At 46.0% G+C, this 57,671-nt stretch carries 49 protein-coding genes (2 of these 49 cut by a window edge); 29 read left to right on the top strand and 20 right to left on the bottom strand.

All coding sequences use genetic code 11. The features are described from left to right. On the bottom strand, nt 1–665 hold the start of the coding sequence (locus KN811_RS20430) for a serine hydrolase domain-containing protein (RefSeq protein ID WP_216334987.1). It extends 691 nt beyond the left edge of the window; 665 of the gene's 1,356 nt are visible here — the first part of the coding sequence; the start codon lies at nt 663–665; its stop codon lies beyond the left edge, outside the window. Nucleotides 666–836: 171 nt separating this feature from the next. Next, a complete protein-coding gene (locus KN811_RS20425; RefSeq protein ID WP_187967639.1) occupies nt 837–1,697 on the bottom strand; it encodes an SPFH domain-containing protein in 861 nt (286 codons plus the stop codon). 214 nt (nt 1,698–1,911) lie between these two features. Here KN811_RS20425 and KN811_RS20420 point away from each other — a divergent pair, with 214 nt between their 5' ends. Continuing rightward, nucleotides 1,912–2,688 (top strand): S1/P1 nuclease, encoded by a 777-nt coding sequence (locus tag KN811_RS20420; RefSeq protein ID WP_187967638.1) that lies wholly within the window; start codon nt 1,912–1,914, stop codon nt 2,686–2,688. A gap of 265 nt (nt 2,689–2,953) precedes the next feature. Here KN811_RS20420 and KN811_RS20415 read toward each other — a convergent pair whose 3' ends face one another. After that, nucleotides 2,954–3,553, bottom strand: coding sequence for an alpha-ketoglutarate-dependent dioxygenase AlkB family protein (locus tag KN811_RS20415; RefSeq protein ID WP_187967637.1), 600 nt, complete (start codon nt 3,551–3,553; stop codon nt 2,954–2,956). Nucleotides 3,554–3,592: 39 nt separating this feature from the next. After that, nucleotides 3,593–4,471, bottom strand: coding sequence for an AraC family transcriptional regulator (locus KN811_RS20410; RefSeq protein ID WP_425596686.1), 879 nt, complete (start codon nt 4,469–4,471; stop codon nt 3,593–3,595). Nucleotides 4,472–4,700: 229 nt separating this feature from the next. On the opposite strand from KN811_RS20410, the gene KN811_RS20405 reads away from it, so the two are divergent. Further along, entirely contained in the window at nt 4,701–5,306 is a 606-nt protein-coding gene (locus KN811_RS20405) for a hypothetical protein (protein ID WP_187967636.1), read from the top strand. A 229-nt stretch (nt 5,307–5,535) separates the two neighbouring features. On the opposite strand, the gene KN811_RS20400 is transcribed toward KN811_RS20405, so the two are convergent. The 3 genes from KN811_RS20400 to htpG all read right to left on the bottom strand — a co-directional run bounded on the left by KN811_RS20400 (nt 5,536) and on the right by htpG (nt 8,862). Then, the gene (locus KN811_RS20400; RefSeq protein WP_247716573.1) at nt 5,536–6,012 is read right to left on the bottom strand and encodes a hypothetical protein; all 477 of its coding nucleotides are present in this window, start codon (nt 6,010–6,012) and stop codon (nt 5,536–5,538) included. A gap of 189 nt (nt 6,013–6,201) precedes the next feature. Continuing rightward, nucleotides 6,202–6,858, bottom strand: a complete 657-nt coding sequence (locus KN811_RS20395) for an MOSC domain-containing protein (protein ID WP_187967635.1) — start codon at nt 6,856–6,858, stop codon at nt 6,202–6,204. A gap of 117 nt (nt 6,859–6,975) precedes the next feature. Next, nucleotides 6,976–8,862 carry a molecular chaperone HtpG gene (gene htpG, locus KN811_RS20390; RefSeq protein WP_216334984.1) on the bottom strand — a complete coding sequence of 629 codons (1,887 nt, stop codon included), beginning with the start codon at nt 8,860–8,862 and terminating at the stop codon, nt 6,976–6,978. A 324-nt stretch (nt 8,863–9,186) separates the two neighbouring features. On the opposite strand from htpG, the gene KN811_RS20385 reads away from it, so the two are divergent. Continuing rightward, nucleotides 9,187–9,678, top strand: coding sequence for a lipocalin family protein (locus tag KN811_RS20385; RefSeq protein ID WP_187964461.1), 492 nt, complete (start codon nt 9,187–9,189; stop codon nt 9,676–9,678). 67 nt (nt 9,679–9,745) lie between these two features. On the opposite strand, the gene KN811_RS20380 is transcribed toward KN811_RS20385, so the two are convergent. Further along, the gene (locus tag KN811_RS20380) at nt 9,746–10,501 is read right to left on the bottom strand and encodes a DeoR/GlpR family DNA-binding transcription regulator (protein ID WP_345725267.1); all 756 of its coding nucleotides are present in this window, start codon (nt 10,499–10,501) and stop codon (nt 9,746–9,748) included. A gap of 463 nt (nt 10,502–10,964) precedes the next feature. On the opposite strand from KN811_RS20380, the gene KN811_RS20375 reads away from it, so the two are divergent. The 3 genes from KN811_RS20375 (at nt 10,965) to KN811_RS20365 (ending at nt 14,986) form a co-directional block, all read left to right on the top strand. After that, nucleotides 10,965–12,542: a glycerol-3-phosphate dehydrogenase/oxidase gene (locus KN811_RS20375; RefSeq protein WP_187964460.1), complete on the top strand. Its 1,578-nt coding sequence runs from the start codon at nt 10,965–10,967 to the stop codon at nt 12,540–12,542. Between the two features lie 116 nt (nt 12,543–12,658). After that, nucleotides 12,659–14,146 carry a glycerol kinase GlpK gene (gene glpK, locus KN811_RS20370; RefSeq protein WP_187964459.1) on the top strand — a complete coding sequence of 496 codons (1,488 nt, stop codon included), beginning with the start codon at nt 12,659–12,661 and terminating at the stop codon, nt 14,144–14,146. A gap of 111 nt (nt 14,147–14,257) precedes the next feature. Further along, a complete protein-coding gene (locus KN811_RS20365) occupies nt 14,258–14,986 on the top strand; it encodes an MIP/aquaporin family protein (protein ID WP_187964458.1) in 729 nt (242 codons plus the stop codon). 165 nt (nt 14,987–15,151) lie between these two features. On the opposite strand, the gene KN811_RS20360 is transcribed toward KN811_RS20365, so the two are convergent. Continuing rightward, nucleotides 15,152–17,581, bottom strand: a complete 2,430-nt coding sequence (locus KN811_RS20360) for a S9 family peptidase (RefSeq protein ID WP_187964457.1) — start codon at nt 17,579–17,581, stop codon at nt 15,152–15,154. 358 nt (nt 17,582–17,939) lie between these two features. Here KN811_RS20360 and KN811_RS20355 point away from each other — a divergent pair, with 358 nt between their 5' ends. Beyond that, nucleotides 17,940–19,769, top strand: coding sequence for a glycoside hydrolase family 9 protein (locus tag KN811_RS20355; RefSeq protein WP_187964456.1), 1,830 nt, complete (start codon nt 17,940–17,942; stop codon nt 19,767–19,769). Nucleotides 19,770–19,878: 109 nt separating this feature from the next. Next, nucleotides 19,879–20,889 carry a 3-oxoacyl-ACP synthase III family protein gene (locus KN811_RS20350; protein WP_187964455.1) on the top strand — a complete coding sequence of 337 codons (1,011 nt, stop codon included), beginning with the start codon at nt 19,879–19,881 and terminating at the stop codon, nt 20,887–20,889. 398 nt (nt 20,890–21,287) lie between these two features. On the opposite strand, the gene KN811_RS20345 is transcribed toward KN811_RS20350, so the two are convergent. From KN811_RS20345 to KN811_RS20325, 5 genes are all read right to left on the bottom strand, one after another. Beyond that, complete coding sequence (locus tag KN811_RS20345; protein WP_187964454.1) at nt 21,288–21,701, bottom strand: arsenate reductase ArsC; 414 nt, start codon at nt 21,699–21,701, stop codon at nt 21,288–21,290. 91 nt (nt 21,702–21,792) lie between these two features. Then, nucleotides 21,793–22,833, bottom strand: coding sequence for an ACR3 family arsenite efflux transporter (arsB, locus tag KN811_RS20340; protein WP_187964453.1), 1,041 nt, complete (start codon nt 22,831–22,833; stop codon nt 21,793–21,795). A 134-nt stretch (nt 22,834–22,967) separates the two neighbouring features. Further along, nucleotides 22,968–23,849, bottom strand: a complete 882-nt coding sequence (locus tag KN811_RS20335) for an arsenite methyltransferase (protein ID WP_187964452.1) — start codon at nt 23,847–23,849, stop codon at nt 22,968–22,970. A gap of 59 nt (nt 23,850–23,908) precedes the next feature. Continuing rightward, nucleotides 23,909–24,250: an ArsR/SmtB family transcription factor gene (locus tag KN811_RS20330; protein WP_187964451.1), complete on the bottom strand. Its 342-nt coding sequence runs from the start codon at nt 24,248–24,250 to the stop codon at nt 23,909–23,911. A 76-nt stretch (nt 24,251–24,326) separates the two neighbouring features. Further along, nucleotides 24,327–25,283: a hypothetical protein gene (locus KN811_RS20325; protein WP_187964450.1), complete on the bottom strand. Its 957-nt coding sequence runs from the start codon at nt 25,281–25,283 to the stop codon at nt 24,327–24,329. A 275-nt stretch (nt 25,284–25,558) separates the two neighbouring features. Between KN811_RS20325 and KN811_RS20320 the strand changes: the two genes are divergently transcribed. Further along, nucleotides 25,559–26,707: a cysteine desulfurase family protein gene (locus tag KN811_RS20320; RefSeq protein WP_187964449.1), complete on the top strand. Its 1,149-nt coding sequence runs from the start codon at nt 25,559–25,561 to the stop codon at nt 26,705–26,707. Between the two features lie 115 nt (nt 26,708–26,822). Here the strand turns inward: KN811_RS20320 and KN811_RS20315 are convergent, their stop codons facing one another. Both KN811_RS20315 and KN811_RS20310 read right to left on the bottom strand, forming a co-directional pair. Further along, nucleotides 26,823–27,452 carry a hypothetical protein gene (locus KN811_RS20315; RefSeq protein WP_187964448.1) on the bottom strand — a complete coding sequence of 210 codons (630 nt, stop codon included), beginning with the start codon at nt 27,450–27,452 and terminating at the stop codon, nt 26,823–26,825. A gap of 123 nt (nt 27,453–27,575) precedes the next feature. Beyond that, nucleotides 27,576–29,333 (bottom strand): M23 family metallopeptidase, encoded by a 1,758-nt coding sequence (locus tag KN811_RS20310; protein WP_187964447.1) that lies wholly within the window; start codon nt 29,331–29,333, stop codon nt 27,576–27,578. 219 nt (nt 29,334–29,552) lie between these two features. Here KN811_RS20310 and bshC point away from each other — a divergent pair, with 219 nt between their 5' ends. Continuing rightward, a complete protein-coding gene (bshC, locus tag KN811_RS20305) occupies nt 29,553–31,154 on the top strand; it encodes a bacillithiol biosynthesis cysteine-adding enzyme BshC (RefSeq protein ID WP_187964446.1) in 1,602 nt (533 codons plus the stop codon). 96 nt (nt 31,155–31,250) lie between these two features. Here bshC and KN811_RS20300 read toward each other — a convergent pair whose 3' ends face one another. Beyond that, nucleotides 31,251–31,805: a pyridoxamine 5'-phosphate oxidase family protein gene (locus tag KN811_RS20300; protein ID WP_187964445.1), complete on the bottom strand. Its 555-nt coding sequence runs from the start codon at nt 31,803–31,805 to the stop codon at nt 31,251–31,253. Nucleotides 31,806–31,980: 175 nt separating this feature from the next. Here KN811_RS20300 and KN811_RS20295 point away from each other — a divergent pair, with 175 nt between their 5' ends. The 7 genes from KN811_RS20295 to KN811_RS20265 all read left to right on the top strand — a co-directional run bounded on the left by KN811_RS20295 (nt 31,981) and on the right by KN811_RS20265 (nt 41,384). Further along, the gene (locus tag KN811_RS20295) at nt 31,981–33,354 is read left to right on the top strand and encodes a pyridoxal phosphate-dependent decarboxylase family protein (protein WP_187964444.1); all 1,374 of its coding nucleotides are present in this window, start codon (nt 31,981–31,983) and stop codon (nt 33,352–33,354) included. 156 nt (nt 33,355–33,510) lie between these two features. Beyond that, nucleotides 33,511–35,040 (top strand): glutamine-hydrolyzing GMP synthase, encoded by a 1,530-nt coding sequence (guaA, locus tag KN811_RS20290; protein ID WP_187964443.1) that lies wholly within the window; start codon nt 33,511–33,513, stop codon nt 35,038–35,040. A 166-nt stretch (nt 35,041–35,206) separates the two neighbouring features. After that, entirely contained in the window at nt 35,207–37,102 is a 1,896-nt protein-coding gene (locus KN811_RS20285; protein ID WP_187964442.1) for an amino acid ABC transporter substrate-binding protein, read from the top strand. Next, nucleotides 37,099–37,512, top strand: a complete 414-nt coding sequence (locus tag KN811_RS20280) for an OsmC family protein (RefSeq protein WP_187964441.1) — start codon at nt 37,099–37,101, stop codon at nt 37,510–37,512. The genes KN811_RS20285 and KN811_RS20280 overlap by 4 nt, the downstream gene beginning before the upstream one ends. A 316-nt stretch (nt 37,513–37,828) precedes the next feature. Beyond that, nucleotides 37,829–40,093, top strand: a complete 2,265-nt coding sequence (locus KN811_RS20275; RefSeq protein ID WP_187964440.1) for an aconitate hydratase — start codon at nt 37,829–37,831, stop codon at nt 40,091–40,093. Nucleotides 40,094–40,202: 109 nt separating this feature from the next. After that, the gene (locus KN811_RS20270; RefSeq protein ID WP_187964439.1) at nt 40,203–40,754 is read left to right on the top strand and encodes a redoxin domain-containing protein; all 552 of its coding nucleotides are present in this window, start codon (nt 40,203–40,205) and stop codon (nt 40,752–40,754) included. A gap of 69 nt (nt 40,755–40,823) precedes the next feature. After that, entirely contained in the window at nt 40,824–41,384 is a 561-nt protein-coding gene (locus KN811_RS20265) for a TlpA family protein disulfide reductase (protein ID WP_187964438.1), read from the top strand. Nucleotides 41,385–41,433: 49 nt separating this feature from the next. Here KN811_RS20265 and KN811_RS20260 read toward each other — a convergent pair whose 3' ends face one another. Then, the gene (locus KN811_RS20260) at nt 41,434–42,525 is read right to left on the bottom strand and encodes a PD40 domain-containing protein (RefSeq protein ID WP_187964437.1); all 1,092 of its coding nucleotides are present in this window, start codon (nt 42,523–42,525) and stop codon (nt 41,434–41,436) included. A 175-nt stretch (nt 42,526–42,700) separates the two neighbouring features. Here KN811_RS20260 and KN811_RS20255 point away from each other — a divergent pair, with 175 nt between their 5' ends. Beyond that, on the top strand, nt 42,701–45,046 hold the full coding sequence (locus KN811_RS20255; protein ID WP_187964436.1) for a TonB-dependent receptor: 2,346 nt from the start codon (nt 42,701–42,703) through the stop codon (nt 45,044–45,046). Nucleotides 45,047–45,049: 3 nt separating this feature from the next. Further along, nucleotides 45,050–46,096, top strand: a complete 1,047-nt coding sequence (locus KN811_RS20250) for a PepSY-associated TM helix domain-containing protein (protein ID WP_187964435.1) — start codon at nt 45,050–45,052, stop codon at nt 46,094–46,096. 7 nt (nt 46,097–46,103) lie between these two features. Here KN811_RS20250 and KN811_RS20245 read toward each other — a convergent pair whose 3' ends face one another. Beyond that, a complete protein-coding gene (locus KN811_RS20245) occupies nt 46,104–46,379 on the bottom strand; it encodes a hypothetical protein (RefSeq protein WP_187964434.1) in 276 nt (91 codons plus the stop codon). Nucleotides 46,380–46,616: 237 nt separating this feature from the next. Beyond that, nucleotides 46,617–48,506: a LuxR C-terminal-related transcriptional regulator gene (locus KN811_RS20240; RefSeq protein ID WP_187964433.1), complete on the bottom strand. Its 1,890-nt coding sequence runs from the start codon at nt 48,504–48,506 to the stop codon at nt 46,617–46,619. A gap of 276 nt (nt 48,507–48,782) precedes the next feature. Here KN811_RS20240 and tssD (KN811_RS20235) point away from each other — a divergent pair, with 276 nt between their 5' ends. The 10 genes from tssD (KN811_RS20235) to KN811_RS20190 all read left to right on the top strand — a co-directional run. Then, entirely contained in the window at nt 48,783–49,169 is a 387-nt protein-coding gene (gene tssD / locus KN811_RS20235) for a type VI secretion system tube protein TssD (protein WP_187964432.1), read from the top strand. A 238-nt stretch (nt 49,170–49,407) separates the two neighbouring features. Then, nucleotides 49,408–49,794 (top strand): type VI secretion system tube protein TssD, encoded by a 387-nt coding sequence (gene tssD / locus KN811_RS20230; RefSeq protein WP_187964431.1) that lies wholly within the window; start codon nt 49,408–49,410, stop codon nt 49,792–49,794. Between the two features lie 21 nt (nt 49,795–49,815). Continuing rightward, a complete protein-coding gene (locus tag KN811_RS20225; RefSeq protein ID WP_187964430.1) occupies nt 49,816–51,066 on the top strand; it encodes a hypothetical protein in 1,251 nt (416 codons plus the stop codon). A 2-nt stretch (nt 51,067–51,068) separates the two neighbouring features. Then, nucleotides 51,069–51,500 (top strand): hypothetical protein, encoded by a 432-nt coding sequence (locus tag KN811_RS20220; RefSeq protein WP_187964429.1) that lies wholly within the window; start codon nt 51,069–51,071, stop codon nt 51,498–51,500. A gap of 88 nt (nt 51,501–51,588) precedes the next feature. Next, nucleotides 51,589–51,987, top strand: a complete 399-nt coding sequence (locus KN811_RS20215) for a hypothetical protein (RefSeq protein WP_187964428.1) — start codon at nt 51,589–51,591, stop codon at nt 51,985–51,987. Between the two features lie 17 nt (nt 51,988–52,004). Then, a complete protein-coding gene (locus KN811_RS20210; RefSeq protein WP_187964427.1) occupies nt 52,005–53,780 on the top strand; it encodes a type VI secretion system Vgr family protein in 1,776 nt (591 codons plus the stop codon). A gap of 9 nt (nt 53,781–53,789) precedes the next feature. Next, the gene (locus KN811_RS20205; RefSeq protein ID WP_187964426.1) at nt 53,790–55,232 is read left to right on the top strand and encodes a T6SS phospholipase effector Tle1-like catalytic domain-containing protein; all 1,443 of its coding nucleotides are present in this window, start codon (nt 53,790–53,792) and stop codon (nt 55,230–55,232) included. After that, nucleotides 55,232–56,248: a DUF2931 family protein gene (locus tag KN811_RS20200; RefSeq protein WP_187964425.1), complete on the top strand. Its 1,017-nt coding sequence runs from the start codon at nt 55,232–55,234 to the stop codon at nt 56,246–56,248. The genes KN811_RS20205 and KN811_RS20200 overlap by 1 nt, the downstream gene beginning before the upstream one ends. Before the next feature lie 9 nt (nt 56,249–56,257). Then, nucleotides 56,258–57,154 (top strand): hypothetical protein, encoded by an 897-nt coding sequence (locus KN811_RS20195; protein ID WP_187964424.1) that lies wholly within the window; start codon nt 56,258–56,260, stop codon nt 57,152–57,154. Further along, nucleotides 57,147–57,671: the 5' portion of a DUF4280 domain-containing protein gene (locus tag KN811_RS20190; RefSeq protein ID WP_187964423.1), read on the top strand. The gene runs 159 nt beyond the window's last position; 525 of the gene's 684 nt are visible here — the first part of the coding sequence; its start codon is at nt 57,147–57,149; the stop codon falls past the right edge of the window. Before KN811_RS20195 ends, KN811_RS20190 begins: the two co-directional genes overlap by 8 nt.

Raw genomic sequence — 57,671 nt, 5'->3', positions numbered from 1 at the left:
TCGATATAGGTGTGCTTTAATTGTAAAGGGGCAAGAATTTCCTTTTGCAGCAGCTGGGCATAATCCGCTTCCTGGCTTATGGCCAGCAATTCTCCCAGGAGCCCTGCACCCAGGTTGGAATACAAATATCTTTGGCCTATATTTTTAGGTTTGTAATGCTTCAGGAAGTAAAAGAGGTCTTTTCTTGTGTAGTCCTGATACGGATTGTCCAGGGAAGAGGGGAGCAAGTTGTCCGGAAGGCGGGGAAGGCCCGAAGTGTGCGTGGCAAGCTGGCCCAGCCGAATGGCATTGCCCATGCCGTCCCTCAGCCTGATGGAATCCGGAAGCAGGGTGTCCGCCGGATAGTCCAGGGCAAGTTTTTCTTCAGCAGTATACCTGGCCAGTAACAGCCCGGTATAGGTCTTGGTGATAGAGCCTATCTCATAAAGGGTGTTCCTGTCGGCCTTTTCTTGCCGTTCAATGTTCCTGTACCCGTAGATAAAATAGGTCTCTTTGCCTTCTTCCCATACCCCGAGAGCTGTGGAAGGATAGACCCCGTTGTCTGTCCGCGTTTTTATTTCATCCTTTACAGATTGGGGTATTTGTGCGATACAGAACTGGCTCGTCAGTGCCAGTACCAGTACCGCTAAGAGGATCGGGTATTTTACTTTTTTTCTCCGTTTCATGTAACATTCTTGTTGTTGGTGATCAGGTATGTAGCCGCAAAGTTAAGGATGTTGTTATACTGTTGGAAATTCCGGCAGCTTTTTTACAGCATGATCACGAACCGGTAAAGTGTCAGGGCCAGGATTAGAAATAGTAAACGCAGCATAGGCACAGGATATAAATGTTTTAATTTAGTGATTAAGGGTTCCGGCATTGACCACCGGGGTAGCGTCTTTATCAGAGCACAGTACGACCATGAGATTGCTGACCATGGCGGCCTTTCGTTCTTCATCAAGCGTAACGATCTGTTTTTCGCTGAGTTCATCCAGGGCCATTTCTACCATGCTTACGGCACCTTCCACGATTTTGTGCCTGGCGGCAACTATGGCCGTGGCCTGCTGACGTTTCAGCATGGCATTGGCAATCTCCTGGGCATAGGCCAGGTAGCCTATCCGTGCTTCCAGGACCTCGATACCGGCCATGGCCAGGCGTTCCTGTACTTCCTTTTCCAGGGCTTCGCTCACCTCATTGACGCTGGAACGCAGGGTGATGTCTTCTTCATGGCCCTCGTCCGCAAAGTTGTCGTAAGGGTACAGACTGGCCAGTTTCCGTACCGCAGCGTCCGTCTGTACACGTACAAAATCCTTGTAGTCGTCTACATCAAAAGCTGCCTTGTAGGTATCGAATACACGCCATACCAGAATGGTACTGATCATCACGGGGTTCCCGATCTTGTCGTTTACTTTAAGGCGCTCACTATCGAAATTACTCGCCTTCAGGGATATCTTTTTCTTGGAATAGAAAGGGTTAACCCAGAAGAAACCATTCGTTTTTACCGTACCCATGTACTTTCCAAAGAGCAATAGCACCCTGGAATAGTTCGGGTTTACAAGAATAAAACCTCGTGGGATAAAGAGTGAAGCCAGTATACTGACTATAAACCAGCCCACCCCGGTGAACAGGAAGCCGGCTATTCCTCCCAGGAATAAAACGGCGAATACAAACAGTATTACATAGCCGTTTGCCGGAGTAATGATTTTTTCATGTTTCATATATTGAGTGATATTAAATTGATATCACAAATATATCAAAATATTTTAAATAAACTGAAATTTCAACTGCTTTTCAGGTATTGCCCATTGCGATACGCCTGGGTTGGACCAAGCCGGATGGGGAAATCCAAATTTAACTTTTAGATGGCTTTTACTTTAGTAAAGATGTGTACTTTTGGTGGCTTTCTGGTAACATATATCAAAAATTAATAAGATGAAAAAAGCTGTTTTTTTGCTTGTATTATTTATAGGGAATATGACCTGGGCCAACAGTGTGGTCTGGGGGCCTACGGGCCACAGGGTCGTCGGGGAGATCGCTGAGCAATACCTCAGTGGCCGTGCCAGGAGAAAGATCGACAAACTATTACACGGGGAAAGCCTGGCCGTGGTAGCCAATCATGGCGATGATATCAAGTCCGACAACCGTTTCCGGAAGTACGGTGCGTGGCATTATGTCAATATTCCACCGGGAAAACGATATGGAGAGGAAGCTGTGAGCGAATACGGAGACCTGGTGACCGGGATAGAAAAATGTATCGAAATAATAAAGGATAAGAATGCCCCTGAAGAAGACCGGGCCTTCTACCTTAAGCTGCTGATCCATTTTATCGGGGACCTTCACCAGCCCCTGCATGTAGGCCGGGCAGAAGACAAGGGCGGGAACGATATCCAGGTGCGTTGGTTTAACGACGGGACCAACCTGCACAGTGTCTGGGATTCCAAAATGATAAACCATTACAGGATGAGTTATACGGAGATCGCCGGCAGTTATCCCGGGATGTCCCGGAAGGAAGTGAAAAAACTCCAGGAAGGCAATCTGCTGGACTGGGTAGGGGAGTCCCGAAAGCTGGCCGGGGAGGTTTATGCTTCTGCAGAAATAGGTGAAAAGCTGGGATACCGCTATATGTACGATCATTTCGGTACGGTGAAGGCACAACTTCAAAAAGGAGGCCTGCGCCTGGCCAAAGTGCTTAACGAGATTTTCGGATGATAGTTCCTTAATTGATGAGTTTTGGAGTTTGGCATGAGGTTTGATATTATATAAATGAAGGCTAAAAGCGAGGAAATTAATATAAGTATTCCCGCTATATTAAAGGCAGCGATTGGCTTTCTTTGCAGGGAATGAAAAACACTAAAGCGTCCGCCGTCAGCGGACGGCTTTTTTTATGCCTTTGCTTCACTGTTTTTTTAAAAGGTTAAAACCTGGAAGCTGTTGCATTAATGAGTTGTTGATATACTCCGGGTAAACTCAATAACTAAAGGGCAATAATGTTACGGAAGGTCAGGTTTATCCGCTGTCCCGTCTCCTTCATTGTTTTTGGTATCTGATGCAGCCAGTGGTGCTGGGTTTCTCCTTTCATGATAAGCAGGCTTCCGCTTTCCAGCAACAATTTGTGTTTGAGTTGTTTTTCCTTTTTGTGTTTCAGGTGAAAATAGCGTTCGGCACCAAGGCTCACCGAGGCGATCACCGGGTTTTTTCCCAGTTCCGGCTCATCATCTGCATGCCAGCCATTGCTGTCTTTTCCATTGCGATAGAGATTGAGGAGACAGGAGGTGAAATGGATTTTACACAGGGCTTCGACCTTTTGCCTGATCTCCAGCAGTTCCGGAAAAAAAGGGTATGGATGCATAGTAATGCCCGAATAGGAATACGGGATGCTGTTATCAGCATACAGTGCGGTTAACCGGGGTTGCGGATGCGTTTTTCCGAAAAGGGTAATACGGTCTTGCTGCCACCGGGCGGTATCGAGGATGGCTTTGTAATACCTCAGGGCATCTTTTTCCGGAAAAAATCCGGGATAGTAGATGACATCGGCATCTTTCAGGGGAATTTGATATGTGTCTTTTTTATACAAGGTAACAGTTATTGGGTTACACACGGGGTCATAATATCGTCAGTTGAATACGGACTGTAATTCGTGCCTGTATTCCGAAGGGCTTTTCCCTGTAAACTCTTTAAACGATTTATTGAAGTGCGAAAAGTTGTTAAACCCGCTCTCAAAACAGATCTCGGTAATACTCATCGGTTTTTCGGCCAGGAGCCTGGAAGCGTGTACCAGGCGGTATTCGTTGACGAACTTCGTAAAGGTCTTGTTGCTCACTTTTTTAAAATAGCGGCAGAACGAAGGTACGGTCATGCTTACCATACCGGCCACTTCCTCAAGGGGGATCTGCCTGCGGTAATTGTCCTTGACAAAGTTGAAGATGATGTTTATCCTTTCGTTGTCCTGCATTTCCGTTTCCAGTGAAAAATTTTCCGCGTTCAGGATCTTGTATTCCCTGGAATCCTGGAGGTCGTGAAGCACGCTGAGGATGGTGAGCAGCCTGTTGAATTGCGATTGCATGGACATCTGCTCTATTTTTTTACCGATTTTCTTTTTGGTTTCACCATAGAATGCAATGCCGCCCTTGGCCCGGTCAAAAACAGACTGTATGTTTTTCATTTCCGGGATGTTCAGAAAATCATTGCCCAGGAAATTGGGTTTCATCTGTATGACGGTCTCACTCTTGTTTCCCGTAAGTTTATCGGTGAAACCACAATGGGGCAGGTTACTTCCGATAAGGATAAGGTCGCCATCGGTGTAATAGGATATATGGCTCCCGATCTGTCTTCTGCCTGCACCACCGTTCACATAAACCAGCTCTATCTCCGGGTGGTAATGCCATACTTTCGCCTTGTTGTTCTTCCTCTGGCTGTACCTGGTGTATGAAAAAGAATTGCCAAAAGAAGGATGGATAACTTCAAAGGACGGTTTTAAATTTTTCAGTTCCATAGATGTAGTTTTTAGCCTGATGAAATTTTTAGAAGAATAATAACGAAATTGATAATTTATATGCGAAGTTAATAATAATATATGAAATATTAACCATAACATTTTCTTAACATTGAGTTTTGGGTAAAATAGAATATATATTGGAAAATTTAACAGTAGTACATCTTTTGGAGCCGGCGTAATTTTACACTGTCAATAAGACCTAATCTGTTTAATAAAAATCACTGCTATGAAAAAGTTAATCAAGATCAGTATTGTTGCCGTTGTAATGTTTATGGCGGGAACTGCCGGAGCGAGGACCGGGGACCTGGATGTCTCTCTCGAAGTTAAAGGATATAAAGGAAAAACTGTGAGTTTTGTTGTTAGCAATGTACAGAATTCCGTTGGCCTTTCCCTTATTGACGGAGAAGACAGAATATTGTATTCGGAGAATATCGAAGTGAACGGCGAATACAGGCGAACTTATAATTTCGACAAACTGCCGGAAGGGGAGTATTTTCTTGAAGTGGAGGGAGCGACCAAAGTAAAGAGGTATCCCGTGGTGGTAGACAGGTATACGGCAAAACTGTACTACAATAACAAGAGTGAAATGTTTAAGCCCATAGTGTCCGTACGTAACAATGTGGTTTATGTAAACCTGCTGAGCCTGGACAGATCAGAACTTCATGTAGAAGTATATGATGCCAATGATACCCTGTTGCACGAAGACACTCTCAAAGGGTCCTACGAACTGGGCAAGATGTACGACTTTTCTAATGTGGACGGAACATACACACTTGTCCTCACCCACAAAAACAAAACCTTTGTCGAACATATAAAAACGACAAAGTCGTAAATACGAAAGAAAAAGGAAAAGATTAATATTGGGTTTTTTAATAGATTGATTGATTTAAAAGTGAAAAAGGCTGCCGAAAAAGCAGTCTTTTTTGTTTGTAAGTGTATTTTGTTACGATCGTGTTTCGGTCCGGATGTTTATTTTTTTTTCGGGCAATTGCAGGGGGGCTGTCTGATTTCAGTACTTTATCGTGAAATTCTGATATCAAACGAGGTTCACGCTCGTTGTTTTATACCGAAGGCGAGGTAGAGGGGGTATCGGGCTTAACTCCGTTATCCTGCTTTTTCCCACTGCGATGATTGCGATACAGGGGATGAACGTACTCCAGTTTCCGGAAACGGAGGGCTTCCCAGTCTTTGTTGATGGTCAGGCTTTCCACCCAGTCATATGAATTTCGGGTAAGCGGCGCCCAGTTGTATGCATCCGTGATGTCTGTTGTATAATTTTTGGAAATGGTCCTGGGGTGGGCTATCCACAGTACCACGTCGTCCTTGAGTTTAGGGCCGAGCGTAAGCATCTGGTCCTCAAATTCCTTTATGGTAGTAACGAATATGAGGGCAAATTCTACTTTGTTGACCTGTACCAGTGATTCGTAGACTTCGATACCTACCAGTTTGGCCAGCTGTTTTGCGAATCCTTTGGGTTCGTTAAGGACCAGGATCTCTTTCTGTTTTTCAAGTTTTAGTTTTTTGAACAGGTTTGTCATTTCTCTTTATGATTGCAGAAGGTTTGGTAAAAGCCGTGCCTTATAAAAATACAAAAAAAATTGTTTCGCCCTGCATTTTGCAAATTCATTTTCACTGCATTCCTGTAATTTTCGTCCAGGTTAAATACTTTATATCCGGAAAGCCTTGTTTGGATAAGACGGTTGAAGAGGTATTCGGTCACCACATTTTTAAGATACCTGTGCCCGGGATATTCGTTTCAGAACCTTGTCCAGGTCCTTTCTGCAGCTCTCTGCGAGGAAAGGATGTTTTATGGCTTCCTGTACCTCATGGCTGTCTTCGGGGCGGTAAAGCATTTCAAAGACCTTTTTGAGGCTCAGCTTGTGAGGGTCTTTTTCCAGAATGGAAACAGCCGCTCCTTCGGTAACTGTTCCCGGTGTGAGGACCCGGAGATAAGCTCCCGGGCAGGCGTAAGCAATAAAATCCTTTAAAATTTTCTGAGTGCCGAAGCGTACACCGAGTTTATAGCAGGGTTGCCTGGGTTGGGAAACCTGTACTACGGCATTTCCTATTTTTAGGATGTCGCCAACGTAAATATCGGCCTCATCAAATCCGTCTGCGGTGATATTCTCCCCGAACATTCCCCAGTTCCATTCCTGTTCCGGATAACGTTTTTGCCAATGTGCATAATGGTCGGCCGAAAAGAGGTAGCAGGCCTTGTCTTTTCCGCCGTGGTATTTCCGGTCTATAACGGTGTCTCCCTTTACATCTTCATCTTCCAGCAGGATAGGGCCGGGCACAGGAGATTTGTAGATACCCGTTTTTATTTCCTTTCCCCTCCAGTTAATAACTGTCGGACTGGCTATGTTAACAGCGATGACTTTCATGCTGTAAATCTAACAAAAAAACCGCTCCGGAAATGCCTGGAGCGGTTTTTTATCTTAATGAAAGCGACTAAGAATAAAGATTCATAAATCTCATATCTAATATCTCAGATCTGACATCTACTTGATCATATCAAAACTCCTTTTAACAAAGCTGGTGAGTTCCTCGCCTTTAAGCAGCCCCTGGGACAATCGCGCCAGGTCGAGGGACTGTTTGATCAGCCTTTCCTGCTTGGCTTTGGTCTTGGTGTTCAGTATCTGTGCAGCCAGGTCACTGTTGGTATTAACAACTAGGTTGTACATTTCCGGCATATTGCTCATACCGAACATACCGCCGCCCCCGGTAGCGTTCATCTCCTTCATCCTTCGCATAAACTCGGGTTGGGTGATGATAAACGGAGCAGAGTTACTGTCCATAGCTTCCAGTTGTACACTATATTTTTCCTTCGGAACAATTTCGGTAAGGGTCTCTTTCAGCTTGTCTTTTTCTTCGTCGGACAGCTTGGATATCTTTTCCTCGTCTTTTTTGATGAGGTTGTCAATAGGTTCGGCATCTACCCGGGCAAAAGAAACATTCTCTTTCTCGGTTTCCAGTTTCTGGATCAGGTGTGCAACGATAGGGGAATCGAGCAGCAACACTTCATAGCCTTTGGCCCTGGCCTCTTCGATGTAGCTGTGTTGCTCTTCTTTGTTGCTGGTATAAAGGATAACGAGTTTGTCGTCCTTGTCGGTCTGGTTGTCCTTGATCTTTTCCCTCAGTTCTTCAAAGGTGTAGAACTTATCGTCCACAGTGGGGTAGAGGGCAAACTTGTCTGCTTTTTCAAAGAACTTCTCTTCAGAAAGCATACCGTATTCGATAACGATCTTAATGTCGTTCCATTTCTTTTCAAAGTCTTCGCGGTTGTCCTTGAAGAGAGAGCTCAGCTTGTCGCCCACCTTACGGGTAATATAATTGGATATTTTCTTTACGTTACCGTCGGCCTGAAGGTAGCTTCGCGATACGTTCAGCGGAATGTCGGGCGAGTCGATGACCCCGCGGAGCATGGTCAGGAACTCCGGTACAATGCCTTCTACATTATCGGTGACAAATACCTGGTTCTGATAGAGCTGTATTTTGTCTTTTTGCAGGTTGAGGTCGTTGGTAAGCCTCGGGAAATACAATATCCCTGTCAGGTTGAACGGGTAATCCACGTTCAGGTGAATGTGGAACAGGGGTTCCTCGAACTGCATCGGGTACAGCTCACGATAGAAGCCTTTGTAATCCTCTTCCTTGAGATCGGCCGGTTGTTTGGTCCAGGCCGGTGAAGTATTGTTAATGATATTGTCCACCTCTTTGGTCGGTGCGGGATCGTCTTCTTTGGCATCCTCTGGTTTGGGCAGGGTTTCGGTCCTGGTTCCGAATTTTATCGGAATGGGCATAAACTTGTTGTATTTTACCAGGAGTTCCCGTATCCTGCTTTCTTCGAGGAATTCGGTAGAGTCGTCTGCGATGTGGAGGATGATCTCTGTTCCGCGGTCTTTTTTGTCCGCTTCTTCCAGCGTAAACTGCGGGCTGCCATCACAGGTCCAGTGGGCGGCAGGAGCGTCTGTGTAAGATTTGGTGATGATCTCCACTTTTTTGGCCACTATAAAGGCAGAGTAGAAACCGAGCCCGAAATGGCCTATGATCCCGGAGTCTTTTGTGGAGTCTTTGTATTTTTCCAAAAACTCTTCCGCACCCGAAAAGGCAACTTCGTTGATGTATTTCTTTACTTCGTCGGCCGTCATCCCGATCCCCTGGTCCAGGATATGGAGCTTTTTCCCTTCCTTGTCTATTTTAACCTCGATCACAGGGTTGCCATAGTCTACTTTGGCTTCTCCTATACCGGTGAGGTGTTTGAGTTTTAAAGTGGCATCGGTGGCGTTGGAAATAAGTTCCCTCAAAAAGATCTCGTGGTCGCTGTACAAAAATTTCTTGATCAGCGGAAAAATGTTTTCTACAGATACATTGATATTTCCGGTTGTCATTTTGCTAAGATTTTTTATTATGATTTTTATAAAAAATGCAGTTCCAAAAAAAGTACCATTACAGTATATAGTGACAAAGTGACATTTTAAAGTACGAAGTAGAGGCGCAATGCTTTGCGCCTGAAGCCGGAAGTCAGAAGCCGGAAGCCGGGTGTTAGAGGGAGGGGAGGTGTCAATGGAGATAAAATTTGAACAGTTTTTTGAGTTTCTGTATTTTGTAAAAAGCACAGGCATTTTACAAGATCTGCGGTTTTGTGTAAAATTAAAAGCATGACTGTAACCCGATTTTTTTTATTATTGTATGGAGATTCAAACCCATGGATTATGAAAACATTACCCCTACCTGCACTTTTAAAAGTATTTGTCCTGGCCGGAATTGTGATAGGATGCAGTGATGACGACAAGGTAAATGAAAACAAAATGCCCGAAAGCCATATAAACGGGCAATGGCAATTTACCGATGAGTATGCAGTGCTGGAAGATCAGCCTCCTCTTTCTCCCCCTATGGAGATATGCGAACTCGAATTGAGGATGCGTTTTTCAGAAGACGGCAATTACACTTACGAAAGATCCCATCTTAATTTTGATACGAAGGAATGCGATAGTGAAGGACAGAAAGAAGGTACCTGGGAGATCGTTTCCGACAGCATTTATCGGTTTTATGCCGAAGAAAAAGAAGGTGGGCGGGGACCTTTGAACGGCGACCTGAAAGTATGGTTTTCCAAAGGTAATAACGAATTGATCATCGAGAGTATAGAAAAGGATTGGGGGTTCGATTTTCCGGTGACAGTCAGAAAAATATATACCCGGGAATAGCTCCCCGCAGATCAACCCCCCAAACATTAGTCCCCCTCACCCTCTCATCCTCTCACTTTCTCACCCTCTAAGCCACCGTAACCATAACCCCCTGGTCCCTTAATTTTTTGACCAGCGCGGGGGAGATGCTTTTATCCGTGATAATGTGGTCTACCTGGTCCAGTTCGCATATTTTTCCGAATCCTTTTTTTCCGAATTTGGTGGCGTCGGCCAGCACAATGACCTCCTGGGCCGAACGTATCATTTTCTGGTTGAGGTGTGCTTCGGTGATATCGGTGGTGGTGAGTCCGAAATCCAGGTCTATACCGTCCACACCGATAAAAAGCTTGTTGCAGGAGGTTTCTTCCAGGATCATTTCTGCATAGTGCCCGGTGACCGAAGAGGAGCTGTGGCGGGTATAGCCTCCCAGTTGCAGAACCTCTATATTGGGGTGCCTCAGAAGTTCCGTGGCAACGTTCAGGGCAGAGGTGATAACAATGAGTTTTTCTTTGGGCTGAATGGCCCGGGCAAAGGCCAGCACAGTAGTTCCGGAGGCAATAATAATGGACTCGGCCGTGTCTACGAGTTTGGCTGCGGCTGCGGCAATAGCTTTCTTCTCCTCGGTCTGCACTTTCTCCTTTTCATTGACATGCCTGTCATTCACATACGGATTTTCCAGGGAAGCCCCGCCGTGTGTACGGAACAGCAGGCCCTTTTCTTCCAGTAAACGCAAATCCTTGCGGATGGTTACGGCAGATGTCTGCAGCTCTTTGCTCAGCTCCAGGACCTCTACGTGTTTTTCCCTGGCCAGTTTATCCAGTATCTGTCTGTGTCTGTTCATCATAATGCAATATGCCCGTTTATGGCCATAAAAATACGTAAAAGTTTAAAAAAAACTCCAATAAAAGTAATGAAACGAAACAAAACAGGGTTGGAAACGAAAATTAAAGAAATAGTTTTTACGTGACTGGTATTTTTCGCGGGAAACCGAAATACATAAGGATGTCTCTGGGTTTTAAAGGTCTGTATTGAGGTGATTTATTGTGACTTGTATAGATTTGTGGTATGGACATTTCGCTGAAGATCACTACAAGGCTCTGTAAATACCTCCAAAACTTCAAAGCAATTCTCAATGGTTCAGAAATTTAAATGGGTTCAAAGAAAAATTTAAATCGCTTCATACGCAAATTTCAAAAAGGATGAAATTTTTTTTGGGAATTGATAAATATCATTTACTTTTGAAAAGTTTCGTTATTAATTAGTTTTTAATTAAACGAAACTTATTTGTAAAAATTGAAATAGAAAAAATGAATAACGAAATCGGTCCTTTTCAAAGGGCAAGGTTGATAGAAGCGCTGGAAAAGGAAGAAAAGTGGGATGTCATAGTTGTCGGCGGCGGGGCAACCGGACTGGGAGTGGCTCTGGACAGTGTAAGCCGCGGGTATAAGACCCTGGTGCTGGAGCAGGCCGATTTTGCCAAGGGAACGTCCAGCCGGAGCACCAAACTGGTACATGGCGGAGTACGCTACCTGGCGCAGGGCAATATCGGGCTGGTAAGGGAAGCCCTTCGCGAGCGGGGATTGCTGTTGAAAAATGCACCCCACCTGGTAAAAAACCAATCGTTCGTAATTCCTAATTATCGCTGGTGGGGAGGTGTTTTTTATACCTTCGGGCTAAAGATCTACGACCTTCTGGCCGGAAGCCTCAGCCTGGGGTCTTCTGTTTTTATCCGTAAAGGAGAGACCCTGAAACGGATCCCGACCGTAAAGAAAGACGGGTTAAGAGGGGGAGTGCTCTATCACGACGGACAGTTCGACGATTCGCGTATGGCCGTAAACCTCGCTCAAACCTGTATAGAACACGGAGCTGTGGTACTCAATTATGCGGAAGTGAACAGCCTGTTAAAGAAAAACGGGCATATAGACGGGGTTGTTGCCACAGATAAAGAAACCGGAAAGGTATATAACCTTAAAGGCGAAGCAGTGGTTAATGCCACGGGGATTTTTGTAGACAATATCCTGCGAATGGAAAAACCGGACAGCCAGGATCTCGTCCGCCCGAGCCAGGGAGTTCACCTGGTGCTGAACCGGTCTTTCCTGCCGGGAGAAGATGCAGTGATGATCCCGAAAACCGATGACGGAAGGGTGCTCTTTGCAGTGCCCTGGCACAATAAAGTCGTGATAGGGACCACCGATACCCCCCTGGACGAACACAGCCTGGAACCCCGGGCGCTGGAAGAAGAGATTGTATTTATCCTGAACACTTCGGGGCGCTATCTCTCTAAAAAACCACGCCGGGAAGATGTACTGTCCGTATTTGCCGGGCTAAGGCCCCTGGCTGCCACTCAGGGAGATTCCGGGAAGACCAAGGAAATATCCCGTAGCCATAAGATACTGGTTTCCGAGGCCGGGCTTATTACCATTACAGGAGGGAAATGGACGACCTTCAGGAAAATGGGCGAGGATACCATAAAAAAAGCCATATCCCTGGGGCGGTTACCCGACCGGGACAGCAAGAGCGAAACCCTGTCCATTCACGGAGCAAAACCCGGCCCTGATTTTAACGACCCCTTATATGTCTACGGAAGCGACCGGGAAAAAGTACTGGCCCTGATCGAAGACAATCCGGAACTGGGCCAAAAACTGGACGATGCTTTGGAGTACAGAAAAGCCGAGGTCATATGGGCAGCCCGGCACGAAATGGCCCGTACCGTAGAAGATGTGCTGGCCAGGCGTACCAGGGCACTTTTCCTGGATGCCAGGGCAGCGGTGCGTATGGCAGGGGAAACAGCAAGGCTGATGGCAGAAGAACTCGGTTATGACGAACAATGGCAGAAAGAACAGGTACAGGCCTTTGAAGAAGTCGCTGAAAATTATATTATTTAAAGTCCGAGGTAACATTTATTTACGATCAAACTCTTAATATCAGTCATCTAACATCGGACACCGGACTTCCGACACCCGACAAAAAACAACTCAATCTACCAATATAACCCGATATTATGAAACAGTATATTTTAGCCTTAGACCAGGGAACCACGAGCTCCAGGGCCATTCTGTTCGATGAAAAAGGACAGATCGTCTCGGTGGCTCAGAAAGAATTCACTCAAATATTTCCCAAACCGGGCTGGGTGGAACACAATGCCCTGGAAATATGGTCTACGCAAGCGGGTGTGGCCGCAGAGGCGGTAACAAAGATAGGCCTTAACGGCAAGAGCATTGCTGCCATGGGGATCACCAACCAGCGCGAAACAGTGATCGTCTGGGACAGGAACACGGGGATTCCCATATACAATGCCATTGTCTGGCAGGACCGCAGGACCGCAGCCTATTGCGCCGAACTGAAAAAACAGGGAAAAGAAGAGCTGATACGCAACAAGACCGGGCTTATTATCGATTCGTACTTCTCGGCCACAAAAGTAAAGTGGATACTCGACAATGTACCGGGTGCCAGGGAAAAAGCAGAAGCAGGCGAACTGGTTTGTGGTACCGTAGACAGCTGGATCATCTGGAATTTTACCAAAGGAGAACTTCACATTACCGATGTGACCAATGCTTCCCGTACCCTGTTGTTCAATATCCATACCATGGAGTGGGACGATGAGCTGCTGGAACTGTTTACCATCCCCAAAAGCATACTGCCGGAAGTGAAGCAGTCGAGCGAAGTGTACGGGCATTCCAAAACCACCGTATTTGCCACTCCTATTCCCATAGCGGGTATAGGCGGTGATCAGCAGGCGGCGCTTTTCGGGCAGATGTGTATTGATCCTGGGATGGTAAAGAACACTTACGGGACAGGCTGTTTTATGTTGATGAACATAGGGGACAAACCCAAACTCTCCGAAAATAATCTCCTGACCACCGTGGCCTGGAAAATTAATGGTAAAACCCAGTATGCCCTGGAAGGAAGTATTTTTATAGCCGGGGCCGTGGTGCAATGGCTCAGGGACGGACTGAAATTTATACGCTCATCGGATGAGGTGGAACAGTTGGCCAGCCAGGTAGAAGATACCGACGGGGTGTATTTTGTTCCTGCCTTTGCCGGGTTGGGTGCACCGTACTGGAACTCCGATGCCCGGGGTACAATGGTGGGCCTGACGAGAGGGACGACCGCAGCCCATATAGCCCGTGCAGCGCTGGAATCCATAGCGTACCAGACGGCAGATGTGCTCAGGGCCATGCAGGCCGATGCCGGGATCGAGATCAGGGAGCTACGCGTGGATGGGGGAGCAGCGGTAAACGACCTGCTGATGCAGTTCCAGTCCGACCTGCTGAAATGTAATGTAATACGCCCTAATGTGGTCGAGACCACTGCACTGGGAGCAGCCTACCTGGCCGGATTGGCCACAGGGTACTGGAAAGACATGGAAGAAATACAGCAGCTCTGGCAGGCAGAAAAAGAATTTACACCCGATCCCGATCACAATATGGAAGAGGGGATCGCCGGGTGGAAACGCGCCATCAAGGCCACACAAAGCCATTCTATGTAGAGATGCACGGGCGTGCGTCTCAACGAGAAGAGAGGCCCCTGAAAATATCGGGAGAGGCTGCGCATCTCAAATGATAATAAAAAATTTAAATTACAACCAAATAAAACACCAATGACACCACTTACAGCAGAATTTTTAGGTACTATGCTTCTCATTCTTTTAGGTGATGGCGTTGTTGCCAATGTTGTCCTTAAAGGCACCAAGGGCAATAACGGCGGCTGGATCGTTATAACTACCGGATGGGCGCTGGCCGTTTTTGTCGGGGTTACCGTGGCAGGCCCTTACAGCGGAGCACATATAAATCCGGCTGTGACCATAGCCCTGGCCATTGCAGGAAAGTTTGCCTGGGCACAGGTAGCATTGTTCATAGTAGCACAGGTACTGGGGGCCATGACCGGAGCTTTCCTGGTCTGGCTGATGTACCGGGACCATTTTGACCGTACGGAGGACAAAGGAACGGTACTGGCCGTCTTCAGCACCGGTCCGGCCATACGCCGGTACTCCTCCAACCTCATAAGTGAGATCATAGGGACTTTTGTCCTGCTGTTTACCATATTCTACATCACCGGGGCTGAAATAACCTCTTCCGGAGAACCCATAGGGCTCGGTTCGGTTGGAGCATTGCCTGTGGCTTTCCTGGTCTGGGTCATAGGCCTGTCGCTTGGAGGGACTACCGGATATGCTATTAATCCTGCCAGGGACCTGGGCCCCAGGATCATGCATGCCATATTGCCGATAAAGACCAAGGGAGACAGCGACTGGTCTTATGCCTGGGTGCCGGTAGCAGGCCCTGTGATAGGCTGTGCACTGGCAGCGGCACTTTTTATATGGCTTCAGTAGTTATAAAAAAATAGAGGTCTCAAAAGTACCATTTACGTCAACCTGAACTTGTTTCAGGTTCTCATCCCCAACTGTTCCAAATCGGGATGGGATGCTGAAACAAATCAGCATGACGTTTAAAAGACTTTTAAGACCTCCTGTATTTACAACAGATGTTTTCTCTGCCTATTCTTTATTTTTATTCTTTACATACTTTTCAAGCCATTGATCCTGTTCCCACAGCACGTGCAGAATAGATTCGAGGGCAGCATAACCGTGGCTTTCTTTCGGTAGCATCACCAGTCTTGCCGGAGCGCCAAAACCTTTCAGGGCATTAAAGTAACGCTCGCTTTGCATGGGGTAGGTACCGGAGTTGTTGTCTGCTTCTCCGTGGATGAGCAGCAACGGGGTTTTCATCTTGTCGGCATGCATAAAGGGAGACATGCCATTGTAGATTTCCGGGGCTTCCCAGTAGTTCCGTTCCTCGCTCTGAAAACCGAATGGGGTAAGTGTACGGTTATAAGCTCCGCTTCGCGCAATTCCCGCAGCAAACAGCTTGGAGTGTGTTAGCAGGTTTGCCGTCATAAAGGCTCCGTAAGAATGCCCTCCCACGGCCACTCTTTCCCGGTCTATATATCCCAGGGCATCTACGGCATCGATAGCCGCTTTGGCATTAGCCACCAGCTGTTCCCGGAAGCTGTCGTTGGGTTCCCTGTCTCCTTCTCCGATGATGGGAAACGCAGCGCCGTCGAGGACTGCGTAGCCCCGGGTTACCCAGTATACCGGAGAGCCGTAGTAGGGAAAGGTAAATGCATTGGGATTGGCAGTGGTCTGAGCTGCACTGTTCTTATCCTTGTATTCCCGGGGATAGGCCCAGAGGATCATGGGGAGTTTTTCCTTTTTGTTCAGGTCATAACCTGCCGGAAGATAGAGTGTGCCGCTCAGCTCCAGTCCGTCGCCTCTTTTATAGGTCACGACTTCTTTATGAACATCCTCGAGGCTTTTGAAAGGGCTTTTAAAACGGGTCACAGGCATAGGCGCTACCCGTTTTTTCAGGTTCCTGATATAATAATTGGGATATTCGTTTTTGGATTCTATCCGTACCAGGAGCTCTCCTTTACGGGCATCCATTACGGCACGAATATTTTCCAGTTTGTCCGTAGAACGGGATTGATACAGGCGTTCTTTTTTGGAATTAGAAAGATTTATTTCGTCGACAAAAGGGAACTGGCCTTTTTCGGAATAGCCATCACCTATAAGGTAGGCAGTGTTCCCGTCCAGTTTCAGTACATATTGTCCGTATTTGTTCTTTTCTGTTTCAAGGTCTCCGGGGTCGCTATACCGGTCCTGATAGTTCCTGTCAAATATGACCTTTGCTTCTTCCCCGGGCCTGGAAGGGTTGAATACATAAGTCTTGGTGTTGCGGTTGTTCCACCATCTGTCATACATAATCGCGATGCGGTCGTTCCCCCAGGTAATACCGGAAAAACGGTTTATGGTCTTTACGAGAGATTTTGGCTTTTCTTTGAATGGTGCATCCTGCGAAAAGATTTCGTCCCGGAAGGGTACTTCTTTTTCCGGGTCACCACCATCCAGGGCTTCCGCCCATACCAGGGTAGCCGGTTGGTCTGACCGCCAGGAAATATTTCTTTTTCCCTGCCTTGTCGCCATAAAACCTTTAGGCAGGTCTTCGATAAGCGGAGTTTTTTCTATGGTCTGTACCAGGTTTCCGTCCAGGTCATAAATATCCGTAGTGGAAGGAAAACGATACAAAGGCACTATGTAAGAAAAGGGCCGGTGTATGGTAGTGACCATAACATATTTTCCATCCGGAGAAAAGCTCTCGCCTCTGTACATGGCCTTTTCTTTCCAGAGCGACTTATCACCGTTGAGGTTCACCTTGTAGAGCTCGGAAGTGGTAAGCGTTTCGAAATTAAATTCATCTGCCTTGCTCTTCAGCAGGTCCTGGTACGTCCGGTTCTGGGCCAGGATACCACCACTCACGGTAACAGTAGGGCCGGTGGGTACGGATTCTTCGGTATCGATAAGTGCAGGGCGGTCTGCCGGGAGCATACGGACCAGGAGGGCACTGCCATCCCTGAACCAGCTGATGGGATTGCCCATATTGGCATTGACGGTGGCATCGGTAAGACTTTTGGCTTCTCCTTCAGCGACATCCAATACCCATACTTCCACTCCGGTATCCGTAGTATGGGTAAAGGCCATTTTCTTTTCATCGGGAGACCAGTTAAAATTAGACAGCCTGGGGTTTTCCGGAAGCCCGGTGACCTGCCGGGGTTCGGGTTCGGTCAGTTTCTTGAACTTGATATTGTTAATAAACCTGGCCCTGCTGGAAATATTGGTCTTCGGGTTAATGCGCAGGCCGGCCAGTCTCAATTCGTCTTCAGAAAGCTCAGCGATGGTCTTGTAACTGTTGCGGTACAACAACAGCATATTTTCCTTGGCATTGTCCATAAGAACAGAAGGTGGCTGCTGAATATCCACCAGTTCCAGGATCTCTTTCGGTGGTTTTTGATAGGTCAGGTTTTCCTGTGCCGTTGCGAAAATACCGAAACCTGCACACAGGAATGAGAGAAGAAATAGCTTTAGTTTCATCTGTTCTTTTTTTATTTGTTTTTATAGGTCAGATGGAATGCCCAATAATTATTTCGGCTGGTATCCGATAAATTTGGTTATGGGCATTTCATTAGTGGTGTATTTAGAATTGTGGTAAAAATGCTAAAAAATGAAGGAAATAAACTTAAATATTTCTTAAAATGGAGGTAAAAACAAAAGGAGCCGGGTGTTCCGGATGTTAATTCGGCATCTTTGTTCGGGATATTCTTCGTTTAAAAAGGTAAAGAACAAAACATAGAAGTTTTCTCAATACTCAGTTCATCGTAAGGTGCGATCAGGCGATTTTTTTACTAATTTGCATATAATTTATAAAAAATACCCCATTAAAATTCCAATCATGAAAAGCAAAGTATTGTATTTTGTATTGTTTGCCATTTATACCCCCCTGGTCTTTTCACAACAAATGGAAATATTGACCAACCATTTGGGATATGAGTTCGATGCTCCGAAGCGATTTGTACTGAAAGCCGATAACAAGGATACCGTAAACCCCGAAAAATTCTATGTGGTCGATGCCGTTTCTGACGAAAATATCTTTACCGGAAACCTGACTTCGGAAGGGAAAGTGAAAAATTGGAAAAACTGGGTATTCTGGTCTGGTGATTTTTCGGCAGTAAAACAAAAGGGAGAATATTATATTAAAGTATTTTACAAAGACACGGTAAAGGTGTCTTTTCCTTTTTCTATCGATGAAAACCTTTTGGAAAAGAAAACACTGTCCGACGTCATTTATTATTTCAAAGGACAGCGCAGTTCCGGCCTGTACGACAAGGCAGACAGTCATATCCTGCTCACAGGGCATACCACGGGTGAAGTGGATGCACACGGAGGATGGTATGACGCTACGGGCGATTATGGCAAGCATTTGTCGCACCTCACTTTTTCGACCTATTTTAATCCGCAACAAATATCCTTAACGGCCTGGAGCCTTTTTAAAACCTACCGGCAATTGGAAAAAAGGGGAGATAAAGATTTCAGGCAATTTAAAAGGAGGATCCTGGACGAGGCCATGTACGGAGCCGATTTTTTAGTGCGTATGCATGTAGAGAACGGGAGTTTTTACCGGTCCATTACCGCACCGGGCCCTGAAAAACTTCCCAGGGACCGCGAAATTCAACCGGAAGCCCATAATTATACCATCAAGGAAAATAAGGATGAAACCTTCTCCAAAAATGAAGATGGTTCCGAATGGCGGAGTTTTCAAACCAGCTACCGCTCCGGTGGGGGCGTAAGTATTGCCGCACTGGCTATGGCTTCAACATATAAAGTTTCGGGCGAATTTAGGAATGCCGAATATTTAAAAGTGGCAGAGCAGGCCTTTGCTTTTCTGGAAAAGGAAAATGTAAAAATGACCAATGACGGAAAAGAAAATATGCTAGACGATTTTACGGCACTTTGTGCAGCTACAGAACTGTACAGGGCCACAGAAAAGGAAAAGTACCACAATGCTGCAACACGACGGGCAAATTCTATATTGAACCGGCTTACCTCGTGGAAGTCTTATAAAAACTATTGGAGCGTAGATGAAGGGGACCGCCCCTTTTTCCATCCTTCGGATGCCGGGTTTCCCATAGTTAGCCTTCTTGAATTTTATCCCCTGGCAGATGCCGGTTTAAAACGCAAAATTAAGTCCGCCATAAAAGGTTCCCTGGAGTTTGAGCTGAATATTACGGCAGAGGTTACCAACCCTTTCGGATATAGCCGGCAGCTGGTGCAGGATACTTTGGGTCATCGGAAAAGTGCATTCTTTTTTCCGCATAATACGGAAGCATCGCCCTGGTGGCAAGGCGAAAATGCACGCCTGGGCTCCATGGCTGCTGCGGCCAAAAGCGCCATGTCATTATTTTCCGATGATACCGTTTTTCAGGAAAAACTGATGCGTTTTGCCACGGATCAACTCAATTGGATACTGGGGTTGAACCCATACAATGCCTGTATGCTGGAGGGCTCCGGCTATAACAATCCCCAATACGAGTTTTTCGGCACCTTTGAATACACCAATGCCCCGGGAGGGATCGTAAACGGTATTACCGGGGGCTATGAAGAAAATACGGGGATCGATTTTAATCTGTCGTATAAAAAAACGGGAAAGGACAACGATTGGCGCTGGTTAGAACAGTGGTTGCCGCATGCCGCCTGGTATATGTATGCTGTTTCCCTGGAGTAATGCCACGGTTCGCTTTAAAAAGTGTTATGCAGCACATTTTTACTAAATTTAAGTTAAATTGCGCCAGCAACTTGAATTTTAACAAAAAGACCATAAAAAAACAGAAAAGATGTACAACGCTAAAATTTCCGGCCTGGGATATTATGTCCCGGAAAACGTGGTCACCAATGGCGACCTTTCGAAGCTCATGGACACCAATGACGAATGGATACAGGAACGCACCGGGATAAAGGAAAGGCGCCACGTGGTTAAAGGAGGCAGTGATACTACAGCGACCATGGGGGTAAAGGCGGCAAAAATTGCCATAGAAAGGGCCGGGATTGATAAGGAAGACATCGATTTTATTGTGTTTGCCACCCTGAGCCCGGATTATTATTTTCCAGGCCCCGGCGTTATGGTACAAAAGGAACTGGGTATAAAGACCGTTGGGGCGCTGGATGTGAGGAACCAGTGTTCGGGATTTATTTACGCCCTTTCTGTGGCCGACCAGTTTATCAGGAGTGGCATGTATAAAAATATACTGGTCATTGGCTCCGAACTGCATTCCACGGGGCTGGACATGACCACCCGTGGCAGGGCTGTCTCCGTGATCTTTGGCGACGGGGCCGGTGCAGCCGTGTTGAGTAGGGCAGAAGATAAATCGAAAGGAATTTTATCTACCCATCTGCATTCCGAAGGAGAACATGCCGAAGAATTGTCCCTGACTGCCCCCGGAATGGGAGGGCGTTGGGTTTTGGATATTTTAAAAGACAACGATCCGGAAGATATATCCTATTACCCGTATATGAACGGGCAATTTGTCTTTAAGAATGCTGTGGTACGTTTTAGCGAGGTGATCATGGAAGGGCTAAAACAGAACGATTTGCAACCTTCAGATATCGATATGCTGATCCCGCACCAGGCCAATTTGAGGATATCGCAGTTTATCCAGCAAAAATTCGGACTGTCTGACGATAAGGTGTACAACAACATACAGAAATACGGCAACACTACGGCGGCTTCTATCCCTATTGCCCTGACCGAAGCCTGGGAAGAAGGCAGGATAAAAGAGGGCGATATCGTAGTGCTCGCCGCTTTCGGCAGCGGTTTTACCTGGGGAAGTGCCGTGATAAAATGGTAAAGGGGTTTACGGTTTTAGATTTACGAGTTACGATTTTTTGTCATTAAATTAACGTGAATAATGGATAAGGGCTCCCCTCTTCAGACGAAGACCTGTGCTGAGCCTGCCGAAGTAGGGGTGTCCCGCTTGCGGGACGGGGAGTTTGACCAGGCCCAAACCTTGGGCATACCCCCAACTTTTGTATTTTTCCAGTGGCCTGGGCTTTCAAACCCTCCGATCCCGATTGAAACCGGGACCACCTCCACTTCGACAGGCTCAGTACCACGCCTTTGTCTCAAGAGCCTGTGCTGAGCTTGTCGAAGTAGAGGAGCTTTTTAAAAATATCAAACAGAGGTTGTAATTTTGAAGTGTTTGTGCTCCCTGGAGCTTATCTATTATTCACGTTAAATCATAACTCCCTAAAGGTTTTTCAGTACAAATTCCCGACAGTAGGCCCTGATCTCATTTCGTGTGGTCCTGAAGGCCTCTATCAGTTCCCGGGCCGTACCGCTTTTTTTACTTGGATCAGTGAAATTGTGATGGAGTTTTTGGGTTTTTCCCATAAATACAGGACAGCTTTCGTTGGCATGGTCACATACGGTGATCACATAATCAAAGTCAATACCTGAATATTCGTCCACATGATTGGAGGTGTGTTTGCTGATATCTACGCCATCTTCGGCCATAATGCCTACGGCGAAGGGGTTAAGGCCGTGGATCTCCACCCCGGCACTGTATACGGTAGCCTTGTTGCCTGCAAATTGCTTGAGGTATCCCTGGGCCATCTGGCTGCGGCAGGAATTTCCGGTGCAAAGGACCAGTATGTTTTTCATGGCTTGTATTTTTCTAGTTAATTTAATTAGTGATGAGATCTAAAGTACGAAGTTAGAAGTTAGAAATACGAAGAGAAGCGCAAGAACAAAATCAACTTCGTACTTTGTAATATTTCTTCTTCAGCCAGAACGATACCTGTACCAGCAATATCAGTGCCGGTACTTCTACCAACGGCCCGATGACCCCCGTAAAAGCCTCCCCGCTGTTAAGCCCGAACACGGCGATGGCCACGGCAATGGCCAGTTCGAAATTGTTTCCTGCCGCGGTAAAGGCCACGGCGGCATTTTTGCCGTAATCGGCTCCGGCCACTTTGCTCAGGATAAAACCGATGAGGAACATGATCCCGAAATAAATGAGCAGCGGAATGGCGATCCTGATCACATCGAACGGGATGTTTATGATAAGGTCGCCCTTAAGGCTGAACATTACTACAATGGTAAACAACAGGGCAATAAGGGTAAGGGGAGATATTTTAGGGATAAAAACCTTGTTGTACCAGTCTTCACCTTTTAGTTTTACCAGCAGGTAACGGCTCAGTATGCCCAGGGCAAAGGGGATGCCCAGGTATATGGCCACGCTTTCGGCGATCGTGCCGATGGAAATGTCAACAATAGCTCCTTCAAAACCGAAATAGGGCGGGAGGACAGTGATAAACACCCAGGCGTAAAAGCTGTAAAAAAATACCTGGAAGATACTGTTCAGTGCTACAAGCCCGGCTCCGTATTCGCTGTTGCCCTCAGCCAGGTCGTTCCAGACAAGGACCATGGCAATGCAACGTGCCAGGCCGATGAGGATAAGCCCCGTCATGTATTCAGGTTCGTCCCGGAGAAAGATCAGGGCAAGGGCAAACATCAGTGCCGGGCCTATGATCCAGTTGAGGAAAAGTGACAGGGAGAGGAGTTTAACGTTTTTAAACACGCCGGGCAACAGTTTATAATTGACCTTGGCCAATGGCGGGTACATCATTACAATAAGCCCGATAGCTATGGGAATATTGGTGCTTCCGCTGCTGAATGACTGAATAAAATTTCCCGTGGAAGGAAAGAGATAACCGATAGCCACTCCCACAGCCATAGCCAGGAATATCCAGAGAGTAAGATAATTGTCCAGGAAAGATAATTTTTTTCGCATTTATGTTTTTATGGAGTTTTAAATTCTATTTAACGCTCTGTGTCACTTTGTGCCTGCTTTGTGCTCCTTTGTGGAAAAATAAAGCCCACGACCCAGGAAGCCACAAAGTCCATACGTTCCGTTCATGTGTGGTACTAGCAGCAACCGCTTCCGGGCGTACAGTCTGTTTTTGTTGTGGAAGCCGGCTGAAGGTTGGTAACATCCCCGCCTGGTTTTTCGGCATATACACTGATACTGTAAATCCCGGTATCCCCGCTTTTAAAAGCCGTTATTTCTTCCGGGCTGAGATATTGTGCCAGGAGGTCGTTCGGCAGGTCGATGGCCCTTTCTTTTTGCAGTACGAGGTTCTCGAACCCGGTATTTTGTATATGATTGAGGTAATCTTCTTTTTGAATGGCTCCTGCAACGCATCCCACGTACATTTCTGCACTTTTCTGCAGTGCTTCGGGTAGGTGGCCCGAGAGGACAATGTCGGAAATGCTGAAGTGTCCGCCGGGTTTCAGTACGCGGAATATCTCGGCAAATACTGCAGATTTGTCCGGAACGAGATTGAGCACGCAGTTGCTGACCACCACATCGGCAATATGATCGGAAACCGGCATAGCCTCAATATCGCCCGATCTGAATTCTACATTGTTAAATCCCAGCTTTTCCGCATTACTTCTCGCCTTTGCGATCATAGTTTCCGAAAAATCGATCCCCAGTACTTTTCCCGTGGGGCCGGTCTCATGCCTGGCCACAAAGCAATCGTTCCCGGCACCTGAACCGAGGTCTATGACCGTGTCTCCTTCCCGTATATGTGCAAATTGTGTGGGAAGGCCACAGCCGAGGCCCAGGTCTGCATCTTCCACATATCCCCCGATCCCCGAATACTCTTCGTTCATAATGTTGTATATTTCTTCCGAAGGGGCTCCACATCCACAGGCCGAAGCCGCATTTTGTGCCTTGTTCTGGCCGGCGATCTCACTGTATTTTTGCTTTACGCTGTCCTTTATTTTTTGATTTGAAGTTCTCATGATATAGTTTGTTTATTTATTGCAATATTACGATTGATTAAAATAAATTTTTTTAAGCCTTAACAGCAATCCTCTTCCTCACAGGAAACAGGCTTGTATGTATCAAAAAAATTGCCGAAAAGAGTCTTGAAGGCCTGCCAGTTGTCATGGTCTATACAGTAACACACACTTGTGCCTTCAATATTTCCCCGGATAAGGCCAATGTTTTTCAATTCCCTGAGGTGCTGGGATATGGTAGGCTGCGCCAATCCGATCTCGTCTACCAGGTCACCGCAAATACAGGTGTTGACCTTGAGTAGATGCTGAAGTATGGCAATCCTGGCCGGATGTCCCAGCACTTTGGCAATGGAAGCTACCTCGTTTTGTTCGGCGGTGAATATTTCAGTTTTAGTGAGTCCCATATTCGATATATTATATTGCAATATTACGATTAATAAATGTTACTACAAAATTTTTCTACTTTTATATATCTGGTTGTTACGGGGTACCGTCTTCGTTCTTAACGGTATAGGTGCCGAAAGAGGTGTTGGCACCATGAAGCCTTTCTTCGTCACTGTTGAGCAGGATCATGCTTTCAAGCAATATCTGATGGTCAATCCCATTTCCGTCTTCAGCTTCGGAAGTGACGACCCGGACCTTTCCAAATGTAGCTTCGTACCGGGCTTCCCGTACCGGGGTTCCAGGTTTTTCCTGCATACAATAATAGTTGTCCGGCAGTTCACTGTCAAAGATGTCGAAGAAGACCCTGGAGCCTTCGCCGATGATACTGGTAATGGTATCCTGTTCTGTTGTGATTTCTTTAGGGAACATGCCTTCTTCCAGGTCGAGGACCAGTGCCATTCCCTTGTTGTTATTTCCGGGCCCTGTCCGGTAGAGCAGGGTATCGTTACAGTGTATGACATTGCCTAAATCAACTCCGGTAGCCGCATCGGGCGGAGCGGTGCCGAAGGTACCGAGGCTGAACCTTCTTTCAATGACCTTTTCCCCGGCATTGTTGACCAATACGGCATCATGGATAACGATACCATGGTTAAAACCACTGCCATCGGTTTTTGGGGTTGTAAGAGCCCGTATGGTTCCTCCCGTAGCCACTATTTCCTGGAGAACGGAAGGAGTGGCCGGGGTTACGGTATTACAAAAATAATCTTTGCTCACGGTGCCGTCAAAATACCGGTAAGACAGTTTGGATTTATCCGGGATCTTGCTGTCTATACTGTCTTGGGTTTTCCTGTTGCCGAGAAAACCTTTTTCCAGTTCCAGGATCAGGACTTCACTGTCCACTATTTTAAACAGCAGCCCGCTATTTTTAAAACTGTCAGAACAATTCTCTATGCTGCCTTCCGAGAAGTCCACACGGTCTATGTCCATGTCCCCGTCGTTGCATCCTGAAAGTGTCAAAGCGGCCAGGAATGTGCCAAAGAAAATATTTCTCATCTGTTTAAATTGCATAATCCTTATGGTTCCCGACGATATGATCCTGACGGGAGACCTGTTGTTAAGACAAAATCTTTGTTTGTTGCCTTTCCTGCAAATTCATTAAAACAGTTTCTTAAATTTGCAGAGACATTTCCGAAACAAACTTACGTGAAAATTTTTGATTGTCAATTATGCGTGAGCAGCAATGAAAGATTTTTAACGGTATAGATTTTTACAGTATAGCGGGAATGTATGTGTAACGGACAAAAATCCATATAATTTAAAAACAACCGATGGATAAGATATACCTCGACAATGCAGCCACAACAAGAGTAAGGGACGAAGTACTGGAAGTGCTTGCGGCCAGCCTCCGTGAAAATTACGGCAACCCTTCTTCCACTCATAGTTTTGGGCGTTCGGCCCGTACCCTCATCGAAAAGGCGAGAAAGACCATTGCGGGCTACCTCAATGCTTCTCCTTCAGAAATTATTTTCACTTCAGGGGGGACGGAAGCGGATAATATGATACTTCGGAGCGCAGTACGCGATCTTGGAGTAAAGACGATCATTACGTCTAAGACAGAACACCACGCCGTTTTGCATACGGTGGAACAACTGGAAAACGAATATGGCATTACCGTTAAATACGTGGTTCCGGACCCCGATGGTACACCGAATAACGAGCATCTGGAGTGGTTGCTTCAGGGTGATGGTACAAAGAAACTGGTGAGCCTTATGCACGTAAACAACGAGATCGGCAATAAAATAAATATGGATGAAGTGGCACGGATATGCAAAGACAACAACGCCCTGCTACATTCCGATGCCGTTCAGTCCATAGGGCACTGGGAATGGGATACGCAAAAAACAGGAGTAGATTTCCTGGCAGCGGCGGCTCACAAATTTCACGGGCCCAAAGGAGTGGGGTTTGCCTATATCCGTAAAAAGTCCGGACTGCACCCTCTTATTTTCGGAGGAGAACAGGAGAGGGGATACCGCGCCGGAACGGAGAGCGTACACAACATCGTCGGGATGGAAGAGGCGGTGATACGGGCCTATGAAGAACTTGAAAAAGAAAGGAATTACATAAAAGGGCTCAAAACCTATTTTGTAGAACAGCTCCGGGAAAAAATACCGGGAGTGGAATTTAACGGGAACAGTGCAAGCGATACCGGAAGTACATACACCCTGGTGAATGTACGCCTGCCGTTCAGTAAGGACAAGGCCCAGATGTTGTTGTTCCATCTCGATCTGAAGGGCATTGCCTGTTCCGAGGGGAGTGCGTGCCAGAGCGGAAGTCTTGCCGGTTCACATGTGCTGAATGCCATTCTCAGTGAAGAAGAGCTCCGGAAACCTTCACTCAGGTTCTCTTTTTCCGGGTATAACACCAAAGAAGAGCTGGATTACGTAGTAAATACCCTGAAGGACTTCGGGGAATCCTGATTTTTGGTAATCGGTATTATTCGGTGATCGGTGGTCGGTATTCAGTAATCCGTGTTTTTGAACAGTGTTCGAAAGGAACAACTGAATACCGACCACCGAATACTGAATACTAATCTTACTGGTTATAAGGAAACTTCCTGGATGCCTTTTTCATGATAGACTCTATAATATCCTGGGTATTCTTCCCCGATTTCCTGGTTATGGTCTTTTCAAATTTCCACAGTAGTTTTCCGCTTTTTCCGTCACTGACTTTGACAGCGATCCTGCCGTAGTCGCTCTTGCCGGAGATGATATCAAAAAGGCTCGGGCTTTCCACACCTTTGGAGATCAGTTTCCGAAGGGTAAGGTTACCGCTTATAATACCGTCTACTCCCAGTATTTTGCAGAGCTCTTCCGTGGTGTGGATATCCAGGTTCTTCATGGATATGTTGCTTTTGCTCAGCAGGGCATTGGTGTTTTTGATATTCTGGAAATTCACGCTGAAGCCTTTACGGCTTTTTTTTCTGGAAAAGTAGCTCTCCAGCGCATTCTGTACAGCATACCCTTCCCTGGCTTCCTGTTTTTCCAGTTCTTCGGTCGAAAAACTTTCCTTCTGGTCCAGTTGCAGGGTAGCAAAAAATGGAAGAATGGCAAGCGTTTTATGGTGCTTGCTCAGTTCCTCGAAGTGGGAACTCTCATAAATGGTCTTTTGTGCAAAAGCAGAAACGGAACATGTAAAAACCAGTAAAAGCAATATTTTTTTCACTTGTATATATTTAAGCTGAATAATCCCCTTGGCTCCCCTCGGCTTCGCTCGGGGACCGGGAGCAGGTCCTGTTTATATTCGATTATATCCGGTCCCCGAGCGAAGCCGAGGGGAGGGGCAAAGTTACTGTTTTTTGCTTTTTGCCCTGTAAAATGTGGCCTTAAATGTGCTGCTGTTTTCCACATTATCAGTAACCTTCACTTCCAGTTGATGTTTGTTTTCCGAAAACCGGAGATCGTCAAAATTATAGGTAAGTGTGTTGGTTTTTGGTTCGTATTCCATTAATATCCATTTGCCGTTTATGGTGGCTCTGTATGTTTTTATGCCGCTGAGGTCGTCCGATATTTTCAATTTTAGGTAACGGTAATTGGACAGCCACTGCCCATCCTTGAAGTTGGCCGGGGTTATTTTCGGGGCTTCCGTATCTTTTTCCAGTGTATAGGTGCCCAGGTTCCTGGTGTGGGTCGAAAAGGTATCCTTTCGCTTGTAGGTAGTGGAATAGGAAGGGCGGCCCCGGCTGTTCAGACGGGCTATAAAAAGCTGTTGTTTTACTTTTTCCGTATAGCCGGAAACGTCAAAAGAAAGCGTAAAGTTCCGATGAACGGGAACTTCGTCGTTGTGTATTTCATAGGTGCCGTCCCCGTTATCCCGGAGGTCGAGATACAGGTCTTCGTAAAGGGCATTGGCAGGGAAGAACGCGGTGACGTCTCCAATGGTAAATATATTGTCCCTGTTGCTCTTTAGGTGGTAGGGAGTTGTTTTCTTTTCTGCTTTATGGACTATATTTTCTTTTTTTCCGGTGACCGGGATTTGTACGGTGCTTTTGTTCCCTTCAAAATCGTTGACCTCGATAATGACATTGTAATCCGCTCCCTCTTCAATATCAATAATGCCATTGTGCAGTTTCTGGCCGTAAATGCTCAGCACGTTGCCCGGTGAGATAAAGCATTTTTGTATTCGCTGTCGCTTTCGCGCATAATGGCCGTAATCGATAAGCGTGTTGATATACCGGCTCTCTGCAAAAGAAAAGGTATCGAAATTGTAATAGAGGTATGCGGTGCCGTTTACCGACATTTGTACGGCATAGGCCCCGTTTTTGTTATAGGCCAGGTCCTGCCTGTCATAGGCCCGTATACCGAAGCCAATGGGGCCGCTGGCATAAACCTTGTCGGCAAGAAGCGTGCCGTCTGTCTGCCTGCTAAAGGAGATCGGTATGGGAGTCCCGGACCGGTTGACCTGTGAAGAGTCGCTCAGCGGGTAAGCATAAAGTTCCTGGACCATGGGAGGCTGGGAATCCTTGACTTTTAAACCGAAAAACAAGGGGTTGATGGGCTTTTCCGTCTTGGTGTCCCGTATCTCGAAATGGAGGTGGGGCCCTCCGCTTCCACCTGTGTTCCCGGTATAGGCAATAACTTCCCCTTTTTCCACCGGTAGTTCGCCGGAAGCCGGAAAGAGCTCTATTTTATAAGATTCCTTGAGGTATTGCCGTTCCTTGATATATTTCTCTATTTTCGGGGCAAATTTCTGGAGGTGGGCATACACGGATGTATAGCCGTTGGGATGTGTTATATACACAGCTTTACCGTATCCCCAGGGGGATACATTTATCCGCGACACATATCCTCCGGCAGCAGCATGCGCCTTGAGCCCCTGACGCTGTTGAGTCTTGATATCGGTGCCTGAATGAAAATGATTGGATCGCAACTCGCCGAAAGTGCCGGATAACAATAAGGGGATGTTCAAAGGAGCACGGAAATAATCTTTAGGGTGGTCCCTGAGTGGAGTCGAAGGGAGGTCCCTGAGCGAATCTGAAGGGTGGTTTTCCTGGGCAGAAACAGTAATAGAAGTCAGTACAATAAAAAATATATAGAATAAACGCATGGATCATTTTGGTTATTGGGGTGCTAAAATAAAGAAATAAGTTTAATTTCAGTTGCCGGTTACCAGTTACCAGTTGCCGGTGATTATACCTATGGAAGATAAACCTTAAATTGGCAACTGGTAACCTGCAACCGGCAACCGGACCATTCTTAACGTAATTTTTAGAAAGCATACCGCAAAGAGTTTTATCTTTACGCATCAAAAATCTTAATAGTTATTATGCCTGCAGAGTGTATTTCGTTCAGGGAAACCGGATATTTTTCAAAATTGATATGTGATTATACCGAAAGGGAACAGGCACTGCGCCCCTTTTATGAGCGTTTTCCGGAAATCGGGGAATTTAAGAAGCAGATTGAGGAAAAACAAGCATTTTTTTCTGAGGAAACGCGAAGCGTACTGGCCGGGGCACTGCAGGAACAATATAAAAATACCCCGGCTTCGGAAGCTACTCTTGTCAACTTACGGTCCCTGTCGGAAAACAATACCTTTACAGTAACTACGGGTCATCAGTTGAATATTTTTACGGGGCCTTCTTATTTTTTGTATAAGATCATCACTACGGTCAACCTGGCTGCTGAATTGAAATCGGCCTATCCCGCTTATCACTTCGTACCGGTATACTGGATGGCCACGGAAGACCACGATTTCGAAGAGATCAGTCATTTTAATTTTAACGGAAAGAATTTTCAGTGGAACAGGGCTTCCGGGGGTGCCGTAGGAGCACTTTCCACAGAAGGGCTGGACGAAGTACTACACCTGTTTGCCTCCGAACTGGGGGCCGGGCGGCATGCGGAATATCTCAAAGACCTCTTTCAAAAAGCATACCTGGAACATAAAGACCTTACAGAGGCCACCCGCTTCCTGGTCAATGAACTGTTTGGTGAATACGGCCTGGTGATTGTGGACGGTAATGACAAGGCGTTAAAAAAATGCTTTGTCCCATACATGCAGGAAGACCTGGCCCGGCATACGGCGTATCAAAGCGTTTCTGCCGCTTCAGAAGCACTGAAAACAGTAAACCCGGAATACGGAATACAGGTAAACCCCAGGGAGATCAATCTCTTTTACCTGCAGGACGGCCTCCGGGAACGGATAGAAAAGAACGATGAAGGATATTTTGTGCATGGCACGGATATAAAATGGAAAGAAGAGGAACTATTGGAACACCTGCGTGAAGATCCGCAGCAGTTTTCCCCGAATGTATTGCTACGGCCGTTATACCAGGAGGTGATCCTGCCCAATCTGTGTTATATCGGCGGTGGCGGCGAAATAGCGTACTGGCTGCAACTGAAAGGCTTTTTTCAACAGGTAAAAGTGCCGTTTCCCGTATTGTTGCTCCGCAATTCCGTGTTGCTTGTAAATGCCGCACAGTCCGGAAAAATGAAAAAGCTGAACATATCCGCGAGCAACCTGTTCCTGAAGCGCGATGACTTTATCAATAGAAAGGTCAGGGAGATCAGCAATATCGATATTGATTTTTCGCCACAGAAAAAACACCTGCAGGAGCAGTTCAAATCTATGTACGAACTCGCCGATCAGACCGATAAAACCTTTTTAAATGCTGTAAAGGCCCAGGAGGTAAAACAGCTCAGGGGGCTGGACAACCTTGAAAAACGCCTGTTAAAAGCACAAAAGCGAAAACTTTCCGATCATGTGATCCGGATCACGGAGATACAGAACCAGTTGTTCCCCAACGGCTCGCTTCAGGAAAGAGTTGTGAATTTTTCGCAATTCTACCTGGAATACGGGGAAGAACTTGTTCCGAAACTTATGAAGGAATTAAAACCCCTGCAAGACGGATTCAGTGTATTGACATTATAACATTTCCATGAATGTATGTTATGCCGGATCGAATCATTGCCAGTTGTGGTTTCCCGGTTCATCCGCCTCCCCCTCACTTCATCTCCCCGTCCCTCATCAGGGCACAAGGTAATTACTGCTCCAGGAATTACCTTCCCGGACAAAAAGTATGCGGAGGTGATGGATCTTTTGCAGTTTTACATATTCGATCTTTTCCGGAAAGAGCCTCAATACCGTAAAATAATGAACATTGTCCTGGTGTTCCAGGCCCGAAGGGTCCGGGATCACGGTTCCCGGGGGCAATTCTGTAATATAGTCTTTTCGCGATCTCGGCTTTATCTGGTCCCACAGTGCCAGCACGGTCTTTTCATCCTTTTCTATCGCGGCCTTGGCGGTGATGCTTATCTGAACAAACCTGCGGGGATCGAAAAAAAGGAGGCTTACTTCGCTGTTTTCCTTGATATGGGTTATCTTTTTGGAGCGACTGTCGGTATAGGCGGTCAGTGTAAAATCGTCCGCTACTTCACGCAGCACGAGCATGCGTTGCCGTACATGGCCGTGAAGGCCACAGGTGGCCATGGAAAAATAGCGGAAACGGTGCCGCTGCTTCCTCGTAGCTTTGAGGAGGTCGTTTTTTATGGAGTCGAGCATGTTCTGTTGGTTAAACCGCATTAAGAGTATTAATTTACGATTTCTTTTTCATATTTCATAATGGAATGCGTGGTGTATGGGCATACGAGTGTGCGGGTATACGGGTATATGGATAAGGTATTGACAATATTTAGCCCTGTAAACCCGCGCACTCGTATACTCGAATACCCTATCTTTGCCGGAAAAAGGAAAGGATATGCACAATATAGACATGGATGTGGTGGAGATGACGCTCGATATTATGAAGTACGCCATCAACAGGATCACGCATACTTCACCGGAACTGGGCCACCCGAAAAAAGAGGAAGAGCTCCGGAGGCTTGTCGGAGAAACCGTTACCCCCGAAGGTATAGGCGGGGAAAAGGCCTTCCAGTTGTTCCGGGATGTACTGGTCAGGGCTACGGTTCCCATCGACCATCCCAGGCACCTGGCATTTGTGCCCGCATCGCCTACCCGGGCGGCCGTGATGTTCGACCTGGTCACCTCGGCATCCAGTATTCACGGGGCTTACTGGATGGAAGGCGCAGGCGGGATCTATTGTGAAAATGAAGCTATGAAATGGCTGGTCTCTCTCACCGGATTGCCGGAAGGTGCATTCGGGGTCTTTACCAGTGGCGGAACGGCGGCCAACCTGTCTGCCATGGTCACGGCCCGGGAAGCATGGAGGTCTGTTTCCGGAGAGCATAGGAGAGACCGCGGAATGATCATCACCTCCATAGGGGCGCACTCTTCCATCAAGGCAATGGCCAAGGTGATCGATGCCGATGTTTACCTTGTGGATACCGAAGACCGGCTTACCGGGGGAGGGCTGGAAGAAACCATAGCCGGACTTACTCCGGAACAACGGGACCGGCTGTTTGCCGTAGTGGCCACCGGCGGAACTACCAATGCCGGGATCATAGACGACCTTCACGGCATAGCCTCGATCTGTGAACGGGAAAAACTCTGGTTCCATGTCGATGCCGCATATGGCGGCGGAGCATTGGCAGCAGATTCCGTAAGGCACCTCTTTAAAGGTATAGAAAAGGCAGACAGTATTACTATTGATCCGCATAAGTGGTTATTTTCACCCTACGATTGCGGGGCCGTGATCTACAAGAACCCGGAACTCGCCCGGGAAGCCCATGCCCAGGAAGGTTCCTACCTCGATATTTTTAAGGACGAGGGCGCCCGGGGCTTTAACCCGGCAGATTACCAGGTGCAGCTGACCCGGAGAGTAAGGGGACTGCCCCTCTGGTTTTCCCTGGCCATGCACGGCACCGATATGTATAGGAAAGCAGTGGAAAGGGGAATAGAACTCGCACAAACAGCCGGAAAACTGATCGCAGAACACCCCGACCTGGAACTCGTCAGGGAACCCAGCCTCTCCTGCGTGCTTTTCCGCAGAAAAGGATGGACCCCGGAAGATTATACCCACTGGACGTACAAGAACCACAAGGAAGGCATAGCCCTGGTAACCCCTACAAAATGGAAGGCCGGAGACACCTATGAGACCGTTTCCCGTTTCTGTTTTATCAATCCCGATACGACGGAAGAAGATATAAAACTTATTCTGGATACGATGAAGTAGGGTGAAAGGGTATTCGGTAAACAGTAGTAATCAGTATTCAATGTGTCAATGACCGACACCGATCACCGAATACCATCCCGCCCTTGACGACAGATTCTCCCCGGATGAATTTGGAATTTAAGGTTTGATATTTGAGATTTAGTAGTATTTTTGCGCATGCAACACAATGTACTTATTTTAGATTTCGGTTCGCAGTACACACAACTCATTGCTCGAAGGGTTCGCGAGCTCAACATATACTGCGAGATACACCCATTTAACCATTTACCAGACGATATTTCCCGTTTTAAAGCGGTCATACTTTCCGGGAGCCCCTATTCGGTAAGGGCAGAGGATGCCCCTCATCCCGATCTGTCTGCCATTCGTGGAAAAATGCCCCTGCTCGGGGTTTGCTATGGCGCGCAATACCTGGTTCATTTCGGAGGTGGAAGCGTAGAGGCTTCAAACACGAGGGAATACGGCAGGGCCAATTTGTCGTATATTATCGAGGACGAACCTTTCTTTGAAGGCGTTCCCCTGGGAACACAGGTATGGATGAGCCATAGTGATACCATAAAAAAGCTGCCGGACAATGCCAGAATACTGGCCAGTACGTCCGATGTGGAGAACGCAGCCTATAAAATAGAAGGAGAGCCTACCTATGCCATACAGTTTCACCCGGAGGTGTACCATTCTACCGACGGAAAGAAAATACTCGAAAATTTCCTGGTGAACATTGCAGGAGTGGCACAGACCTGGACACCAGACAATTTTGTCGATATGACGGTGGCTTCGCTTAAGGAGCAACTGGGCAATGACAAGGTAGTACTCGCCCTTTCGGGTGGTGTGGATTCTTCCGTGGCTGCGATGCTGCTTCACAGGGCCATAGGTAAAAACCTGCACTGTATTTTTGTAAATAACGGCCTGCTCCGCAAAAATGAATTTGAAAGGGTCCTGGAGCGCTACGAAGGCATGGAACTCAACATTACAGGGGTCGATGCTTCGGCACGTTTTTTGAATGCACTGGCGGGAGTGGACGATCCGGAACAGAAACGAAAGATCATAGGGCGTACGTTTATCGAGGTCTTTGACGATGAAGCCCACAAAATAAAAGATGTTAAATGGCTCGGACAGGGAACCATATATCCCGATGTCATAGAATCGATTTCCGTAAACGGGCCTTCGGCCACGATAAAAAGCCACCACAATGTGGGCGGATTGCCGGACTTTATGAAACTGAAGGTCGTAGAGCCGCTTCGAATGTTGTTCAAGGATGAGGTGAGAAGAGTAGGAGCTTCCATGGATATGGATGCCGGGCTGCTGGGAAGGCACCCTTTCCCCGGTCCCGGACTCGCTATTCGTATCCTCGGGGACATCACTCCGGAAAAAGTTCGTATTTTGCAGGAGGTCGATGATATTTTTATCAACGGACTGAAAAGCTGGGGCCTTTACAACAAGGTATGGCAGGCCGGGGCAATATTGCTCCCGGTAAATTCGGTAGGCGTAATGGGCGATGAGCGTACCTACGAAAAATGTGTGGCCCTCAGGGCAGTAGAAAGTACGGACGGGATGACCGCCGACTGGGTAAACCTGCCTTACGATTTTTTACAAAAGACCTCTAACGATATAATAAATAAAGTAAAGGGCGTTAATAGAGTAGTGTATGACATCAGCTCCAAACCGCCCGCTACCATAGAGTGGGAATAAGAGTTTCAGGTTTAAAGTTTTGGTCCCTGAACACTTCGGCCGTGCTCAGTGTAAACTAAAGCCGAAGGGAAGGTTCGAAGTTTATTTTGATCTTAAAAGATTAAAAAAACGTTCTCCTTTTGGGAGAGATGGGGAAAGCCTGCCCAAATAATAAAAAGAGAAAGAGATGACTAGATTTATTATATTATCACTGGTATTGCTTTTTGGTTTTTTCGCCCATGCACAGGAGTTTGATACTCATGCGGTAAAACGGGGAGAAACCATACAAAGCATCGCCAGGGAGTATCAGGTGAACCCCTCGGATATCATAAGGTTGAACCCGGAAGTGAAAAATGGCCTCCCGGTAAACACCATTCTTATCATTCCCGTATCCGAAAAAGCAAAAAAGGAAGGTGCTGAAATAGCACAGGATGTCGTGTCTTTCATTACCCATAAAGTAAGAAGAAAAGAAACCCTGTACAGCATAGCCAATTTGTATGGTGTCGGAGTCGGTGATATAAAGAGATATAATAAGGAATTGTACAGCAGGCCGCTGAAAAAAAGAGAGAAAATACGCGTACCACGGTATGAACACAAAACTGTGGAGGTGTTCAAAGAAGATGAGGGTGCCGAACATACTAAGACCTATATCGTAGAGGCCAAAGAAGGTAAATGGCGCGTGGCCTACAAACACGGTATTACAATCGAGGAGCTCGAAGAGCTCAACCCGGATATGGGAGATGTACTTAAGCCGGGACAGGAGTTACAGGTGCCGGACCATCCGGAAAAGACTGAAAAACCCATAGACGATTCCCATAATTATTATGTAGTACAACCCAAAGAAGGGTTTTACAGGCTGAAGGTGAAACTGGGTGTAACCCGCGAAGAACTGGAAGGCCTTAACCCCGAGTTAAAAGAAAATGGCCTTAAGGCGGGTATGGTGCTCAAATTGCCGAAATCCCTATCCGGAAGCCTGGAGATAGAAGACGGAATAGTGACCGAAAGGTTCAATCTTATGGACAGTATAGACCGGAGGTCTGTATCCGATATTGCACTGGTACTCCCTTTTAAGCTGAACGAACTGGGGACGGAAAGTGATTATAAGAAAAAGATAAGAGATAGTAAATTACTGAGTCGTTCCCTCGATTTTTATACCGGAGCTCTTGCCGCATTGGATTCTGCAAAACAGATGGGGCTTTCCGTGAATGTCAGGGTACTGGACAGCAGGGCCAGTATTGTAGGGACCGGCAGATTACTGACTGCAAATGATTTCCGGGACATGGATGCTGTGATCGGGCCTTTCCTTTCCAAGCCGTTCAATGAAGTTGCGGGAGGTGTAAGGGGTATTCCTGCATTCCTGCCTTTCTCCGGTAAGGTACGGCCGCTGAATAATATATTCCAGACCGTTCCGGACGATAATGTCCTGCGCGAAAAGATGATCAATTACATCAGGGCGAATGCCGTAGACAGACAGATTATTGTTATTGCAGATTCCCAAAACGCGGGGGTACGGGACCAGCTGACCGGTGAGATCGAAAATGTCAGGGTTCTCAATCCCACCGGAGACAAGTTTATCCGGCTCAATGAACTGAAAGGACTGTTAAGTGCAGAAAAGGAAAACTGGGTTATCGTGGAGACCAACGACATTGTGATGCTTACCAACGTTACCGGAGTGCTCAATTCCGCCAGGTCCGAACAGCACAGGATAACCATGTTCACCACCAAAAAAGGAAATGCATACGATTCAGAAAGCGTTTCCAATTTCCACCTGGCCAATCTTAACCTGCACTATCCCACGGTGGACAAGGCTTCTTCTGAAAACAGCCCTTTTGTCAAGGCTTATGAAAAGAAGTATGGTATTACGCCCAACCGCTATGCCGCAAGGGGATACGACCTTATGCTCGATGTTGTCCTCAGGCTTGCCTATGACAAAGACCTGTTTAAGACTGCTTCGCGCATAGGAGAAACAAAATACCTGGAGAACAAGTTCAAGTATCACAAAACATCCCAGGGCGGATATTACAACAACGGGACCTATATCGTAAAATACAATAACAAACTGGAAATAGAGGAAGTAAAATGACTTCAAAAGTAACTTATAAGGGCGATCTCAGGACCGTATGTGAACACTTGCGTTCGGGCAATACCTTTATTACCGATGCCCCTACGGATAATAACGGAAAGGGGGAGGCTTTTTCCCCGACCGATACCGTAGCCACGGCACTGGCCAGTTGTATGCTTACCGTTATGGGGATAAAAGCACGCGAAATGGATGTGGACCTCTCGGAAACAATGGCAGAAGTAACCAAGACCATGGCTGTCAATCCGAGGCGTATATCGGGAATAAAAGTAGTCCTGAATTTTCCTGCCAACCCGGATGCAAAAACCAGAAAAATACTCGAAAATACTGCAAACACCTGTCCGGTACATCACAGCCTGCATCCCGATATAGAAAAAGAGATCGTATTTAACTGGGCAAAGACCATAGCATAAATGGTTTTAAGGCCATGTCAGGCCATCCTGTAATTGCTGCCGCGAGTTTCAAACTCTCGGGTAAATCTCTTAAAATTTCTTTTTATTATCCCCCTATAAATAAAATCAATAACCCGGTCTTTCCGTACTTTTCACCTGTATTTTAACAATATTGTATTTTGTTCACACCTAAAATCCCAAATACGCAAAATAAGGGGTGGGTTGGCTGTGTTTATTACGAATTGTTTGCTAAAGAAAAGGAAATATTAAAAACTTTAAAAAGTGTTGGCGATTTCGTATTTTTGCTGGACTTTCAAAATAAAAAACTTTATAGACTATGGCTTTTGATATTGATATGATTCAAAAGGTCTACGCTGGAATCGCCGAGCGGGTGGATAAAGCCCGTGAGGTTGTAGGCAAGCCGCTGACCTTATCCGAAAAGATTTTATATGCGCACTTATGGGACGGAAATCCCGGCAAGGCATTTGAAAGGGGGGCGGATTATGTGGACTTTGCACCAGACAGGATTGCCTGCCAGGACGCTACGGCCCAGATGGCACTGTTGCAATTTATGCATGCAGGAAAACCCCGGGTGGCAGTGCCTACTACGGTACACTGCGATCACCTCATACAGGCCAAGATAGGCGCGGATAAGGATCTTAAAAGAGCCAACGAAACAAGTAATGAGGTATTCGATTTTCTGGGATCAGTATCTAATAAATACGGAATAGGCTTCTGGAAACCCGGTGCCGGGATCATTCACCAGGTAGTTCTCGAAAATTACGCTTTCCCCGGAGGAATGATGATAGGTACGGATTCACATACCGTAAACGCCGGAGGGCTTGGTATGATAGCCATCGGTGTCGGTGGTGCCGATGCCGTGGATGTTATGGCCGGAATGCCATGGGAACTCAAATTCCCGAAACTGATCGGGGTAAAACTCACCGGAAAACTCTCCGGATGGACCGCTCCCAAGGATGTGATCCTTAAAGTGGCCGGGATCCTCACCGTAAAAGGAGGTACCGGAGCCATCGTTGAATATTTTGGAGAAGGAGCAAGAGCGATGTCCTGTACAGGTAAAGGGACCATCTGTAACATGGGCGCCGAAGTTGGGGCTACCACCTCTACTTTTGGTTATGACGAATCCATGGACCGCTACCTGCGTGCCACAGATCGTGCTGATGTTGCAGATGCAGCAAACGAAGTGAAGGAATACCTGACGGCAGACCCTGAAGTCTATGAAAATCCGGAACAGTATTTCGACCAGGTGATAGAGATCAATCTCTCCGAACTGGAACCACACCTGAACGGCCCGTTCACTCCCGACCTGGCCACGCCTGTATCTAAAATGAAAGAAACGGCCAAAAAGAACGACTGGCCGCTGAAAGTGGAATACGGACTTATCGGTTCCTGTACCAACTCGTCTTACGAGGATATATCCAGGGCGGCATCCCTGGCCAAACAGGTTTCCGATAAAAAACTCAAGACAAGATCTAACTTTACCATCACTCCCGGTTCGGAACAGGTGCGTTTTACGATAGAAAGGGATGGGTTTATCGATACGTTCAACAAGATCGGGGCTACGGTATTTGCCAATGCCTGTGGTCCGTGTATAGGAATGTGGGACCGTGCCGGTTCAGAAAAAGAAGAACGCAATACCATAGTGCATTCCTTTAACAGGAACTTTGCCAAAAGGGCAGACGGTAACCCTAATACCATGGCTTTTGTGGGGTCGCCCGAACTGGTTACGGCCATTGCCATTTCCGGAAGGCTGGATTTTAACCCGCTCAAAGACAAACTGATCAACGAAGACGGAGAAGAAGTAATGCTGGACGAACCACGAGGTTATGAATTGCCGCCCGAAGGCTTTGCCGTGGAAGATGCAGGCTACCAGGCTCCTGCCGAAGATGGCAGTGGAGTGGAAGTATCGGTGTCGCCAACTTCCGAGCGCCTTCAGTTGTTAAGTCCTTTCCAGCCATGGGATGGTAAAAACATTACCGGGGCCAGGCTGCTTATCAAGGCCTATGGAAAATGTACTACGGACCATATTTCCATGGCAGGTCCCTGGTTGCGTTTCCGCGGACACCTGGACAATATATCCAACAACTGCCTTATCGGTGCGGTGAACGCGTTCAATATGAAGACCAATTTTGTGAAAAACCAGCTCACCGGTGAATACGGAGGTGTGCCGGATACGCAAAGAGAATACAAGGCGGCCGGGATCCCTACCATAGTAGTCGGAGACCATAACTACGGAGAAGGTTCTTCCAGGGAGCATGCCGCGATGGAGCCCCGTCACCTCGGTGTTAAGGTGGTTCTCGTAAAATCGTTTGCACGTATCCACGAAACCAATCTAAAAAAGCAGGGAATGCTGGGGCTTACGTTCGCTAATGAGAGCGATTACGATCTGATCCAGGAAGACGATACGTTCAATTTTGTAGACCTGGAAGGATTTGCGCCCGGTAAGCCCATTACTATCGAACTGGTACATGCCGATGGCAGTAAAGATGTGATAAAAACCAATCACACCTACAACGAAGGACAGATCGCCTGGTTCAGAGCCGGTTCTGCGTTAAACCTTATTGCTGCCGGTAAAGCATAAGCCGTACCGGAAATAAAGAAATAAACATTTAAAAAAACTCCCGTAACAGGGAGTTTTTTATTTTTGTGGAGACAGTACCGGGCAAATATATCGGGCAAAAGCATAGACAGTGAAGAAACGTACCGTAATAAACATACTGCTGATACTGGTTGTATTGGCTTTTTTTGTCACCCCTCTGGGGGATGAAAGTAAAATTCTGCTCAATAAATTGTTCGCTTCAACTCCGGAAATAGCAAAACCGCAGAAACGACAGAAAATATCGGGCTATGACTGGAAGCTGAAGGACGAAGACTGGAAGGTATTCAACTTCAAACAGTCTGAAGGGCGGGTCGTTTTTGTGAATTTCTGGGCTTCCTGGCGCATTCCCTCCGTGGCAGAACTGGAAGCCGTTCAGAAGCTCTATGACGATTACGGCGACAAGGTGGATTTTTATATCATTACAAATGAAAAAAAGGAGCCGGTAGAAAAACTGATGGAAAAAAGAGGATATACTTTTCCCGTGACCTATCTGATCATCGGGGAGGAAATGCCTTTTGATCCTGAAAAAGTCCCTTCCGGCTATATTGTGGATAAAGAGGGGAACATAGCTGCCAGCCAGGAAGGAGTAGGGGATTGGGACAGCAGGGAAATAAGACAGCTTCTGGATACTTTAACAAAGTGAGTTTAACGATGGAAAACCGGGATGATCTGAACATGAGAACGAGGACTTGATGAAGAAACGCCTTTGAGTATGAAAATTTCGAAACAACAGATGTCCAATCTTGCCCTGCTGCTTTTTGCAGTGCTCATTTTGTTTACCCCTGCCGGGACTACGGTAAAGATATGGGTAAACAGGCTCATCGCTTTCAGCCCGTCCGAGACCCCGGTAGAGGATAGGGATAATATTGGCAGCTATAACTGGGACCTGAGGTCAGCAGACGGAAAAATCTATGATTTCAATGCCGCCAGGGATAAAGTGGTGCTGGTGAATTTCTGGGCCACCTGGTGCCCTCCGTGTCTTGCCGAAATGCCAGATATGCAAAGGCTGTATGAAAGTTATGGCAACAAGGTGGTGTTTCTCTTTGTCACTGGGGAAGATATGGGAGAAGTAAAAGAATTTCTGGGCAAAAAGAAATGGAACCTCCCCGTGTATACTCCAATGACCAGGGCCCCGGAAAAAATGTACTCTTCGAGCATACCAGCTACCTGGATACTTGACAAAAAAGGAAATATGGTCGTGCAAAAAAAAGGTGCGGCCGACTGGGATAGCGATAAGGTAAAAGCGTTGCTGGACAGGTTGTTGCAGGAGTGAGGTTTTGTTTGGAAGAACTGTTCATGTGAATAAGTGATCCCGGATAGTACTAATGTGTTTTGGAGAAAAGTGGTAACTGGTCGACTGCTATCATATAGATATCCCGCATTCCGTTGCCCGGACTATGGAGCATTTCCATGAGCTCCTCATAGCTTAACCTTTGTTTTGATTGTTTGTCGTATAAACGTCGGTTACTCGTAAAAAACAAGTACCTGCCGTCGGGAGAGAGTTTGGCGCCAAATTCCCATCCCCCGGAATTGACGGTATCTCCGAGATGAAGCGGCTCGCCCCATTTATCATTGCTGTTATAGCTGATATAAAGGTCGTATGCCCCACGGGTATCTTTCCGGCCGTTGGAAGAAAAGATCATAAACCGTTCATCCGGATCTATATAAGCCTCTATATCCTGCCCTGCTGTATTGATCACAGGGCCCAGGTTTTCCGGTTCGGTGTACCGGCCGTTCATTGATCTCGAACGCCACAGGTCGCTGGTACCTTCAGGCCCCAGATTGCCCTCCCGCCTTTCGGAACCAAAATAGACCGTTCCGTTTTTGGTTACGGTCGGAAACCATTCAGATCCCGGACTGCTCAGTGCAGCTATATGTTGGGGATTGCCCCATCCTTCCGCTGTTTTTTCCATTTTCCATATATCGGTATCCGCCTTTACCTTGTCTCCTTTTTTAACGGGGCGATCGGAAATAAAGAACAGGGTATTGCCATCCGGGCTAAAGGCCACATCGGCATCACTGTACCGTCCCGAAAACGGTGCGACTTCCGGAGTTGTCCAATGTTCGTTTTTAAAGTGGGAGACAACAACCGTCCAGTGGTCAAATTGCGGGGTACTTTTTAAAAAATACACGGTGCTCCCGTCTTTGGTAAAAGTAGCGTGGGCATCATCATCGCCTGTCGATATCACCCCTGGGGCAAACAGTACCGGTGCTTTTTGGCCATGTGCAGCGGCCAAAGCGTAAGGAGGGAGAGTGTCGGTTCCTTTGTCATGGACCGCCGGGCGGTTTCCTGAAGGTGCTTTTTGTCCGGATACACTTTGAATCAATAAAAATAATACGGATAAAAGCACGGAACTCCTGTAATATTGATGTCCTTTCTTACAGGTTTTTAATGTCTTTTTTTTAGTGCTCATTTGACATCAGGTTTTCTGTTATCTGTCTCAAATGTAGTTATTTATTCTTAACGTACTGGGCGTTAACAGATTGTTAAGATCTAACAAAATTTATCTGTTGAATTATTTGGATCAAATCTAAATCATGTTAATTTTGCGCCTTAATTATAAATGATCTAAATAAAAACAAAATTAAATGAAATATCTTGTACTGTTTTGTTTCCTCTTATGTAGTTACGCTTATGCCCAGGAATCCACAGTAAGCGGAAAAGTGACCGACGAAAACGATCTTCCCGTTCCGTATGTGTCGGTTTTGGTGAAGGGAAACGGTAAAGGTACTACTACGGATGAGCAAGGGAATTATCGGATAAATTTCAGGGAAAGCGGAAAATACACGCTTGTATTTTCGGCGATTGGTTATACAACAGTCAGCAGGAAAGTTGAAATAATCCCCGGAAATAATACCAACATAAATGTTACCCTTGGGGAATCGCTGGAACAACTCAGTGAAGTGGTTATCACTTCCAACAGAACAAGGGAAACGCTGGACGAGGTGCCGTCATCGGTTTCGGTATTGTCTTCCACCCGGGTACGAGCCCTTGCTGAAACCAGTAACAGTGTGGCCGAGATATTGACAGAAGTCCCCGGAATAACGCTTAGTACTAACCAGACCAGTAATTCCGGCCAGACCCTGAGGGGGCGTAATATGCTGGTCCTTATCGACGGGATCCCGCAGTCTACTCCGTTGCGAAAAGGGGGAAGGGATATCAATACCATCGACCCGAGCACCATTGAGCGTATAGAAGTTATCAAAGGAGCTACCGCGATCTATGGAAATGGTGCCGATGGAGGTATTGTGAATTATATTACCAAAAAGCCAAAAAGCAATAAAAAACTGGAAAGTACTACGGTAGTTGGCGCCAGTGGATCATTGGTTGAAATAGACAATACCGTGGGCTCCAATATTACACAGACCTTTTCCGGCCATATTGACAAGTTTAAGTATGTGGCAAGCGCCGGCTTCAGGCAAACCGGGGTTTTTAAGGATGCCGACGGCGTAGTAACATCGCCTTATTACGGTTTGGGAGAAACCAGCCAGTACAGTTTGTTCGGAAAATTAAATTATACGATCACCGACAGGCAGTCTGTGGAACTTATGTATAATTATTTCAGTAGTAACCAGGATACACAATACATAACCCAGTTGGGGGAATACGGTAAAACGCCTTCTATTGGAGTGCCGGGAGAAGAACCCGGAGAGGATCAGGGAAATCGCTATAACCATAATATTCAGCTTACTTATGATTATAACCGGATCTTCAGCAATACGGATTTCAGGTTGAATATGTATTACCAGGGTTTTAAGACCGTTTACGGTTATACCGAGAACTTTTACGACCCTGACCTGGGTTATGAGGGCGGGCAGTCCAGCATCCTTTCCACCAAAAAAGGAGCAAGGTTTAATTTTAAGACATCCTATGATTTCGGAGCGGTAACGGGAGATATCCTCTATGGTATGGATGCCCTGAACGACAAGACCTCCCAGGAACTGGTAGACGGAAGGCCCTGGGTGCCTCAATTGGACATGAACAACTTTGCCCCCTATGCGCAGCTCAAGGCCATGTATGGCAATTTTGTGCTGAAAGCGGGTATCCGGTTTGAGAACATAAAGATCGACATTCCGGATTACACGACCTTAACACGATACAATGCAGGAGAAACAACGCCTAACAGTGGCGGAGTTGATGTGGAAGGCGGAAAACTGAATTACAATGCCACCACCTTTAATGTAGGTTTAAGATATAATAAATGGAGTTTCTTTAAGCCCTTTGTCAGCTTCTCCCAAAGTTTCTCAATTGCCGATTTGGGGAGGATCCTGCGCTCCGCCACCGAAAATACGGTAAGCCAGGTCGATCCGGAAGCAGTTATTGCCAATAATTATGAAATAGGCTTTAACAGCCGCCTGGGGAACGTATATTTAAGCGGAGCCGGTTTTATCAGTACTTCCGACCTGGGATCGACTTATAACGAGACCGAAAGCGGGGCTTTTGAAATTTTACGTCAGCCGGAAAAAGTATATGGTTTTGAATTTTCGTTGAATACGCAACTTATGAGAAACCTGGATTTCGGAACTTCTGTATCTTATACCGAAGGAAAATTAGACAGTGATGATAACGGGGATTATGAAAGCTATATGGGAAGTGAAAGGATATCGCCGGTAAAAGTCGTTTCGTACTTGTCGTATAAATGGCAAAACAAGTTCGACATTCGTTTATCACATATTTTTAGTGGGGACAGGGACCGTTTTGAACCTATTGATTCCGGAGATTACACTTACGGAAAAGGGCCTGTGGAAAATTTTAGCATCGTAAACCTCACCACTCATTATCAATTGACGCCTTCCACAAAACTGGGTGTCGGTATCAAAAACCTGTTCAACACCGATTATTACCCTTTAATTGCACAATGGGCGGCCAGGGACTTCAATTATATTAAAGCCAACGGAACCCAGTTCAATGTTTCACTCACAGTTAAGTTGTAGTTTTTGAACAATAGAGCCTTATTAAAATATCATTCCATTTTTGGTATTATAGCCGGTAGTTTCCTTTTTATCATAGGGCTTACCGGCTCTGTTTTAGTCTTTAATGAGGAGATCGACGCGGCCATTTTTAAAAAATACGAAGCCAGGGGATACCCGGAAGCCTTTAACCTGGATGCTGCTGTGGCAAATGTCCAAAAAGAATACCCGGAGTGGAACACCCGGATCATTCATCTGAAAAAAGGGGAGACCTTTGTCTTTAACCTACGCCGCCCGGAAGCCCGGAAACTGGTGTTCGCACATCCGGGATCGGGTGAGATCACTGGAGAGATAGATGAACACACCCATGTTACCAAATGGCTGTTAAAGCTCCATTATGCTTTGCACGCAGGGATTATCGGGAGGATTTTAGTACTGGTTACAGGGATACTGTTCTTATTTTCCATCATCACCGGTATTGTTTTGTACCGGAAGGTTTTTTTCAGGACCCTGTTGTTCAGGACAAAAATAAAAAAGAACAATAAGCAGGCGTATTATTCGGGCTTGCACAGGTATGTAGGGGTCTGGGCATTGTTGCTTAACCTGGTCCTGGTCATTACCGGGATCTTTTTAGGATACAAAGTGGTACAGGCGGGTTTCAAAAAGGCGTCAGAACCCCATCCGCCACAGTTAGCTATTTCCCTGGAAACAGCTCTTGGCAGACTTACGGAGGAGCACCCGGATTTTAAGGCAGAGTACATCCGCCTGCCTTCGAACGAAACTTCCGGTGTGGTTATCAATGGCCTGTTTAACGATGACCCCTTTTATTACAGCATGCATTACAACAAAATTCAGCTGAATTACAAAACAGGAAAAGAAGAAAAGGTGGTGAAAATTGCCGACAAACCACTTTCCTACCGGCTTGACAGTATGATAACCCCCTTGCATTTCGGCCAGTTTGCCGGGATATTCGGAAAGATCCTTTACGCCATCGTAGGATTATCGGGGCCTTTTTTGTCCATTACCGGTTTTGTGATATGGAGGTTAAGGCTGAAAAAGAAGAAGAAAAAATAACAGGCGTTCAGCTGTCCTGATATGCAGGGACCATATCGTTTCGGCCGGCCACGGCATGGTTTCCGTTAGCCACGATATGGTTTTGACTGGAAACGTGTTCGTTTCTAATGGTCCTGTATTGGTTTCTGCGGGCTACGACATGGTTTCCGTTAGCCACGATATGGTTTTGACTGGAAACATGTTCGCTTCTAACGCCCGGGGATTCGTTTCTGCTGGCCATGATATGGTTTCCGTTAACCGCAATATGGTTTTGCCCCGAAAGCTGTTCGTTTCCAATGCTCATGTATTCGTTTCTGCTGGTCACGGCATGGTTTCCATTAGCCTTGATATGGTTTCGACCGGAAACGTGTTCGTTTCTAATCCCCGCGCACTTGTTTTGATTGATGACGGTGAGGTTTTGACTGAAAACCTGTTGGTTTGGGCTAAAAAGGGTGCTGTAACGGTAAGGGACCAAACGGTTATTGAACTGGCCTTTCCTTTTTTTGATTATGGTTTCGGAAAACAGCAAAACCAGACGATGCTATACCGCGGTGTCCGGCCTGGATCCCTGGTCGCTGATAAACTGGTCAAGGTTATCGTCCTTTTGCAGTTTCAGTTTCTGTTTAAGCCGGTAGCGGGCCATCCGGATGCTTTTGGGAGTAACATTCAGCTTTATGGCTATCTCCTTATTGGTCAATCCCATTAAGATATAGGAACAGTATTTCAGATCGAGGCGGGTCAGTTTGTTTTCCGCTTTCTCCTGAAGGCCGGCAATGAACTCAGGGTGTATTTCGGCAAATTCGGCCTTGATGTCGTCATAGCCCTTGTCAACCTCATAATTTTTAGAGATCAGGCGGTTGAGCTGTCGGTGCAGGGGGTCATTGCTGTCCAGAGCGTTGAGTTTTTCTCTCAGGTCTTGCAGCAGGGTGTTTTTTTCCTCTACCTGTAAGGTGCCGGCAAGGAGTTCTTTTTCCAGCCGGTCCAGGCGCTCCTGCATGAGTTCGCGTTCGGCCTCCAGGCGGGCGGTCTCTTCGGCTTTGAGACTGGCCTGGAGCTTTGCTTCATTCCTTTCGCCCGTAAGCAATAATTGTTTTTGCTGGGATGCCTTGAGTTTAAAATGATATGAACGGAAAAGGAAGAACAGGGCCAGCAGCCCGGCAATGATAAGGATTAAATAATACCGGTTCAGTTTTTTGGTAAAGGCAGTTTCCTGCCGGGCGGCTGCGAGGGCAAGTTCCTTCTTTTCAGATTGGTATTGTGCTTCGAGTTTTTGGGTAATGGAAAGTTTTTCTTCGTCAAAAAACTCCTTGTCAAACGTCATATATTGTTTGTAATATTTCAGGGCCTTGGCATTGTCCCCGCTATCCTCGGCCACCCGCGACAGGGCACCGGCGATACGCATTTTCAACTGGGCATCGCTCTTGGAGTTGCTGGAAATTTCCGTCATTGCCATATTCAACAGCTTTTCTGCCTGATCATAATCGCCCTCTTTCCGGGCGTATTCGCTTAAAATACCATAACTGTTGACAATAATATCCGGGTAATCGCTTTCCCTTCCTACATTAATCGCCCGATCGAGGTATACCCGGGCACTGTCTTTATAGGCAAGCGGATAAAACTCATAATAGAGGTTTGCCATGTTCAGGGCTGCAATTCCTTCAGTAGTCGGGACCGTAATGTGTTTTCGTTTGGATTCGTTCAATTCCAGGATCAGCCTGTTATAATATTTGGAGGAATCAAGCAGTTGCCTTTGGCCGGGAGCTTTGCGAAAACGATTGAGATAGCTGTTGCCCATACTCAGGTAAGCATTTGTTATGGCATCGGGGTCATCACTTTTCAGTGCAGCATCAAGACAGAGATTGGTATAATACTTCTGTTTTTCAGGATCTTTCCAATAGGCGTGTATGGCAGCAAGGCGGTGGTAAATGATGGTTTGATGGATGAAAGCCTCCTCTCCTTCGAACAGACGTAGTGCTTCCAGCATATATTCATAGTCCTTATCCGGGTTTCCCACCATATTTTCCAACCATCCTTTTTGAGAGAGTACCCGTCCCTTTACGATCTTGTCCTCTGTCCGGGACGCATACCATTGAGCACTGTCTATGGCCTGAAATGCCAAAGCAATACTATCCTGTTGATAGTACAAATAACCCAGGAGGGCGTGAGTGATTGCACTATACTTTTTGTCTTTTTCCGGGTAACTGAGCTCAAGAGCTTCTTTTGCCATTTTCATTGCCTTTCCCGACTGTCTGTTCATTGACAGTATTCTGGACAATTTGTACATGGCTTCGATACGTTCCCCGTTTGTAGCACCCGGATTGTCGATAATGGTGTTCAGGGAATCGATAACTACAGATTGTGCCCGTGTTCCGGACGGGCGGAACAAAGTGGTAAAAAAGATAAAAAAGCAAATAAATAATGATCTACCCATGCAGTAAAGATATAAGAATTACAACTCCCCTGCTCAAATATACAAATTTCGCGGATGTTTTGTAGCCGTCGTATATGCGATATGAATTAACCCCGAAAAGGAAAATTTATGTGTGTTATTTATATAATTATGATTCGCAAAAAGTGAAGTTTTATGTTTTTTTAAAATATTATGCTTGCATAATATATTCACTTTTAGTATCTTGCCATTATATATAATTCGATATTTGATTTGGTATTTTTTATTTTTTAACCTTAATTCTTAAATTTTAGTATTATGTCATTTAAAGCAACATTATCCGTTGGCGGGAAAAAAGTAAACATTCTCAACGCCAACTACGACCTGGCACAGGAAGTAGATGCCACAGGACGACCTTCTTCAGTAACCCGCGGCGGACGAATTTACCTGACCGTAGAATCTACCGGAGACTCTTTCTTTTTCGAGTGGATGACCAACAATTTCGAACGTAAGAACGGAACCATCACCTATATTAAGCGTGACACTGACGCCAAACTTCGCGAAGTGAACTTCACGGAAGGATACCTGGTGAAGTACAAAGAGAATTTTGATCACAGAGGAGATAATCCTTTGACAGAGACTTTCACCATCTCCTGCCGTATGATTGCCAGCGGAGGCGGCGAACATATCAACGAATGGGTATAATGCCATTCCTTAATTTATTGTAATAAGCGATCAAGTCAAATATTACTGAAAGGGGATGGTGAACAATCATCCCCTTTATTACCCAAACTTTCCCCCCTCAAAAGCTAAACCAATTCTGGAGATATCCTTATTTGTACATGGGATATGTGACCATTTTGTAAAAAACGGGTCGTATTAGATAAGAGTATAAAACTGTACTTTAGCATTTTTACTGATATATAATTAATACTTTTAGTTTATGAGCTTTTTGGCGCGATTGACAGTGGACGGGAATGAATACAATATTCTGGACTGTTCCTATTCCTTTCACCAGGAGACTGACCACAACCGTAAACCCGTAGGGACGGCACGCGGGGGATTGATCCACCTTTTATTGGAATCCAATGGCAAGACCAATTTTCTGCACTGGATGGTCTCGCCCACCCAGACCAAGGATGGAAGCATTACTTTTTATAAACGGGATGCGATGAGCCGACTGTATAAGATCGATTTTAAAAAGGCCTACTGCATCCAGTTCAAAGAACATTTTAATGCCCATAACACGGCACCTTTGCAGACCCATATGGTCCTTTCGGTAAAAAAGATGAAGGTAGAGGATGTGGATTTTGAGAATACCTGGGATTAACCCGCTAAATTTGCCTGAATCATGATCAAGGACGAACTGGAAAAATTACACTACCAGGTTATACAACCCAGTCTGGAACAGGCCAGGTGCCAGGCGGGGCCCATGCTTCGGTCCTGTACTCCCGGTACCTTTGACCCTTTTCCCGTGTTAAGTACTCTTTTCCAGGAACAAATGGAAATGCGGAAATACGAACTGGCCAATATAGCAGAATCCATAGACTGCCAAAGCCAGGGGATGACCCTGGATGAAATGGACAGGCTTATTATGAATATGAATACTGGCAGCTCCGGCAACGATCCCTTTAAAAATTACGTTCGTCCGGTAGATTTTGGAAAAACAGGTTATAAGGTGTTCAATGGCTACCAATGGGTAGAACTTTCTGAACAGGCCACAATACATATGGATGACAGTTTCGGTCAGGAAATACAAGTATATGCCGAAGACCCTGCTACCGGCTATCGTTTGCGTATTTTTGATGATCCTTCCACTCCCGGAATAGAACTGGCTGAAAGCACTTATGATATGTTCCCTGATGAAATGGACCATCTGCACAAAGGAACTTTTAACAATAAAATACCGGAACCCGAAAGCCGGTTTGCGTATTGGGAAGATCCTTATTATCAAACCATAAAAAAAGGTGTTGGAGTTGGAGGAATCGTTACGGGAGCTTTGGAGTACAGGCATGTGGGGGAACTTATTCCTGGGGTAAGCCTGGAAAACAATATTGGGTGGTATACGAATAAGAAAGGTAAAGTTCGCGGATTATTCAGGCAAAGGACAGGCCCGGGTCCTGGGTTGCATAAGATCGGGGCAAGAAATGCGCTTAAAAGGGCCAAGGTATACAAGACCATAGGAAGAAGGCTTTTTGTGGTAAGTGCTGGATTTTCGATATACGAAATAACTGAAGCTCATTATAATGCAGATGCTAACAAATGGGGTGTGACAGGAAAAGCTGCTCTGGACATTACTATGGGGGTTATTGGACTTACAAACCCGATAGGTTGGGTCATATCCGGAACTTATTTTATAGGAGATGCGTTTGGCTGGTGGGGCGACTGGGGTAAATCTGCTGCCCAGCAGGAAGCAGAAGCAGAGGCCCTAAGACAGCAACGGCTATACAATCAATATTTAATGGAAATAACCCATGACCGGGAGTTTATGATAGAACTGGAAAAAACCAATCGACAGGAATTATTGGAAAATGCCATGCCGGTAAAAGATAATACTGAACTTCATAACCCACGTCTTATAAAAGAAATCATGAATAACTAAATATGAGTTGGTTAGAAAAAATACAGGCCCCAAAATTTTATAGATTTATTTATTATAAATCGTACAAACTTTTTTCAAAGGTTAGCGATGACGCTCCCTTGGCAGCGGAGTATGTTCTTTTTATCACGTTATTATTTCAACTGGTTTTTTTAATTGGTTTAATGAGCATAGTATCTGGTGTAAATTTATGGGGAGAATATATCACAGGTCACAATAAAGCCGTAGCGATTTTTTTTATTGCTCTTTTTCTGGGGATGGTTTATCTGCTTTTTGTATATAAAAAAAAATGGAAACGGATCGTTGAAGAATTTGATAAAAAAAATGGAAAGAACAATAGGGGCGTTGGGTATTTATTCCTGTACATAGTAGGGAGTATTGGACTCTTTGCTCTGGGAGTGTGGTTTTTAACTTTTAATAATCCTAATTATATCTGAAAAGGTGTAGTTCACTAAGATGGGCTATAAAGCTGCTTTCAAAAATTCCGGGGTAGCAAAACAATAATATAAAAAGACAATAGAAAATATGGCATTCGGATTCCCCCCAAAATGCGTTCAGGACATTCCCTTCAACGGCATGGACAAATCACATTTTTTGATCATTGCCATCGATACGGCATTCGACCTTGGTTGGAAGATGATGGTCATTGATGAAACGGGGTTTATTGCCCGGACCAGATTTTCCTGGCGGTCGTGGACTGAAGAAGTGACTATGGATATCAACAATGAAAAGGCAACTATTAAGAGCGAATGCCCCGGAAGCCAGATTTTGGACTGGGGCAAGAATAAAATAAATATCACCGCTTTTTTAAAGGCTTTTAAAGAAACAAAAAGCAGATTAACACGGGAAGAAATAGAAGACAAGCTGACAAACTTGCGGAAAGAACTTAAAAAAGAGCATAACGAAGAAGATACAGATCAATAACATAAAAATCTACGGCAATGATGAATGCAGAAATTAACCAACTGACCAAGAGCCTTCTCGAAAAGGTAACCGTACAAATAGAAGGTTTTGACCGCCGTGTAGAGTATAAAAATCTTTCCCTTTCCCAGGGCATGGCTTCTCACCATGATTTCAGCTTTTTCTGGAGGTTTAGTGAGGCCCCGGTCGAAGATTTCCGGCAGCAGGCCGAGGTTATTCAAAAATACCACGCGAGCCGGGTCCTTGTCAAACTAAAAGACGAGAAAGGCGGAGAGATCAGATTTATCGGGGTCATTACCCAAATGCATCCTTCCGATGCCACCGGGTATATCATCCAGGGGAAAAGTCTAACCGTTATGCTGGATGACATACCCCAAAGCCAGACCTTTATCGATAAGTCATTGCCGGATATCATCCATGATGCCACCCGTGATATTCCCCAGGAACTGATTCGGTCAGAGGGTATTTCTCCCAAATACCCGGACAACCTGGCTTATATTGTGCAATATAACGAAACAGATTTTACCTTTATACGACGTATGGCCAGGCGCTATGGCGAATGGTTCTATTACGACGGGGAACAGCTGCAGTTCGGAAAGTTGCAATCCTATAGCACAGAACTGGTAGATAAGGTAAACCTGCATCATTTTGTTCCGGGCAGCAGTATCCTGTCCCATAAGGTGAGTTTAAAGGGATATGATTATGAAAATGCAGAAACACTCACCGAACAAAAGCAGACCCCCGAACAAAACAGCCGAAGCCTGTTTGCCCGGAATGCTTTGAACAAGTCTTCTCAAAATGTACATAACCGTCAAAACCGGAATTATCAATATGTGGCCCATGTAGGCAACAACAGGGAATTACAGGAAATGCAAAAACTCCTTCAGAAGGCCAGTGAAGCCAATACGGTGATCTATTCCGGGGTAAGTGATGCCCCTTTACAGATAGGGGGAACGGTTACCATTATAAAAAATGGTATCCAAAGTGAATTTGTAATCATCAAGGCCACCCACAACTCTCAGGCCGTAGGAGAGTATCGCTGTCATTTTGATGCGATCCCCGCGGATATGGCTGTACCTCATTATACCGATCCATTCCATACCATAAGAACAGCAGAAACCCAACCCGCTGTTGTTACGGATAATAATGATCCCAAAGGCCTGGGACGGGTAAAGGTAAAATTTCACTGGGATTACGAAAGTACCTGGATACGGATGGTGCAACCCTACGGAGGAAGCAGCAAGGGATTTTATTTTATCCCGGAAACAGGAGAAGAAGTACTGGTGGCCTTCGAAGGGGGGAATGCTGAAAAACCATATGTCACCGGTACCATGTACAATGGCAACCAGGTAAGTGGCTATGCTACGGCAGAGAATGACCTCAAGGTGATCCACACGCGCAGCGGGCATATCATTAAACTCAATGATGCCAAGGGAGCAGAAAACATAACCATTACCGACAAGAATAAAAACACTATTTTTATCGATACTGTCGGTAATAATATCGATATCACGGCCAACGAAACAATGACACTGAACGCGAAAAATATGAAGATCAATGTCGAGGAAGACCTGGCTATTCAGGTAGGGAACAATAAATCCGAGATCGTGGGCAATGACCATATGTTCAGTGCAAATAACAATGATATACAGGTCAACGAAGAGATCAAGGTGATCAGTGCCACCTATAAACAACAGGCACAGGAAATGACCACCGATACCAGTGGGGAAATAAAGACCAATGCAGGAGGGCTTATCACCATAGCCAGTGCCGAAGGCGTAGATTACGGAGAATAATTGCAGCTTATGGAAAATTCAAATTCCGGAATAACACTAACGGCACAAAATACAGGTGCACAGAACCAGGAACCGGCACAGGTACTGAGTGGGGTGGATGTACAAACCTCCAACGTATATGTGGGCAATGCGGAATATGAAGAATACCTGCCGGAAGATGTTGTCAATGTTACGATCGGTGTCTTTTTCGACGGGACCATGAATAACAGGAAAAATGTAAATTCCCGCCTGGAACACGAAAAAGCGGAACGGAACGAACCTCACAGGGCGGATGTTGCCGCAAAATACAGGGAAGGGACAGGCAGTTATGAAAACGATCATTCCAATGTTTCCCGTATGGAACCGTTTTACGAAAAGATCGATAATGAAAACCTGAAGCAATTCTCCATTTACATAGAAGGTATCGGAACAGAGGATTATGAAGGAGATAGCAAGATCGGAGGGGGATTGGGAACAGGATCTACCGGGGTAAAGGCAAAAGTATATAAAGGGTGTGAAAAAGTTGCGGAAACCGTCGGCGAAGAAGGGATAGAAAAAATAAACATACTTACCATTGATGTTTTTGGTTTTAGCAGGGGTGCCGCAGCGGCAAGGCATTTTATTTATGAGATCCATCACAGGGAGGGCGATTTAAAAGAAGTGATCCCCCCGGCAGGACCGGGAGGAATGCCCACTAATATATATTATGAAGTGGATCGGGGAAGATTGGGAGAACATCTTCAAAGGAACGGGATAAAAGTAAAAATGCTTCAGGTCCGTTTTACCGGGCTGTACGATACGGTAGCATCTTATGGAGTGGCCCATTATAACGATACACAAGACCTGGGACTGGATGCCGTAAGAAGGTCGAGATACACATTACAATTGGCTGCAGCGGACGAACACCGCAATAATTTCAGGCTTACCAATATAAACAGCACCGGGGGAAGAGGACTGGAAAAGACTTTACCGGGTGTGCATTCCGATATAGGTGGCTGTTATGTCGATAATGCCGATGAAGATATCTGGGTGGATTATTCCCTTATCTCCCTTTCGAAGTTAAGGGAAGAACGGCAGCGTTTAATAGATGAAGGATGGTACAGGCCTGCTGAAATAACAGTTAATTCTTTTACGGGTGTATTAAGGGGATGGAGAAGAGGCCTGAGCAACAAGTATAGTTTTATCCCATTACAGATCATGGTGGAATATGCCCTTGAAAAAAGAGTGAATTTTGAGCTGGACTTATTGAGCAGACAATACTCCATAATTAATGAACTTACACATGTAAAGGCACGCCTGGATAGCTATGTAAAAGGCAATGCCCCTGAAATGGCTTATGATAACCCCGAAGACCACGAGGTTTTAAAAGAACTTAGAAACAGATACCTCCATTTTTCAGCACATTACGACGGTATTGGAATGGGGCCGAACAGAGAGAACGGAATACGGCAAAGAGTAATTCAGAACGGCTAATGAGACAAATAATCATCATATTTATAATGGCAGGCTTTATGTCCTGTACGAGTCAAAATCAAATGGAGAAATACGATTGGTTACCTTCGGTCTGTGCCCCAAAAAACTATCCGGCCGAAGTTGTTAGCGGATATTTTAATTTTAGCGAAGGCACTTCATTGTATATACCCGATGGCAGATTGTTAAAAAACGGTTGGGGAAAACCCGGTTCCATGCATGTAACGGGTGATGACCTGAAAGCCGTTCCGGAATCTATGGATATTGTATGGGCGTCATATACAGAAAAGCAATTTTACACCGGGCACTTTACCCTTCCGAAGGAAAAAATGGAAGCGCTTTTTAAAAAAGGGTTTACAGACCGTCTAAAAAAACAGAGCACTTATACCCGTATTTCTGTCGGTGTAGCCCCTGGCGGAATGGTGGCCGTATGGTTACTGGGCGGTGGAAAAACGGTTGAGGTGGCCCGTTTTCAGGCAGAAAAGACCCGGGAAGTCTCCAAAGAAACATTTATTCCCCACGCCGAGATGTCGGTAGAAGAGTATGTAGAACATGTGTATTCAACAAAAATCAGCGAAGAAATAAAAAACCAGCCACTCCCTTTTGATCTTTGGGATACCTACCGGGAGAGATACACCTGGCATCCGCAGATGGAATTTCAGGATAAAGAAACGCTTACAACAATATTGATAAGATATTACAACGGCGAAGGCCTTCATACAGAAGGTGGTAACCCTGAGATAACAAAAGACGAAAAAAGGGCCCTGCCCAAACGGTTCCGGCTGGAATGGCAGGATCAAAGCGGACAAAAATACGGGGCCAAAGTGATTTTTGAAGAAGAAGAGATCTTTAAGATATACAAAAAGGTCTTTAAAGAGAACAAAGAAGACAGGGCTACACTGATTATCCGGGTAAAGGAAGATAATACAGCATTACAATTGTTGTTAAAAGGGCAACAGGAGGAAATTCCCATTACAAAAGCGGAGATTAGGGTGTATCCGGTTTCAGATGATTGGTAATCCGTAAAAATGATGAGTACAACTGCAGATAAAGATATTACTTACGTATTGCACTTAAATAAAGAGCAAAGCATATATCATTATAAAGCAGAGGTGTATACCCGGATAAAAAAAGGAGAAACAGCTTTTTTTTCCAAAATAAAAATGCCCTTTTCCCTGCGATGTGAAGGGGCGGTCAGTACAAAAGCCATACAATTCAGGTTAACCCACCTGCAACGTGTGATGGTCGATGAAAAAGGGTTCCCCTTAAAAAAGTTATCAAAAGCCCGGCAGATCGCCCTGAAAGTGGCGACGATCAACGATGAGCTGGTCTTTGAGGTCAGCTCTTCCTTTGAGATACTGCGTGTGGTAAACACATCACAGGTAAGGGAAAAATGGGAGGAAATGAAACCCCGTCTGGTGGGGACATATCCCGATATTAAAAAAGAGTGGCTACCGGACTTTGAATGGCAATTACGGGAAGAAAACATACAGGACCTCTACAAAAAGGATACATTTTATGCCTTTCTTTTTGCCGGTATTTTTAACACCGGGCTGTCTCCCTACAAAGCAGTAAAAGAACCCGGATGGCTGAACAATGCAGTAGGTTCTGTCTCCCTGCCGCTCACCGTACATAAGAAGCTAAAAGATTTTTATCGTATTTTAGATACAGGGAGATTGGAATTTTCCGGAAAGCCGGACAGTGAGCATCCAAAATTTCCGCTACAAAAGCTGAACGTTTTTACGGGAAACCTGACTCCAGAGACAGGAAGTGAGCACAAGTTGTCTTTTAAATACAACGGCTATTACAATTTAAAGCCAAAATCCGGCCGGATAGACGGCGGAGCTTTGAAGATCGATATAGCAATAGGAGACCTGTACCGTAAGGAAACCGATATCCATTTAAAAATGCTGCACCATGAGTAACAAAATTTATGTGTGTGACGGAGCCATTGTAGAATGCGACCAGGGTTTTAACCCGGCCGAACTGAAGGTTACCGAAAACACAAAAATAAAAGTACAGGGCAAGCTAAAAGCCACAGACATGGACAGGCAGGTGCCCAAGACCTTCGGCAAATGCAAGCTCAAGCCCACCAGTGGCGACTATCTGCCCTGCGTGCCTGCCTTGCAGAAATGGACAAAGACCAGTGAAAAGACCACCCTGGGCGGAAGCAAGAAATTCCTGTTCCAGGACTCGGAATGCATGTGCAGTACCGGAGGAAAAATTACGATCACCGACCCCTTACAGGTAGACAGCGCCGGCAGCGTAGCCGAAGAATTTACCGAACTGGCACGTATGCTGCCCGGGGCCATGCTGGGTGCCGATCAGGCTCCGAAAGTAGTGGAGAGTTATTGGATGGATGAGGAAGGGAAAGAACGCATTAAAGGTTCAAAATATAAGGAAAACCTGAAACTATATGTGCTAACATCAAATGTAGATCCA

This window comes from Sinomicrobium weinanense (assembly GCF_018863395.1).
In the GTDB taxonomy this organism is placed as follows: domain Bacteria; phylum Bacteroidota; class Bacteroidia; order Flavobacteriales; family Flavobacteriaceae; genus Sinomicrobium; species Sinomicrobium weinanense.
This window is presented reverse-complemented; position numbering and strand designations above follow the sequence as displayed.

Coding starts and splice junctions, on each gene's coding strand:
- KN811_RS20425 (WP_187967639.1), bottom strand. CDS start 1,697: ATGAAACATGAAAAAATCATTACTCCGGCAAACGGCTATGTAATACTG.
- KN811_RS20420 (WP_187967638.1), top strand. CDS start 1,912: ATGAAAAAAGCTGTTTTTTTGCTTGTATTATTTATAGGGAATATGACC.
- KN811_RS20410 (WP_425596686.1), bottom strand. CDS start 4,471: ATGGAACTGAAAAATTTAAAACCGTCCTTTGAAGTTATCCATCCTTCT.
- KN811_RS20405 (WP_187967636.1), top strand. CDS start 4,701: ATGAAAAAGTTAATCAAGATCAGTATTGTTGCCGTTGTAATGTTTATG.
- KN811_RS20400 (WP_247716573.1), bottom strand. CDS start 6,012: ATGACAAACCTGTTCAAAAAACTAAAACTTGAAAAACAGAAAGAGATC.
- KN811_RS20395 (WP_187967635.1), bottom strand. CDS start 6,858: ATGAAAGTCATCGCTGTTAACATAGCCAGTCCGACAGTTATTAACTGG.
- htpG (WP_216334984.1), bottom strand. CDS start 8,862: ATGACAACCGGAAATATCAATGTATCTGTAGAAAACATTTTTCCGCTG.
- KN811_RS20385 (WP_187964461.1), top strand. CDS start 9,187: ATGAAAACATTACCCCTACCTGCACTTTTAAAAGTATTTGTCCTGGCC.
- KN811_RS20380 (WP_345725267.1), bottom strand. CDS start 10,501: ATGATGAACAGACACAGACAGATACTGGATAAACTGGCCAGGGAAAAA.
- KN811_RS20375 (WP_187964460.1), top strand. CDS start 10,965: ATGAATAACGAAATCGGTCCTTTTCAAAGGGCAAGGTTGATAGAAGCG.
- glpK (WP_187964459.1), top strand. CDS start 12,659: ATGAAACAGTATATTTTAGCCTTAGACCAGGGAACCACGAGCTCCAGG.
- KN811_RS20365 (WP_187964458.1), top strand. CDS start 14,258: ATGACACCACTTACAGCAGAATTTTTAGGTACTATGCTTCTCATTCTT.
- KN811_RS20360 (WP_187964457.1), bottom strand. CDS start 17,581: ATGAAACTAAAGCTATTTCTTCTCTCATTCCTGTGTGCAGGTTTCGGT.
- KN811_RS20355 (WP_187964456.1), top strand. CDS start 17,940: ATGAAAAGCAAAGTATTGTATTTTGTATTGTTTGCCATTTATACCCCC.
- KN811_RS20350 (WP_187964455.1), top strand. CDS start 19,879: ATGTACAACGCTAAAATTTCCGGCCTGGGATATTATGTCCCGGAAAAC.
- KN811_RS20345 (WP_187964454.1), bottom strand. CDS start 21,701: ATGAAAAACATACTGGTCCTTTGCACCGGAAATTCCTGCCGCAGCCAG.
- arsB (WP_187964453.1), bottom strand. CDS start 22,833: ATGCGAAAAAAATTATCTTTCCTGGACAATTATCTTACTCTCTGGATA.
- KN811_RS20335 (WP_187964452.1), bottom strand. CDS start 23,849: ATGAGAACTTCAAATCAAAAAATAAAGGACAGCGTAAAGCAAAAATAC.
- KN811_RS20330 (WP_187964451.1), bottom strand. CDS start 24,250: ATGGGACTCACTAAAACTGAAATATTCACCGCCGAACAAAACGAGGTA.
- KN811_RS20325 (WP_187964450.1), bottom strand. CDS start 25,283: ATGAGAAATATTTTCTTTGGCACATTCCTGGCCGCTTTGACACTTTCA.
- KN811_RS20320 (WP_187964449.1), top strand. CDS start 25,559: ATGGATAAGATATACCTCGACAATGCAGCCACAACAAGAGTAAGGGAC.
- KN811_RS20310 (WP_187964447.1), bottom strand. CDS start 29,333: ATGCGTTTATTCTATATATTTTTTATTGTACTGACTTCTATTACTGTT.
- bshC (WP_187964446.1), top strand. CDS start 29,553: ATGCCTGCAGAGTGTATTTCGTTCAGGGAAACCGGATATTTTTCAAAA.
- KN811_RS20300 (WP_187964445.1), bottom strand. CDS start 31,805: ATGCGGTTTAACCAACAGAACATGCTCGACTCCATAAAAAACGACCTC.
- KN811_RS20295 (WP_187964444.1), top strand. CDS start 31,981: ATGCACAATATAGACATGGATGTGGTGGAGATGACGCTCGATATTATG.
- guaA (WP_187964443.1), top strand. CDS start 33,511: ATGCAACACAATGTACTTATTTTAGATTTCGGTTCGCAGTACACACAA.
- KN811_RS20285 (WP_187964442.1), top strand. CDS start 35,207: ATGACTAGATTTATTATATTATCACTGGTATTGCTTTTTGGTTTTTTC.
- KN811_RS20280 (WP_187964441.1), top strand. CDS start 37,099: ATGACTTCAAAAGTAACTTATAAGGGCGATCTCAGGACCGTATGTGAA.
- KN811_RS20275 (WP_187964440.1), top strand. CDS start 37,829: ATGGCTTTTGATATTGATATGATTCAAAAGGTCTACGCTGGAATCGCC.
- KN811_RS20265 (WP_187964438.1), top strand. CDS start 40,824: ATGAAAATTTCGAAACAACAGATGTCCAATCTTGCCCTGCTGCTTTTT.
- KN811_RS20260 (WP_187964437.1), bottom strand. CDS start 42,525: ATGAGCACTAAAAAAAAGACATTAAAAACCTGTAAGAAAGGACATCAA.
- KN811_RS20255 (WP_187964436.1), top strand. CDS start 42,701: ATGAAATATCTTGTACTGTTTTGTTTCCTCTTATGTAGTTACGCTTAT.
- KN811_RS20245 (WP_187964434.1), bottom strand. CDS start 46,379: ATGAGCATTGGAAACGAACAGCTTTCGGGGCAAAACCATATTGCGGTT.
- KN811_RS20240 (WP_187964433.1), bottom strand. CDS start 48,506: ATGGGTAGATCATTATTTATTTGCTTTTTTATCTTTTTTACCACTTTG.
- tssD (WP_187964432.1), top strand. CDS start 48,783: ATGTCATTTAAAGCAACATTATCCGTTGGCGGGAAAAAAGTAAACATT.
- tssD (WP_187964431.1), top strand. CDS start 49,408: ATGAGCTTTTTGGCGCGATTGACAGTGGACGGGAATGAATACAATATT.
- KN811_RS20225 (WP_187964430.1), top strand. CDS start 49,816: ATGATCAAGGACGAACTGGAAAAATTACACTACCAGGTTATACAACCC.
- KN811_RS20220 (WP_187964429.1), top strand. CDS start 51,069: ATGAGTTGGTTAGAAAAAATACAGGCCCCAAAATTTTATAGATTTATT.
- KN811_RS20215 (WP_187964428.1), top strand. CDS start 51,589: ATGGCATTCGGATTCCCCCCAAAATGCGTTCAGGACATTCCCTTCAAC.
- KN811_RS20210 (WP_187964427.1), top strand. CDS start 52,005: ATGATGAATGCAGAAATTAACCAACTGACCAAGAGCCTTCTCGAAAAG.
- KN811_RS20205 (WP_187964426.1), top strand. CDS start 53,790: ATGGAAAATTCAAATTCCGGAATAACACTAACGGCACAAAATACAGGT.
- KN811_RS20200 (WP_187964425.1), top strand. CDS start 55,232: ATGAGACAAATAATCATCATATTTATAATGGCAGGCTTTATGTCCTGT.
- KN811_RS20195 (WP_187964424.1), top strand. CDS start 56,258: ATGATGAGTACAACTGCAGATAAAGATATTACTTACGTATTGCACTTA.